Annotated in this window: 55 protein-coding genes and 1 pseudogene (1 of these 56 only partly in view); 35 read left to right on the top strand and 21 right to left on the bottom strand. The window is 56.8% G+C overall.

What is annotated here, in order from left to right; all coding sequences use genetic code 11:
• The 8 genes from ACR0D9_RS19350 to ACR0D9_RS19315 all read right to left on the bottom strand — a co-directional run.
• Positions 1-1169: the 5' portion of a tyrosine-type recombinase/integrase gene (locus tag ACR0D9_RS19350; RefSeq protein ID WP_480539905.1), read on the bottom strand. It extends 16 nt beyond the left edge of the window; the window shows 1169 of its 1185 coding nt (coding positions 1-1169); its start codon is at positions 1167-1169; its stop codon lies beyond the left edge, outside the window.
• 178 nt (positions 1170-1347) lie between these two features.
• Complete coding sequence (locus tag ACR0D9_RS19345) at positions 1348-3000, bottom strand: recombinase family protein (RefSeq protein WP_480488942.1); 1653 nt, start codon at positions 2998-3000, stop codon at positions 1348-1350.
• Entirely contained in the window at positions 2997-3761 is a 765-nt protein-coding gene (locus ACR0D9_RS19340) for a tyrosine-type recombinase/integrase (RefSeq protein WP_480539903.1), read from the bottom strand. The genes ACR0D9_RS19345 and ACR0D9_RS19340 overlap by 4 nt, the downstream gene beginning before the upstream one ends.
• 275 nt (positions 3762-4036) lie before the next feature.
• Entirely contained in the window at positions 4037-5737 is a 1701-nt protein-coding gene (locus ACR0D9_RS19335; RefSeq protein ID WP_480539901.1) for a hypothetical protein, read from the bottom strand.
• 166 nt (positions 5738-5903) lie between these two features.
• On the bottom strand, positions 5904-6110 hold the full coding sequence (locus ACR0D9_RS19330; RefSeq protein ID WP_480539899.1) for a helix-turn-helix domain-containing protein: 207 nt from the start codon (positions 6108-6110) through the stop codon (positions 5904-5906).
• A gap of 180 nt (positions 6111-6290) precedes the next feature.
• On the bottom strand, positions 6291-6926 hold the full coding sequence (locus ACR0D9_RS19325; protein WP_480539897.1) for a hypothetical protein: 636 nt from the start codon (positions 6924-6926) through the stop codon (positions 6291-6293).
• A 30-nt stretch (positions 6927-6956) separates the two neighbouring features.
• Entirely contained in the window at positions 6957-7124 is a 168-nt protein-coding gene (locus ACR0D9_RS19320) for a hypothetical protein (RefSeq protein ID WP_480539895.1), read from the bottom strand.
• 548 nt (positions 7125-7672) lie between these two features.
• A complete protein-coding gene (locus ACR0D9_RS19315; protein WP_480484745.1) occupies positions 7673-8680 on the bottom strand; it encodes a helix-turn-helix transcriptional regulator in 1008 nt (335 codons plus the stop codon).
• An 87-nt stretch (positions 8681-8767) separates the two neighbouring features.
• Here ACR0D9_RS19315 and ACR0D9_RS19310 point away from each other — a divergent pair, with 87 nt between their 5' ends.
• From ACR0D9_RS19310 to ACR0D9_RS19300, 3 genes are read left to right on the top strand one after another with little or no spacing between them, the layout of a single operon-like run.
• On the top strand, positions 8768-9835 hold the full coding sequence (locus ACR0D9_RS19310) for a DUF1214 domain-containing protein (protein WP_480484744.1): 1068 nt from the start codon (positions 8768-8770) through the stop codon (positions 9833-9835).
• A 15-nt stretch (positions 9836-9850) separates the two neighbouring features.
• The gene (locus ACR0D9_RS19305; RefSeq protein WP_480484743.1) at positions 9851-10852 is read left to right on the top strand and encodes a DUF1214 domain-containing protein; all 1002 of its coding nucleotides are present in this window, start codon (positions 9851-9853) and stop codon (positions 10850-10852) included.
• Positions 10853-10907: 55 nt separating this feature from the next.
• Entirely contained in the window at positions 10908-12626 is a 1719-nt protein-coding gene (locus ACR0D9_RS19300) for an alkaline phosphatase family protein (protein ID WP_480539893.1), read from the top strand.
• 304 nt (positions 12627-12930) lie between these two features.
• Here ACR0D9_RS19300 and ACR0D9_RS19295 read toward each other — a convergent pair.
• The 3 genes and pseudogenes from ACR0D9_RS19295 to ACR0D9_RS19285 form a co-directional block, all read right to left on the bottom strand.
• Positions 12931-13951: pseudogene (locus tag ACR0D9_RS19295) on the bottom strand (IS110 family RNA-guided transposase).
• 379 nt (positions 13952-14330) lie between these two features.
• Positions 14331-14576 (bottom strand): hypothetical protein, encoded by a 246-nt coding sequence (locus ACR0D9_RS19290; protein ID WP_480484741.1) that lies wholly within the window; start codon positions 14574-14576, stop codon positions 14331-14333.
• A 381-nt stretch (positions 14577-14957) separates the two neighbouring features.
• On the bottom strand, positions 14958-15416 hold the full coding sequence (locus ACR0D9_RS19285; RefSeq protein WP_480484740.1) for a hypothetical protein: 459 nt from the start codon (positions 15414-15416) through the stop codon (positions 14958-14960).
• Between the two features lie 980 nt (positions 15417-16396).
• Between ACR0D9_RS19285 and ACR0D9_RS19280 the strand changes: the two genes are divergently transcribed.
• From ACR0D9_RS19280 to ACR0D9_RS19270, 3 genes are all read left to right on the top strand, one after another.
• A complete protein-coding gene (locus tag ACR0D9_RS19280; protein WP_480484739.1) occupies positions 16397-16792 on the top strand; it encodes a GFA family protein in 396 nt (131 codons plus the stop codon).
• A gap of 358 nt (positions 16793-17150) precedes the next feature.
• Positions 17151-17354 (top strand): hypothetical protein, encoded by a 204-nt coding sequence (locus ACR0D9_RS19275; protein ID WP_480484738.1) that lies wholly within the window; start codon positions 17151-17153, stop codon positions 17352-17354.
• 32 nt (positions 17355-17386) lie between these two features.
• A complete protein-coding gene (locus ACR0D9_RS19270) occupies positions 17387-18346 on the top strand; it encodes an IS5 family transposase (RefSeq protein ID WP_480539891.1) in 960 nt (319 codons plus the stop codon).
• A gap of 53 nt (positions 18347-18399) precedes the next feature.
• Here the strand turns inward: ACR0D9_RS19270 and ACR0D9_RS19265 are convergent, their stop codons facing one another.
• Together ACR0D9_RS19265 and cuyA (ACR0D9_RS19260) are read right to left on the bottom strand one after the other, a co-directional pair.
• The gene (locus ACR0D9_RS19265) at positions 18400-19386 is read right to left on the bottom strand and encodes a YeiH family protein (RefSeq protein WP_480539889.1); all 987 of its coding nucleotides are present in this window, start codon (positions 19384-19386) and stop codon (positions 18400-18402) included.
• A 79-nt stretch (positions 19387-19465) separates the two neighbouring features.
• Positions 19466-20482: a D-cysteate sulfo-lyase gene (cuyA, locus tag ACR0D9_RS19260; RefSeq protein ID WP_480488909.1), complete on the bottom strand. Its 1017-nt coding sequence runs from the start codon at positions 20480-20482 to the stop codon at positions 19466-19468.
• Positions 20483-20603: 121 nt separating this feature from the next.
• Here cuyA (ACR0D9_RS19260) and ACR0D9_RS19255 point away from each other — a divergent pair, with 121 nt between their 5' ends.
• Complete coding sequence (locus ACR0D9_RS19255; RefSeq protein ID WP_480539887.1) at positions 20604-21500, top strand: LysR family transcriptional regulator; 897 nt, start codon at positions 20604-20606, stop codon at positions 21498-21500.
• A 231-nt stretch (positions 21501-21731) separates the two neighbouring features.
• On the opposite strand, the gene ACR0D9_RS19250 is transcribed toward ACR0D9_RS19255, so the two are convergent.
• The 3 genes from ACR0D9_RS19250 to ACR0D9_RS19240 form a co-directional block, all read right to left on the bottom strand.
• Positions 21732-22982, bottom strand: a complete 1251-nt coding sequence (locus ACR0D9_RS19250; RefSeq protein WP_480529164.1) for a dicarboxylate/amino acid:cation symporter — start codon at positions 22980-22982, stop codon at positions 21732-21734.
• Positions 22983-23184: 202 nt separating this feature from the next.
• Complete coding sequence (gene cuyB, locus ACR0D9_RS19245) at positions 23185-24618, bottom strand: cysteate racemase (RefSeq protein ID WP_480539885.1); 1434 nt, start codon at positions 24616-24618, stop codon at positions 23185-23187.
• Positions 24615-26012, bottom strand: coding sequence for an aspartate ammonia-lyase (locus ACR0D9_RS19240; RefSeq protein ID WP_480484731.1), 1398 nt, complete (start codon positions 26010-26012; stop codon positions 24615-24617). Before ACR0D9_RS19240 ends, cuyB begins: the two co-directional genes overlap by 4 nt.
• A gap of 181 nt (positions 26013-26193) precedes the next feature.
• Between ACR0D9_RS19240 and ACR0D9_RS19235 the strand changes: the two genes are divergently transcribed.
• On the top strand, positions 26194-27087 hold the full coding sequence (locus ACR0D9_RS19235) for a LysR family transcriptional regulator (protein WP_480484730.1): 894 nt from the start codon (positions 26194-26196) through the stop codon (positions 27085-27087).
• Between the two features lie 57 nt (positions 27088-27144).
• Here ACR0D9_RS19235 and ACR0D9_RS19230 read toward each other — a convergent pair whose 3' ends face one another.
• Positions 27145-28032: a LysR family transcriptional regulator gene (locus ACR0D9_RS19230; RefSeq protein WP_480484729.1), complete on the bottom strand. Its 888-nt coding sequence runs from the start codon at positions 28030-28032 to the stop codon at positions 27145-27147.
• A gap of 129 nt (positions 28033-28161) precedes the next feature.
• Between ACR0D9_RS19230 and cuyA (ACR0D9_RS19225) the strand changes: the two genes are divergently transcribed.
• The 7 genes from cuyA (ACR0D9_RS19225) (at position 28162) to ACR0D9_RS19195 (ending at position 33775) form a co-directional block, all read left to right on the top strand.
• Positions 28162-29208: a D-cysteate sulfo-lyase gene (gene cuyA / locus ACR0D9_RS19225; RefSeq protein WP_480484749.1), complete on the top strand. Its 1047-nt coding sequence runs from the start codon at positions 28162-28164 to the stop codon at positions 29206-29208.
• 30 nt (positions 29209-29238) lie between these two features.
• Positions 29239-30102, top strand: coding sequence for an amino acid ABC transporter substrate-binding protein (locus ACR0D9_RS19220; RefSeq protein ID WP_480484728.1), 864 nt, complete (start codon positions 29239-29241; stop codon positions 30100-30102).
• Positions 30103-30178: 76 nt separating this feature from the next.
• Entirely contained in the window at positions 30179-30895 is a 717-nt protein-coding gene (locus tag ACR0D9_RS19215) for an amino acid ABC transporter permease (RefSeq protein ID WP_480484727.1), read from the top strand.
• 3 nt (positions 30896-30898) lie between these two features.
• Positions 30899-31555 carry an amino acid ABC transporter permease gene (locus ACR0D9_RS19210; RefSeq protein ID WP_480484726.1) on the top strand — a complete coding sequence of 219 codons (657 nt, stop codon included), beginning with the start codon at positions 30899-30901 and terminating at the stop codon, positions 31553-31555.
• A complete protein-coding gene (locus ACR0D9_RS19205; protein ID WP_480484725.1) occupies positions 31552-32280 on the top strand; it encodes an amino acid ABC transporter ATP-binding protein in 729 nt (242 codons plus the stop codon). The genes ACR0D9_RS19210 and ACR0D9_RS19205 overlap by 4 nt, the downstream gene beginning before the upstream one ends.
• 495 nt (positions 32281-32775) lie before the next feature.
• On the top strand, positions 32776-33486 hold the full coding sequence (locus ACR0D9_RS19200; RefSeq protein WP_480539883.1) for an IS6 family transposase: 711 nt from the start codon (positions 32776-32778) through the stop codon (positions 33484-33486).
• A 100-nt stretch (positions 33487-33586) separates the two neighbouring features.
• The gene (locus tag ACR0D9_RS19195; RefSeq protein WP_480484748.1) at positions 33587-33775 is read left to right on the top strand and encodes an integrase core domain-containing protein; all 189 of its coding nucleotides are present in this window, start codon (positions 33587-33589) and stop codon (positions 33773-33775) included.
• Positions 33776-33850: 75 nt separating this feature from the next.
• Here the strand turns inward: ACR0D9_RS19195 and ACR0D9_RS19190 are convergent, their stop codons facing one another.
• Complete coding sequence (locus ACR0D9_RS19190) at positions 33851-34735, bottom strand: amidohydrolase family protein (protein ID WP_480539881.1); 885 nt, start codon at positions 34733-34735, stop codon at positions 33851-33853.
• Positions 34732-35733, bottom strand: coding sequence for an ester cyclase (locus tag ACR0D9_RS19185; RefSeq protein WP_480539879.1), 1002 nt, complete (start codon positions 35731-35733; stop codon positions 34732-34734). Before ACR0D9_RS19185 ends, ACR0D9_RS19190 begins: the two co-directional genes overlap by 4 nt.
• Before the next feature lie 160 nt (positions 35734-35893).
• Between ACR0D9_RS19185 and ACR0D9_RS19180 the strand changes: the two genes are divergently transcribed.
• The 15 genes from ACR0D9_RS19180 (at position 35894) to ACR0D9_RS19110 (ending at position 51069) form a co-directional block, all read left to right on the top strand.
• Positions 35894-36943 (top strand): ABC transporter ATP-binding protein, encoded by a 1050-nt coding sequence (locus ACR0D9_RS19180; RefSeq protein WP_209599329.1) that lies wholly within the window; start codon positions 35894-35896, stop codon positions 36941-36943.
• 82 nt (positions 36944-37025) lie between these two features.
• The gene (locus ACR0D9_RS19175; RefSeq protein ID WP_209507352.1) at positions 37026-38252 is read left to right on the top strand and encodes an ABC transporter substrate-binding protein; all 1227 of its coding nucleotides are present in this window, start codon (positions 37026-37028) and stop codon (positions 38250-38252) included.
• 65 nt (positions 38253-38317) lie between these two features.
• Complete coding sequence (locus ACR0D9_RS19170) at positions 38318-39346, top strand: carbohydrate ABC transporter permease (protein WP_480484720.1); 1029 nt, start codon at positions 38318-38320, stop codon at positions 39344-39346.
• 1 nt (position 39347) lies between these two features.
• Positions 39348-40229 (top strand): carbohydrate ABC transporter permease, encoded by an 882-nt coding sequence (locus tag ACR0D9_RS19165; protein WP_209507350.1) that lies wholly within the window; start codon positions 39348-39350, stop codon positions 40227-40229.
• 179 nt (positions 40230-40408) lie between these two features.
• Positions 40409-41437 carry an ester cyclase gene (locus ACR0D9_RS19160; RefSeq protein WP_480539877.1) on the top strand — a complete coding sequence of 343 codons (1029 nt, stop codon included), beginning with the start codon at positions 40409-40411 and terminating at the stop codon, positions 41435-41437.
• 132 nt (positions 41438-41569) lie between these two features.
• The gene (locus ACR0D9_RS19155) at positions 41570-42100 is read left to right on the top strand and encodes an ester cyclase (RefSeq protein WP_209507348.1); all 531 of its coding nucleotides are present in this window, start codon (positions 41570-41572) and stop codon (positions 42098-42100) included.
• Positions 42101-42111: 11 nt separating this feature from the next.
• Positions 42112-43452, top strand: coding sequence for a histidinol dehydrogenase (gene hisD, locus ACR0D9_RS19150; protein ID WP_480484718.1), 1341 nt, complete (start codon positions 42112-42114; stop codon positions 43450-43452).
• Between the two features lie 83 nt (positions 43453-43535).
• Positions 43536-44585: an ester cyclase gene (locus tag ACR0D9_RS19145; RefSeq protein WP_480484717.1), complete on the top strand. Its 1050-nt coding sequence runs from the start codon at positions 43536-43538 to the stop codon at positions 44583-44585.
• 1 nt (position 44586) lies between these two features.
• The gene (locus ACR0D9_RS19140; protein ID WP_480539875.1) at positions 44587-45354 is read left to right on the top strand and encodes an SDR family NAD(P)-dependent oxidoreductase; all 768 of its coding nucleotides are present in this window, start codon (positions 44587-44589) and stop codon (positions 45352-45354) included.
• The gene (locus ACR0D9_RS19135; RefSeq protein WP_209599322.1) at positions 45354-46373 is read left to right on the top strand and encodes a LacI family DNA-binding transcriptional regulator; all 1020 of its coding nucleotides are present in this window, start codon (positions 45354-45356) and stop codon (positions 46371-46373) included. The genes ACR0D9_RS19140 and ACR0D9_RS19135 overlap by 1 nt, the downstream gene beginning before the upstream one ends.
• A complete protein-coding gene (locus tag ACR0D9_RS19130; RefSeq protein ID WP_480488929.1) occupies positions 46370-47344 on the top strand; it encodes a nuclear transport factor 2 family protein in 975 nt (324 codons plus the stop codon). The genes ACR0D9_RS19135 and ACR0D9_RS19130 overlap by 4 nt, the downstream gene beginning before the upstream one ends.
• Before the next feature lie 151 nt (positions 47345-47495).
• Complete coding sequence (locus tag ACR0D9_RS19125) at positions 47496-48458, top strand: cupin domain-containing protein (protein ID WP_480539873.1); 963 nt, start codon at positions 47496-47498, stop codon at positions 48456-48458.
• Positions 48459-48560: 102 nt separating this feature from the next.
• A complete protein-coding gene (locus tag ACR0D9_RS19120) occupies positions 48561-49685 on the top strand; it encodes a cobalamin-independent methionine synthase II family protein (protein ID WP_480484713.1) in 1125 nt (374 codons plus the stop codon).
• On the top strand, positions 49682-50377 hold the full coding sequence (locus ACR0D9_RS19115) for an alpha/beta fold hydrolase (protein WP_480484712.1): 696 nt from the start codon (positions 49682-49684) through the stop codon (positions 50375-50377). Before ACR0D9_RS19120 ends, ACR0D9_RS19115 begins: the two co-directional genes overlap by 4 nt.
• Positions 50374-51069 (top strand): RraA family protein, encoded by a 696-nt coding sequence (locus ACR0D9_RS19110; RefSeq protein ID WP_480484711.1) that lies wholly within the window; start codon positions 50374-50376, stop codon positions 51067-51069. Before ACR0D9_RS19115 ends, ACR0D9_RS19110 begins: the two co-directional genes overlap by 4 nt.
• Before the next feature lie 175 nt (positions 51070-51244).
• On the opposite strand, the gene ACR0D9_RS19105 is transcribed toward ACR0D9_RS19110, so the two are convergent.
• The gene (locus ACR0D9_RS19105) at positions 51245-51790 is read right to left on the bottom strand and encodes a TetR/AcrR family transcriptional regulator (protein WP_480484710.1); all 546 of its coding nucleotides are present in this window, start codon (positions 51788-51790) and stop codon (positions 51245-51247) included.
• Between the two features lie 108 nt (positions 51791-51898).
• On the opposite strand from ACR0D9_RS19105, the gene ACR0D9_RS19100 reads away from it, so the two are divergent.
• The 5 genes from ACR0D9_RS19100 to ACR0D9_RS19080 are packed head-to-tail and all read left to right on the top strand — an operon-like array spanning position 51899 to position 56095.
• Positions 51899-52600, top strand: coding sequence for a type 1 glutamine amidotransferase domain-containing protein (locus ACR0D9_RS19100; RefSeq protein WP_480488932.1), 702 nt, complete (start codon positions 51899-51901; stop codon positions 52598-52600).
• A 57-nt stretch (positions 52601-52657) separates the two neighbouring features.
• Positions 52658-53638, top strand: coding sequence for an MBL fold metallo-hydrolase (locus ACR0D9_RS19095; RefSeq protein ID WP_480539871.1), 981 nt, complete (start codon positions 52658-52660; stop codon positions 53636-53638).
• 15 nt (positions 53639-53653) lie between these two features.
• Positions 53654-54331 carry a cupin domain-containing protein gene (locus ACR0D9_RS19090; protein ID WP_480484708.1) on the top strand — a complete coding sequence of 226 codons (678 nt, stop codon included), beginning with the start codon at positions 53654-53656 and terminating at the stop codon, positions 54329-54331.
• A gap of 4 nt (positions 54332-54335) precedes the next feature.
• Positions 54336-55010, top strand: coding sequence for an SDR family NAD(P)-dependent oxidoreductase (locus ACR0D9_RS19085; RefSeq protein ID WP_480474284.1), 675 nt, complete (start codon positions 54336-54338; stop codon positions 55008-55010).
• On the top strand, positions 55010-56095 hold the full coding sequence (locus tag ACR0D9_RS19080; RefSeq protein ID WP_480539869.1) for a flavin monoamine oxidase family protein: 1086 nt from the start codon (positions 55010-55012) through the stop codon (positions 56093-56095). Before ACR0D9_RS19085 ends, ACR0D9_RS19080 begins: the two co-directional genes overlap by 1 nt.
• Before the next feature lie 916 nt (positions 56096-57011).
• Here ACR0D9_RS19080 and ACR0D9_RS19075 read toward each other — a convergent pair.
• Positions 57012-57201, bottom strand: a 190-nt coding sequence (locus ACR0D9_RS19075; RefSeq protein WP_480488940.1) for a hypothetical protein, incomplete at its 5' end; no start/stop codon positions are given.

Below are 57201 nucleotides of genomic sequence, written 5' to 3'. Positions count from 1 at the left end.
AGCCCATGGCTGGGTTCCTGCGCACCGACGAATGTGTTGAGCCGCGCGGCGTTTTCTTCCGCCGCTCGCCGTACCGGATCATCAGCCAGATGCGCATACCGCATCGTGGTTTGAATCTGACTGTGACCTAGCAGCCGACCGACCATCTGGATTGGCATGCCCGACGACACGGCATTCGACGCATAGGTGTGGCGTAGGTCATGAATACGAACATCATTCAAACCGGCCTGCTTACGTATACGACGCCATGGTTTTTGCAGGTCGGTCGCGTAATGGCCGGGAACAGCCCCGGCTATAACGTAAGTGTTGTCAGGAAGCCGTGGCAGCGCGCTCAGAACCGCTCGGGCCGCTTGGGGCAGGGGAATCCGCCGCGCGCCTGTTTTGGTGTCTGGAAGCTCCATTCCGGCGTCTGTGATGAAGGACCATTGCAAGGTTTGGATTTCACCAAGGCGGCATCCAGTCAGGATCAGTAATCGGAAGGCAGCGACAACAAAGGGCGTCTCCGATCCATCCTGCTCCGAATCCGTCAGAGCCTGTCCGAGTCGTTGCAATTCGTCTGGGCTCAGAAACCGTTCTCGTTTCTCTTCGCGGTACTTCGGGACATGGCGACAGGGGTTTGATCCGTCAGGCCGCAAGCCCCAGATTTCCGCGAGATTGAACATCTTGGACAACACGCCCAATGTCCGATTGGCTTGATAGGGTTTGCCCCGAAACTTGTGGTGCAACTCGGCTATGTCTTTTCGTTCCACATCGACCACTTTAAAGCTGCCAATGGCCGGAACAATGAATAGGTCGATGGCCCTGCGGTATTCCCCTTGGGTGGACGGCTTGCAGCGCTCCTTGACGTGAGAGTCAAAGAACCGCTCACACAGGGCAGCGACCGTGGGCGCACGGCGATGCTGTGCAATCTCTTCGGCTGGGTTCTCGCCCTTGGCGACTTGGCCCATCAGTTCCTTGGCCAGTTTCCGCGCCTCGTCGACAGTGATCTTGCCATGTCGACCGATAGAAACGCGCCGTGTCCGTCCGCCTTTGCGATACTGAGCTTGATAGGTCTTGGCCCCGGAGGGCATAACGCGGACCCCAAACCCGGCTATCTGGCTGTCCCAGACAAAGTAATCTTTCGCCTCAACAGGCAGGGCTTCTACGGCACGTTTGGTCAGTTTGGGCATCCCTCATCCTTTCTCTGTCATCGCCCCGTGGAAGCATTGTGGAAGCAACTGGAAGCGGTTCATGGCGTAAGAGGCAGGAATGGAGGGTGGCGGTCGTCAATAATAAATAAACAATTCCAATAAGATAGGGTGAGTCAGCGTTTTGGGGCGTAGTTGGTGCAGGTGGGTGTAAGCTATCTCATAACCTGAAGGTCGCAGGTTCAAATCCTGCTCCCGCAACCACTTCGGTCGAACAGAGTCTCGAACAAGCCGCCTCAGGGCGGCTTTGTTCATTCTGGGCCAACCCAATCATCGCTGCCAGGACACCCTCCAGTTCGATCTGGACGCCATCCCGTTCATGTTTGATCGTAACACGTTCAATCAGGCCCCGGATAATCTCCAAGGCCCCGGTGCGGATCGACGGATCCGATAGCGCCTGTGCCAGATCTGCGACCTTGGAGCGATAAAGTTCCGACAGATTTGGGTGCAGTCGCACCGGTGAAGGCTTTGGTCCGGAGAGCTTGGCATCCAGATTGGCGATCTGCGCTTCGAGTTCTTCGAGCCGCGTTTGAAGGCCGGGGGTACGAATGCCCTCCGCGATTGCATCATAGAACCCATTCAATTTGCGTACGGTTTTGTCCCGCTCGGATTGTAGACGGGTCCGGGCTTCCTCTACTGTGCCTGCTTCTGCGTTGGCGGCCTCGCTGAAGGATTTGATAAAAGCGGCAACTGCGTCGGGCTGCATCAGGCGACGACGAAGCAAATCCAGAACGGCGTCTTCCAGAACGTTGCGGCGAATGGATTGCTTATGGGAACAAGTACCGAGTTTGCGAGCGGCAGAGCAGGCGAGGTAGTCGCGCCCGACAGTGGCGAGTGGCCCTCCGCAGGTGCCGCAGAATGCAAGACCTGTCAGAAGGTGCTTCTTGCGACGCTTCTCCCAAAACTTGGTTTCCTTGATGGCTTTGACACGGGGATCAGCCTCGATCTCGCCTTGCCGCTGCTTGACCGCCTCCCAAAGTTCATCCCCGACGATCCGCAACTCAGGGACCTTCGCGATGATCCATTTGGACGGATCGTTGAGACGGGAAACACGTCTGCCGGTCTTTGGGTCCTTGATGTAGCGCAGCCGGTTCCAAACCAGGCGGCCGATATAAAGCTCATTGTTGAGAAGGCCCGTCCCACGCACTCGGTGCCCTCGAATGGCGGTGTCACGCCATAACTTGCCACGGGGACCGGGGACACCCTCGGCGTTCAGGCGGCGCGCAATGGCTTTTGGTGAGAGTCCTTCGGTGAAGTCATGTAATACCCGCCGGATAATCTCAGCTTCCGCCGCGTTGATCATTCGTTCTCCCGTGACGGGTTGGCCATCGGACCCAAGACGCCGGACGACGTCATAGCCGTAGCTGTTTCCGCCGCCGGAGCGCCCAAGCTCGACCCTTCCGCGCAGGCCACGCCGCGTTTTGTCGGCCAGGTCTTTTAGGAACAGTTGGTTCATGGTGCCCTTGAGACCTACGCGCAGTTCGCTGATCTCACCTTCGGCCAGTGTCACGATGCCAACACCTGCAAAGTTCAGACGTTTGAAATTCGCGGCGATGTCTGCCTGATCCCGGCTCAACCGGTCCAGCGCTTCCGCCAAAATCAGATCAACCCGTCCTTCCTGAGTGGCATGGAACAGCTCTTGTAGACCGGGGCGCAACATGGAGGCGCCGGAGACCGCACGATCAGAATAGGCGTCAGCAACAGTCCAACCTTCCCGCTCAGCACGTTCCCGGCACAGTCGCATTTGGTCATCGATGGATGCGTCTCTCTGCATTTGGCTGGAGAAACGGGCATAGATTGCAACTCGGGTCATCGCCGGACCTTTCTCTTCTGGTTGATCAAAGCCGCGTAGTCGCGGCCCGCTTCAATTGTCTGGGCGTGGATGTAGTGGCGCTCAGCCGTTCGGAAGCTCGCATGAGCCAATATTGGTCGGATCAGCTTCGCGTGTTCCGGAGAGGAGCGCGCCAATGTCGTTGCGGCGGCATCCCGGAAGAAATGCGGTGGGATGCGGCGCCCCGTCAGCTTAAGCGTTTGATCAGCAATTCGGGGGCCTAGCGCGTCTTCCTTCAAAGGAGTGCCAGACCGGCCAACCCACAGGACATTGTGATGTTGTTGGCCACGCTCCATAAAAAAAGGACGGGCTTCGTTGACATAACGGCGTAAGAGCGGCTCAACGCTCTGGGAAACATCAGCTTCCCAGGGATGCCCTGACTTGGTGAGATCCCCGGGGAGCGCGACGGTCATCGTGTCTGCTGCGACATACAGGGATGTGCCAATCCGAAGGCCCGCGAAGGCGCGTCGCCGCATCGGCATCAGGGCCAACATCGCTATCATGGTGCCATCCCGCAGGCACATCATACTGCTTAGCGGTGTTGACGCAGCTTCTGCATGACCCGTCGCCAGAGACAGCCCTGCACGGAATAGAACCTCGCTGGACAGCACACGCCCAAGTTTACGATCCCGATCACCTCGACCCGCGGCGCGCTTCAATCCCGCTTTTAACTTCCGCTGAGCGGACCAGTCCTGCGTCGGGTCAGCCACGGAGAGGATACGCATCACGCCATCAATGAACATCAACCGGGTCATCGGCCGGGTGTGTGAGAGGTCCCGAAGCCAAGCGGAAAGGCGCGGGAGGGTCCCGCGTCGAGCCGGAGGCAGGGCTATTGAGTCCACATCACTAGTGAGCAGCCATTGCAGCCATCGGGCATAGCGAAGTTCCAGCGTCTTTAATGAGGTTGCGCGCAGATGAGCGAGGGCGCCGCAATCGTCGAGCGGTCCGGCCGCCTTCTGAAGCCTGTCCCACATATCCCGGTCGGACGCGGGCCAATTGGCGATAGGCAGAACCAGGCTCACTTGCGGCACCCTTTCTTCGCGTCTATCAGGTCCGCGAATGCACGTGTTGCCGAACGTGCCTCAAGACCGGAATACATGTTGATGGTGTGGCTGACTTCCGAATGCCCGAGCAACCGACGTGCAACCTCGTAGCCGCCGGGATTGGCGTCGAGCCAGTTCATCACCGCGAAATGCCGAAACAGGTGGGCGTTCATCTCCAACCCCGTTTCTTTCCGGATCCGTTTGGAGATGCGCCCAGACAGAACGCCGGGATCAACAGAATGTTGACCATCCCTGCGGGGAAACAGCCAAGGCGTTCCAGCGGGGCAGAGTTCCGGACAGCGAGATTTGAGATGAACGTCGATCATGCGCAATACATCACGCGGGATCTCGAACTCGACAGGTCGCTCATTTTTGGTCTCGCCGCCTTCCAGAACCAGGTAGGCTCGGCCATCGCCGGGACGGTGCAGGTGGCGTTCCAGGTGGATGTCAGCCAGGTTCTTCACGCGAACCGGGCAGACCAGAAGGATGGCGATGGCGAGCGCATCTTCGCGTGCCAAAGCCCAGCCATACGGCCTGGACTTGCCGCGTAGTCGCGCGAAAATCCGTTCAGGCAGAAGCAGCAGGCGCTGCTGATGCCGGTCCTCCTGCAACACCCGCAGCCGGCTTCGGTTTTTTTGGGTCATGCCATTCTGAGGTTTGACGGCCAGGCGCGCGGCAAGTCCAGACAGCGCGTCCCGGGTGTCATCGGGTGCATTGAGTATCCGCGCCAAGTTGCGGAGCAGCGCGGCAATCTCGCTGATCATCTTTGTGGTCTGGTTGTTGGTGCGCGATAACATCTGGCGCAAACCCCGTTCAGCCATCGTCGGATTGATCAGGACGTCCAATCCGCCAATCTCCGCGATCGGGATACCAGAGTGAACGAGTTCGGAGGCAAACCGAACCAACTGTCTTTGGTATTGGGACAGGGTCGCGGGTCGGAGTGCTCTGTTCTGACCGTCATCTGCCAAGGGGTCCGGATTGGACAGACGATGTATCAGCTTTGAAAGAGCAGTTTGGAATGGCGCTGGAAACGCGGTCGCCGGAAAAGTGACGACTTTCTGGCGCGTTTCCAGAGGCAAGTTGATCTTGGGCCATTCCGCAATACGTCGGGCCGCCAGGTTCCAGCCGTTGACAGCGGCACGATGTGCAACATCAGGAGATTTGCTGATCTCGTTATGCTCAAGCGCTACTCGATAGGCCTGAGCATGCTCTTTGCACACATTGGCAGGTTTGACGCCTTGCCGGTTCAGAAAATGCACGAAGCGGCAGAGCGCGGGTTGCAATGTTTTGTCGCCCGACGCCAGAACAGCTGCCCAGAGCGCGTGCCAATCGGGAGACAGATCGTCGATCCGGTTGAAGCGGCGTTCCACCAGCCCGAAATGCGCGAGCGCAGCCCGTGCATCACTGACCGCATTTTGCCAGCTCTTTGGAGTCAGACCAAGCGAAGCCGGTGCAACTTTAGTCAAACGGGGCTGCAACCAGCGGCTATCGCAAGGCACATCCTCAGGAGGCAATCCAAGGGCTTTGGCCACGCGGCGCAGACCGGAGATCATGTCGCGGCGGCGTCCGTCCGACAGAGAGCTATCGGAGCGCAGTTGGTCGATAAGCTCGGCGAACATCGGTGTGTCGGCTTTGACGAAGGCTAATGTCAATGGAACGGGGCTCTGGCTAGTCATCGGGATTACGTTCCTTTGGACATGTCAGGTCTCGGGTGGACGGGTGTGGACAGGATGTCCGATTCGGGAAAAGCGTAGCACAGAAAGTTCGCAACTTACGGGGATGCCCTCTTCCCGAAATGCACATAACGCACTGACAATAATGGACATTAATGATCGCGATTGCCTACCAGAAGTGCGCCTGCCGGTAAGCAGCATGTGCTGCCGGATCAATTCGAATGAGGCGTCCACCGGGGCCCACTCGGATAACCTCAAGCAGGCCTGCCGCAATCGCACGGCGCACCGTCTTCTCCGAGCAATTGTCCAGTTCAGCGACGTCTTTCACCGTCAGAAGCTTGCGGGGTCGGCTCTTCTTGGCATTGATCTGTGGCATCCTGATGCGCCTCCTGCTGGTCCGAGGCGTTCCGGCCCAGTTCCCTTACTGTCTGGGCAGCCAACAATCGGACCAACTGGTCAATCGCTGTCTCAACCTGCCGGTGCGCGTGGTTGTCTGAAGGGGGTATGGCAAGAACGCGTGTCATGCCATGACCATGACAACGCAGGCTTGCTCATTCTAAGTGTATTGATTGCCTGTTTCCGGCGGGCCCCAACGCTCTTTCTCTTCGCGCTCAAGCCTGTCGCGAAAATCGTCTATATCCACGCGGATCGTCTCACCGCTCAGGATTTGCCCCGGTTCGGTGATCATCTTCACGACAGCCTGGATAAAGTTGACGAGCGGACCTTGCCGTTGTCCTCCGGGGCGCCCGTCTGAGTATGTTGTATAGGTCAGAGGGCGACCGGCATCTTTCCAGATGTAACAGCAGCTCTCGACGATGTACTGACGGCGTTTGTCGCGCGAGAACCGCTTGTCTCGTGGCGACATCTCTGCAACCGCGCCGGGTGTCTCGATGATGCGTCGAATGTCATCCACCACGTCCTGAGAAAGCGTTTTTGCGGTCTCAAGCTTTTGGAGGAATTGCGGCAAAAGTTCTGCGTCTTCCGGGAGCGACGCGAAATAGGTCGAAAGCGTGCCCAATGCGTTCCGGAGTTCTTGGGGACCAATGGCGTCCCGCTTGGCTTCCCGCAATAGCTTTTTGAGGTATTTTTGACCTCGTTCAATCGCCTGTGAACGACTGACCTCGGTCAGATTGATCGCGATGTCGTCATCGTTGTTGAGGCAGTCACCGAGCATTACGGATAGGTCGCGCACGAGCGTTGTCGGGAGGTCAAACTGTTCGCTCTAGCTCTCGATCATGTCCTCGGAAAGCGCGCCGCGTTCCCCATAGCTTCCGAGTTTCCAGGACATCGAGCATTTGATTCCATCCATGTGCGGATAGACCGAATAGTCACCTTCAATATCTGCAACGTCTTGGTTGCCCTTCAGATCGCTGTCCGCGTTAGCGCTCATGTTGTTCTCCGTTTGCCACATTCTAGGGTCTGGCCGCGGGTCCAAAAGCTTACGTGCATCAAGGCAGTACCGATTGCTGAGGAAGCTTGCCGGTTGAAGCAAGTCGACCCCTCCAAAAGTTGCACATAAACAATAGAACAGGAAGGGAACAGCTTGTGCTCCAGCTAATGCTTGATCGTCCAAGGCGGTTTTAACGCTATTTCGGTAGCAGACTGCACACCGCACTGTAGTGGATACATGGCCTGCCGAGTGACCGGTCGCTTTGCAGTTAGAATGGTTCTCAGCCATCAGCGACGTTTCATTTTGCATTCGCCTCCCACGGTGGGAAATCCGGCCCTTTGCGGCCCTTCTCCCCGCTTGCAGTCTCCGCAGTGCGGCGTCGTCGGACCTGCCATTCGCTGCGGCCGCACATTCTCAAGAACGGCAAATGCCGGCAGAGCGGACGAAGCGCAGGTCTGGGAAATTCAAAATTTTTTGGCAGACTTCAGGACGCCTTGGGTTTCCAGAAAATCCATCGTGTATATGCGAATGTGATCAGCGGCAACGACTCAAGTGTTTGTGTTTCGGTTTCCCCGGAAGCTCTTTGGTGAGGAGCCGGTCCACTCCCTGAACGCACGGCGAAAGCTTCTCGGCTCTTTGTATCCCAGCATTTCGGCGATCCGTTCGACCGGAATGTCCGATTTCTGAAGCATTTCGCGCGCCTGCTCCTCGATGAGCATGGAGCGGATTGTCCTGTATGCCGTCCCTTCCGCCCTAAGGGCCCTCTGAAGTGACCTGGGGCCGATCGCAAGATGGGCCGCAACTTTGCTCTCGGAAAGCACACTTGTCGGAAGATGAGCGCGCATGATTTGCAAAACCGCGCCTTCAATGGACTGAACCGGCTCAACCCCCATGAGCGCACCCAGGTCCCCCAATGTAATAGTCTTCCGAGACTGCAAGGGGTGCGGGTTTCGCGTGTCAAGGTCGCAAAGCCGAAGCGCGACGGACGGTGACTGGGCTCCCGTCCTAACAGGTGCGCCGAACAGATCTGCAAGCTTTGACTTGTCGTCACCATTGCCATCGGGAAGTTCAAACCAATCGGGCTGCCAGTCCGTGCCGAGGAAATGCCTGACCACCTTGGAAATAACGAACAGCGCCCCTTCGTCGAGGTGTCGGTGGCCGACGACCGAGAAGCCTTTCGAGTCTCGTCCGACGACAACGTGCGTGTCAGTCTGTCGGATCACGATTTCAGAGCCAGGATGCGTCAGCGACAGCGCGCGTCGCCCGCGGTCAAGCGCAGATCGCAGATCCGGTGCGCCCAGCACGTAGTTCGCATAAGCTCCGTAAGCCAAGTAGTCGAAGGCCCAGCCAACCCTGGCACCCAGATGGCGATCGCTTATCATGCGGGCGACGGACTCCAGAATGACGGCCTCAGCAGCGTAGGAAACAAACCCGGTTCCTTCTGACAGCATCTTACGGTCGAGACCAGCCGTTCGGAGCGCACTCTCGACGACGTGTTTCGGGACGAAGCTGTCAAGAATGTCCACGACGTGCGCCAGTTCGATGATGTTGACCAACTTCTGTCTCATAGCGTCTCTTTGTCACAAAATGACCGGTCGCACTATGATAAAACGCCAGGAAAACGAAGACTTGAGGGGCGACTCATGAAAGGTAAACAGTTGGCAAACCGCATATTTTTGTTTCTTGCATTCCTGGCCGCGATCGTCTCTGGTCCCGCTCATGCCCAAAACTTCGACACCACAGTGGACCAACTTGCCGACAGCAGGGAAATCCCAGTCACGGTAGACAACTTTATCCGTGCCGCGACAGATATCGAGTTCGGCAAATATGTTGCCCTCGCTGGAGGGGTAAACAAGTTCTACCACTTCCGCGAAATGATGCCCGTCCATGCTCAGACCACCATCAGCGCGAACCGGGACACTCTCTATAGCGCCGCGATCATCAATATCAGCAAGGGCGCGACGGTCACCCTTCCGGATGTCGGCGACCGCTACATGTCGGCGATGGTCATCAACCAGGACCACTACCTGAACAAGGTCTTGCACGGTGGCGGCGCCTATACACTCGATATGGACACGTTTGACACGCCATATGTCGCCGTCTATCTGCGCGTCCTGCTGGATGCGACCGATTCCGCGGACCTGGCCGCCGTGCACGCAATCCAGGACCAGATGTCGATCGACGCTGCCTCGTCCAAACCTTTCATCGTCCCGCCCTATGATGAAGAGGGCTATTTAGGGCTCGTAAGGGCCGCCGTCGGTGTCGGCGCCTACCTTCCGGACAGTTTCCACATGTTCGGCAAGAAGGAGGATGTCGATCCAGTGCGGCATTTCATTGGGACGGCCGGTGGCTGGGGTGGGTTGCCCGAGGATGAGGCACTTTATCTCGGAATCTCGCCGAACCTGCCGGTCGGGAAATACAAGATCGAAGTGCCGGCCGACGTGCCCGTCAAGGATTTCTGGTCGGTCAGCCTCTATGATGCAAACCGTTATTTCGCGCCGAACGCGATGGACGCCTATGTCATCAACTCCGTCAGCGGGACGTACAATGAGGACGGCTCGATGACCGTGCATCTGGGCGGCTGCGAGGACGGGCGCGTGAATTGCCTGCCGCTTGTCGAGGGGTGGCAATACACCGTGCGGCTCTATCGTGCAGCGCCGGAAGTGCTGGATGGAAGCTGGGTCTTCCCGGGTGTCGAGCCCGCGAACTGACAGAAAGGACAGAAAATGAAACACCTTCTCCTTGCCGCTGCCCTCTACGCACCCGCACCAGTTCTCGCCGAAGATATCACGATCCGGAACCTCATGCGCGCCGAGAGCGATACGATGTTCCGGCTCACTATGAAGAACAACGGAACAGGTGTCGGCGAGATCGCCCATGAGCGCGAGGTAACCTCCGCCGACAAGCCGCAGCCGGTCATCCGGCCCAACCAGGACACCTTGTATTCGTCCGCCCTCATCGATCTGTCCCAGCCGGTGACGGTGACGCTGCCGGAGGGCGACGGACGGTTCCAGTCGGTGCTGGTGATCAGCCAGGACCACTACAACTTTGCCTATGCCGAACCCGGTGCATACGAGCTGACCGAGGACGAGGTCGGGACCCGCTTCGCGATGCTCCTGTTCCGCACCTTCATCGACGCGGGCGATCCCGACGATACGGCGCGCGCCCATGCGGTGCAGGACGGAATTCGCCTCGAAGGCGGCGGAACCGGCCCCTTCGAGGCTCCGAACTGGGATCTTGACACCCTTGCCGCTGCGCGGAAGGCGGTCAGTGACCTCGCCGCTGCCGTCGGCCTTGATGCCAGCATCGCCTTTGGCCGCCGCGACGAGGTGGACCCGCTGGGCCATCTGATCGGAATGGCGGGCTGGGCGGGGCAGCCGGCCACGACGGCCAGCGCCTTTGTCGACGCCGTCGATAGGAATGACGGCGCGACCCCCCATGCCGTGACGCTGCAAGACGTTCCGGTGGACGCGTTCTGGTCGATCACCGTCTACGACGCTGACGGCTTCCTCGCGCCAAACGATTTGGGGCGGAACAGCTATAACAACACCTCGGCCACCCCGAATAAGGATGGTTCCTTCACCATCCATTTCGGTGGCTGCGAGGATGGCCGGATCAACTGCATCCCTCTTACGCCGGGCTGGAACTACACGGTCCGGCTATACCAGCCACGCGCCGAAATCCTCGATGGCAGCTGGACCTTCCCGGATGTCCTGCCCCTAAACTGATGACGCGACGGCCCGCGCACCGCGTGGGCCGATCGACGAGAGGAAGGAGCCTTCGATGTTGAAAAAGCCACCTGTCCAAACGGCCAGTTGCGCCGTCTTCCTGGCGTTTTCCTTGGCGAACGGTGCATTAGCCGAGGATAAGCCGCGCCTCATCCTCCAGATCACTGTGGATCAGCTGCGGGGCGACCTGCCTTTCCGCCACTACGACCAATTTGGCTCGGGCGGATTCCGCTATCTGATGGATCAGGGCGTCTACTACGACAACGCCCACCACGCCCACGCCAATACTGAAACCGTCGTCGGCCATACCACGCTGGCCACCGGCGCGCATCCGTCGGCCCATGGCATGGTAGGCAACCTCTGGTACGACCGCGCCACGGGGCGCACTATCTACAATGTCGAGGACGCCGACTATCCACTCCTCACTCGGGGCGCGGACGTGAACCCCGACACCGAGGTCGACCCCACCCAGCTTGCCGCCAGTTCCGATGGCCGTTCGCCCCGCGCCATCCTGACCACCACCTTTTCCGACGAGCTGTCCATCGCCACCCAGGGCCGCGCCAAGGTCTTTGGCGTCTCGGTCAAGGATCGTGGTGCCGTCTCGATGGCGGGCCACACCGGCAAGGCGTTCTGGTTCTCCAAATCCGCCGGGGAATTCGTCACCTCCAGCTATTATTACGACAGCTACCCGGATTGGGTGACCGATTGGAACGCTAAGGATTTCCTGCAAAACTATCTCGGCACCTCGTGGCAGCTGACCCATCCCATCGATAGCTATCTTTTTGGCGATCGCGACGATCAGGATTGGGAAACCGATCTTGCCGGGTTCGGGCGCACCTTCCCGCACCCCTATTCGACCGTCGATCCGCTTTCGTGGAAGAACGATCCCTATTTCCCCACGCTGCTCACCTTCAGCCCTGCCGGGGACGAGATCACCGCCGATTTCGCCAAGACCCTGATCACAGCCGAGGGCCTGGGGCAGGATGATGTCACCGATTACCTCTCCGTCAGCTTCTCGGCGACCGATTACATTGGCCACGGCTTCGGCCCCTCCAGCCTCGAGGCCGAGGAAAACCTGCTCCGGCTCGACCGCACCCTGACCGATCTCTTCGCCTTTATCGACGCCGAGATCGGGCTCGAGAACACCCTGATCGCGCTGTCCGCCGATCACGGCACGCCCGAGGCGCCGGGATACCTGGCCGAGCTGGGAGAGATGGGCGGCTACGTCAACCCCGAGCACTGGGCGACCCAGCCCGCCGCCGATCGCATCCGCGCGCGCTTTGGCCTTAGCGATCCGCTGATAGCCGGCTATGACCACCCCTACCTCACCCTCTCGGAAGAGGTGCACAGTCGCGACGACTTCGACCTTGTCGCGCTGGAAACCGCCATCGCCGAAGAACTGTCGACCTTCGAAGGTATCGCCTTCGCTGTGCCTTCGTCCCGCATTCGTACGGGCGCCCTGCCCGACAATGCGCTGATGCGCGCCGTGGCCAACAACTACAACCCCGACCGCTCGGGCGACATCTATCTGGTGGCCAGCCCCGGCTGGTTCATCAACGATTTCGACGGTCTCTCGGTCACAGTCACCCACGGCTCGCCCTGGCGTTATGACACCCACGTGCCCATAGCTTTTGCCGGTTTCAGCCTCGCGCCACAGCGGGTCTCGCGTCGAGTGCATACAGTCGATCTGGCGCTGACGCTTGCCGCGGTCGCAGATACGCGCCCACCCGACGGCGGCGCAGGAGAAGTGTTGGGGGAAGTCGTCGGGTACTAGGCGCCTCGCGGTAATGCAAAGCGGAGACAGTAACTGGGTCGGATTGAACGTCCTCTGTGGGTGGCTCCTGCATTGCAAGAGTTTTTTAGCGATTTTCGCGGTCGTTTCGTCAGTACTGTCGTCTGTCCGGCCTGTTTGTGTTTTGGCATTGCCTCCACTGGCCCTGATGAATTCCGCGAGCGAGGTTCCAATCGGCTTATCGACCTCAGAGGGCCGCTGCCATTCCCGGAGTGTCCTTGCTCTTGGTTGACTTACTTCCGCATCATCACTTCAACGTCTTGCATCTCGTGGGCAGCCTGCGCGGTCAGAACGCTGGCTGCCGGTATTCCTGTTTCTTTGTCAGCATTGCCCAGATTGAACGCGCTGCCTTGTTTGCCATCGCGACTGTTGCCAGCCGAAACGGTTTGTCGGCAATGATCTTGGCTGTCCAGAGATCGACTTTCTCTGGCGACCGTTTTGCCATGACCGCGCGCGATGTCATACCCACAACCAGCAGCTTTCGAATGTAGCGATCCCCTTGCTTGGTGATCTTGCCCAGTTTCTCTTTGCCGCCGCTCGACTTGTTGAGCGGGGTGAGGCCCAGCCAGGCGGCCAGATCTCGTCCTGTTCGGAACTGATGCGCATCGCCGATAGTGGCGACAATCGCTGAAGCCGTGATCGGCCCGATCCCCGGCATGCGCATCAACCTGCGCGCATCTGCGTTCAACAGGGCATGTTGCTCGATCATCTTGGAGTATCCGTCGATGCGCTCGTTCAGGCCGATGAACTGATAGCACTGAATGCCGAGCATGCCGGTCGCGATCTCCGGCATGTCCGGGTGATCCCCAGCCAAGTGACGCTTCGCAAAAGCCGTCACCGCTTCGATCCCAATGGGCAGAATATGGCCGAACTCGCGCAGCAGGCTGCGGATCATATTGGCCAGCTGGGTGCGGCTGCCGGACGGCCAGGTCGCGCGTGCGATGGATCGAGAGGATAGCTTGCTGGTCCTCCGTCTTGATCTCGACGAAGCGCATGGTCGGGCGTCGAACTGCCTCGCATATTGCTTCCGCATCAACCGCGTCGTTCTTGCCTCGCTTCACATACGGTTTGACGTAACCAGCGGGAATGAGCTTCACATCATGGCCGAGCGTGCGCAGCTGACGGCCCCAATGATGGGATGAACCGCAGGCATCCATGCCTACGACGCAGGGCGGAAGCGTCTCAAAAAAGGCCAGTAGCTTCGCGCGCTTGATCGGCTTGTTGAAAATAACCCGGCCGCTCTCAGAAATGCCGTGCACTTGAAAAACGTCCTTGGCCAAATCGAGGCCGACGGTCTTTACTGTCATTGGGTGGCTCCTTTCCTAGCAGTCGTTGATAACTGCACTTTGGCACATTCGATGCCGGTGGAGCAGGAGCCACCCACCTCATCCGCTTCCAGCTTTTCGCGCTGACAGGTTCGCGGTAGCAGAGATGGACCGCTTTCCGGTTTTAAAGCGGGCAAAGGCGATGCTATGCTGTGTGAAGCAAGGCATTTGGGTTTGTCGGTGGTGTGGGGATGACCTGCCCGACTATCGCAGGACTGATGCGCGGTATTGCTCTGAGGGGTGTAGAAAACGGTCAGCGAGGGCACGCAGGAAAGTCAGGAAAAGAACTCAGGAAGTGTAAAGATCCACTGGATATCTGGTTTGGTTTCGGCACTAGCCACACTAAGATTACCTAAGGTTTCTACTCATTCCCCATGAAGCCCAACGCGCCTTCGTTGTTCAAAACCTCAATTGCTGTATCAAGGGCCGCTTGGTCCGAATTGAACTTGTCGTCCCAGACATAACTGGCGTCTTCATGGTCCACCACTTCCAACGTCCATTTGTCCTGGTTGTCCAAGCGGTAAATTTCGATTTCAAACCGATACCCGTCTAAAAGCACAGCCTTGCACCTGTCTGACATCACCAGCTTCGGTTCATCTACATTCATGTCCGTGCCATCCTGACTATAAGCTCTGTGGTTTGGCGGACTTGCGACAGCCTGTGGGTTTCCGTCCGTTTCCAGAATATGCTGTAACACCGCATGCCCGACAATTCCAAGCGCACAGAGTTTCCTTGTCCTGCGCGGTTTCTCTCTTCCAGCGGCACGAGACTTTCTCTTTGTTTGCCCCGAATACGCGGAGCATCAATCGCAAGGTCAAATACAGTAGGATGACGCCCAGAAGTATTCCGGCGATGAGCCAAAAATCCGGGCCGCTACTCTGCACTGAAATAGATTTCAAACCGCCTCCAATAGGACCCTAACAACCAGCCAGATTTTCCCATGACTTGGCCGGTATCGATAATGCGTCACCCCCAAACTCGTACCCCTTTAGTGAATGGAAACAACCTTACATTTACTCAGTCCGAAGCGGCGTGTGAGCTTCGCTGCCTTCAGCGCTTTTACCAAGCGGGCGCTAAAAAACAGGCTCCAGTACAAGCGCGGATCAACCCACAAATCGGGTCCCTCCAAGGCTATACCTGAAACAACAATGTCGAAGTCTTTGGGTTTCATGCCCCGCTTCATCCAAGTATCTGGTTTATTCCCCATAGGTTTGACCATATTCGACCGATCCGGAACAAACGCCGTTTTTTGTTCACCAAGGGCGAGTGTAAAATACTCGCCTTCAACTGGTGTCACACGGTCGTGTTGGCAAACGTTCAAAGGATAGATTTTCGTTTTTCCCAGTTCTGCTTCGCGAAGTACATTCGCTACCGCGCGAGATACGACTGGACCATATGGCCCATTGAAAATTTCGGGCAGCGCCTGAAGCTTTTTGTTCGGATACATTCCAAAAACTAATTTAGGAAAGGCTTCACGGGATTGAACGATCCAGCCCTGTTTTTGTTGTCTACTGCACCAGCAGTCGGCAAGTTGCTTAAAGCCTGCTCGGAGGTAATGGGCTTCATCAACGTTGTGTCATACATGACCTGGCTAAACCAGACGCCTTCATTCTCTTCCACTAATCACCCATTCACAAAAATCGCAAACCGGATCAAAAGATAGTATTTAAACAAATCAAAGGACAACGAGTATGTCCGGCGGTGGTGGTACGACGCGCCGAACTCGTACCCCCTCATTGAAATCATAATCCCCATCAAGACGCGCCGCTCCGCACTGATATTTGCGGAGAGTGTTCAAATTGCGTTCATGAGATGAAAAGTGCGTTGGCGCTCCGGCACTCGGAAAGTGCAGTTCAATACTCTGGCGGTTCGATGAAGTACTCGTGGGGCGACGCGCCGAACTCAACAACCCCCCCAAATCCAGATGGAAAAACTGGAACGCTCTAAAATCAACACGCGCCATCCACGGATAGAGGATCGCATTGTGGCGAAATTGTGTCCACATCTCGTTTTGAAACTCACTGTTCGCCTTTAGGAAACAAACTTTTTCGGTGAAGTTTGCAATGTTACGGGAATCCCCCAATTTCGGGCTTTGCTTGAGTTGGATAGATTGGGATCAGAATAACCACTTACCCCCTCGTGACGAAGATAGGGGCTGGCCTCGACCCCCTCAGCCAGCCCTTATTCCTTTTCTGGCCACCCCGGCAGATTTTTTGGAGCAGGAACGTCATTCCGAACCAGCCAGTCACGCATCTCCGCCCAGTGGTCCTGTGACCCAGCTGTGTATCGCCGTGAATGTAAATCGGCTAACTGCTGTTCAAGGGAAGGCCACAAGTGCAGCTTGACCCAAGCGGCGATCCGCGCCTGGGCCAAAGCACTTGAGTCGGTCGTCATGATGCCGTCAGTGCCGAGAGCGGAGATTGATACATGCTGAAAGGAACTTGCCACTGCGGCGAAGTTGGCTGGACTCTCGATGCTGTGCCAAAGTCGGTCACGGCCTGCAATTGCACAATCTGTCGGCGTTACGGTGCCCTTTGGGCCTACGGGCACATTGGCTATGACATTCAAACTACCGGGAAAACAAGTACATATCTGCGTCGCGATAGCGGGGATATCCATTTCCACTTCTGCGCCAATTGCGGGTGTGTGACGCACTACGTTGCGTATTTCTCGGACGAAAACGGCCGCAAACTGTCCGCGGTTAATGTTCGAATGTCTGATCCTTCACCAATCAGTGAGATTCCAATCCGTCACTTCGAGGGGCACGACAGCTTTCGAGAACTTCCTCGTGACAGCCGAACTGTAAAGGACATGTGGTTTTGACGTGCTTCCAGGCAGCGGACTTTGGAGCGACTGCTGCGAAGGCCCTTTTCGTCGTCGTCCCGCAGGGCGGATGATATGCAAATCGTTCGCCGCGGCGAGAGTGAGAAGTCAGTTCCGTTGACCTGAATGCTCCACCCTTTGGGCTTTTCATTCATCCGTGCCGACATCAGAGGCAACGCAGTATTAGCTGTCGCACGGCGAGATGATACATCGGGGACGACCCATTGCTGACCGTCACCATTCCTAACAGATGCTGCAGTGCGCCCACCAAAGCGGATGAGGTGGGTGGCTCCTGCTCCACCGGCATCGAATGTGCCAAAGTGCAGTTATCAACGACTGCTAGGAAAGGAGCCACCCAATGACAGTAAAGACCGTCGGCCTCGATTTGGCCAAGGACGTTTTTCAAGTGCACGGCATTTCTGAGAGCGGCCGGGTTATTTTCAACAAGCCGATCAAGCGCGCGAAGCTACTGGCCTTTTTTGAGACGCTTCCGCCCTGCGTCGTAGGCATGGATGCCTGCGGTTCATCCGACCGTGTTGCACGGATCGTTTCATCGGCGTAGCCAGTTGCTTGATTTGATGACGGGATGGCGGGATGCCTTTCAAGCACAACGCGACGCGGCGGGACAAGTTTGAGAAGGCCAAGTACCGGGTCACGAACTGGCCTGAGTACAACGAGGCGCTTCGCCAGCGCGGTGATGTTACGGTCTGGTTCAGCGAGGATGCGGTATCCGGGTGGTGCGCCCCAAGGTCGGGGAAACGTGGTGGTCAGCGGCAGTATTCTGACCTGGTGATTGAGACCTGCCTGACCCTGCGCGCCGTCTTCGGCCTGCCGCTTCGGCAAACGCAAGGGTTTGTACGAAGCCTACTACGGCTCATGCAGATCGACGTTCCCGTTTCGGATTTTTCCACGCTCTGCCGGCGCGCACAATTGCTTCGGATCACACCGAACACCCGGCCCACGAACGGCCCAGTGACGCTGATCGTAGACAGCACAGGGCTTCGCGTTCACAGCGGTCGAGACTGGATGCAGAAGAAACACGGGTTACCGAAGGCCCGTAAAACATGGTGCAAACTGCACATCGGCTTCGTTCCCGAGAGCGCGGAGCTTTTGGCCTCCTGCCTGACAACCGAGCACATCGGAGACGCCGGCGCACTGCCCGAATTGCTGGCTGATGTGGCAGGTCCTGTTCATCGTATCATCGGCGACGGCGCCTATGATGGTGCGCCGACCACAGCGACGATCCGGCAGGCGTTGGGATCGGATGTCGAACTGATCGTACCGCCGCCGAAGAATGCCGTCCCAGGTGATTGCAAAACACGCAACGCCCATATCGACATGATCGCCAAGGGAGGTCGTATGGCCTGGAAGAAGGCCACTGGCTATGGCCAAAGATCACGCGGCGAGGCCCAGATCGGGCGCTACAAACAGGTCATCGGACCGGAGCTGCGCAGTCGCAAAATGGAGAGTCAGACAACCGAAACCAAGATCGCTGTCAAAGCTCTCAACCGCATGACCCATCTCGGTCGTGCGACCTATGAACGTGTCGCATAACGAACCGGGGAAAGGGGCAAATGCGGCCCAGCCGCTATTCGTGCAACACAGTCTTAAAAGCCAAAGCCCATGACAAATGCCACGGCAATCGCAAGAAGGAAGAGGGTTTTGACGACAAGAATAAGGCCATAGCTGGGCTTGACGCGCAGAATGGTGGCAAGGCTGGTTTTCACCCCAAGGGCAGAAATCGCGATGACCAGACACCAGCCGGACAGGGTGGCGATTGCATCGGTGATCACCTGCGGCACCAGCCCGGTATTTGTCAAAATCGCCAGCGCGACAAACATGACAAGGAACCACGGCAGGATGATCTTCTGGGATTGTGCGCCGCGAAAGCTCGCCATGACCACAATCATCACCACCGGCAACAAGGCCACGCGCACCATCTTGACGAAGGTCGCAATCACCCCCGCCTCGTCACTGATCGAATATCCGGCACCAACAACCTGGGCCACATCGTGAATGGTCGCCCCGATCAGAAATCCGCTTTCCAGATCGCTCATCCCCAGGGCCGCAAACAAGACCGGATAGGCAATCATTGCGATGGTCGACAGGGCGGTGACGCCGATCACAACAAACAGCGTATCCTGTTCGCGGTCATCTTTCGCGGGCAGAACCGAGGTGATGGCAAGGGCGGCCGAGGCCCCGCAGATCGCCACAGACCCGCCCGCCAACAGGCCAAAGGCCAGTTTGCGACCGAAGAGAAAGGTCAGGATTGCCCCGCAGGCCAGTGTTGCCATGACAAAGCCGACAACCGCGCCCACCGCGCCCAGCCCGACACTTTCCACATCCCCAATGCTTAGATGCAGGCCCAACAGGCCGACCCCGAATCGCAACAGCGTTTTGGCGGAAAACTCCAGCCCCGGGGTGAATTTCTGATCGTCATAAAGAAAGTGGAACGCCATGCCGATCAGCAGTGCAAACAGCATCGCAGGCGCGCCGTAATGTTCGGACAGAAAGGTCGCGGCGGCGGCAATCACGCACACCAGAAGAATGCCACCAAAGTGGGTGTCCCAGCGGGACCTGATCAGCGACACCATGGTTCGCTCCTGACTGCGGGAATGTGAAATTGGCGCGCGCAGCCTGTGTCAGGCCGCACACACCTGGTACTGTCTGGCGTCAGCCGACCCAGCGATTGCTGTGATCAAAGGCCGCGTCGTAACCAAAGAGCGCGACCGACCCGCCAGTGTGCAGGAAGACGACACATTCGCCTTTCTTGAAGTGACCTTTGCGGATCAGATCAATGAAACCCGCGGCCCCCTTGGCGGAATAGACCGGGTCGAGAAGGATCGATTCCAGCTCGGCAAACATCTGGATCGCCTCGATGCCGCTGTCGGTCGGGATGCCATAACCTTCGCCGACGTAATCGGTGTTGGCGACCACATCTTCGCGCTGCACGACACCGGCACAGCCCAGCTTTTCGGCGGTGGCACAGGCGAGGTTATAGACGTTTTCTTCCTGTTTCGGTTTGGGCGCACGTACGCCGATGCCCAGAAGAGGAATCTGTGCGTTCATTGCTTTCAAACCCACAATCAGACCGGCCTGCGTGCCTGCGCTGCCGGTGGCGTGAACGATGTGGTCGAGCTTCAACCCGCGATCATTGGCTTGCGCCAGCATCTCAAACGCGCAGTTCACATAGCCCAGCGCACCGGTCGGGTTCGACCCGCCCCCGGGGATGGTGTACACTTTTTTGCCATCTGCGCGCAGCTTGTCGGCAGCCGCTTCCATCTCGGCATTCATGTCCAGACCACCGGGGCGCTTTTCGGTGGTGGCGCCATGCAGATGGTCCAGCAGAACATTGCCGTTGTAATTGTAGTTGTGGTTGGTGGAGCCGGTGCGATCCTCCAAAAGGATGTGGCACTCCATGCCCAGTTTCGCCGCAAAAGCAGCCGTTTGGCGCGCGTGGTTTGATTGGGTTGCCCCCTGGGTCATCACCATCTCTGCGCCCTGCAACTCGGCCTCGGCCATCAGGAATTCCAGCTTGCGGGTCTTGTTGCCGCCGGTGGACAGGCCGGTGCAATCGTCACGTTTGATCCAGATCTCCGGGCCGCCGAGCTCTGCGGTCAGACGGTCCAGGCGCTCAAGCGGGGTGGGCAGGTGGGCGATGAAGCGGCGTGGGTAACGGGAGAGATGCATCGGAAAACTCCTAAATTGGTTTTCTCGCATTTTATGGAGGTCATTCCCACTATTCTAATTCGAAATATGCGCTATAAAATGCACATCTTGCATAATATCAGTGTGCCGCTATGGTGACATCATGCAGTTGGATTGGATTGATGACATCCTAGCGGTGATCGACACGGGGTCCCTGACACGGGCGGCAGAGCGGCGGTTTCTGACCCAATCGGCGTTCACGCGGCGCGTGCGATTGATCGAAGAGCGCATCGGTGCACCCCTGTTTGACCGGTCCTGCAAGCCGGTCACCATCCTGCCCGGCGTGCAGGCGACGGAACCAGAACTGCGAGAGCTTGGCGCGCGGCTGCGTCGCCTGCAACACGACTTGAAAGCGGCCGCAGAGGGCGCAAAGCGGGATGTGACTTTTGTGTGCCAGCACGCCATCACCACCACAATCTCGCCGTGGGTGGTGCGGCAACTGACCCAATCGCAGGACATTTCCGTGCGGGTGCGATCCGGAAATCGGGACAATTGCCTGATGCTGCTTTTGTCCGGCGAGGCCGATTTCGCAATGACATATGAACGCCCGGAGGCCCCCGGCCCTGCGGTGCCACAGGCGTTTGAAATGCGTCGGCTGGGCGGCGATACATTGGTGCCGGTGGCGTCACCCGATCTTGCGCTCCACGTTGATGACCCCGAGATCCCGTTCATCTCATATCCCCCAGATGTTTTCCTGGGGCGCCTGTTCAGCCAAAGCATTCTGCCCCTGTTGCCCGAAGGCGTGATGCTGTCCCCAAAGGCGGAAACTGCACTGACGCTTGCCGCCTGTGAATACGCGCTGGATGGCATTGGGGTGGCGTGGTTGCCGCTGACCCTGGTCAAGCGGCATTTAACCGAAGGGCGGCTGCGGCGGTTACATGACCTGCCGCATCAGGATCTGGGCATCATGCTGATCCGCCTCTCTGATCAACAGGGCGAGGGGACCGTGCAAATCTGGTCTGATCTGACAAATATTCCCGAACCGTCCGTGGGACTATAGCGCGTTCCAGACCTGCTCGCCGGTTTTGTCCAGACGCTCAAGCGAGCAGAACAAGGACAGGGTCAGCGTGGCCGGCCAATTTTCCCCGCCAACCTGTGTCATTAACGGGGATCAACTTAATTGAATTTACGCGTTGGGATAAGGGCGGAGGGTGACGGCATTAACCAGGCGACGTCCTGAGCAGAAAACGACCGCCCTTTTCGGGGCGGCCGCAGTGATGTGCTTTGTCACTTACGCCCGCGAAACGTCGGGTGATTTTAGCACATGGGGCGTATCGTAGGCATCCAGATCCAGTTGATCTTCGGATTTCGCAATAATGACGGTGCAGGCAGCGTCGCCGGTAACGTTGAGCGATGTACGTGCCATGTCGAGAATGCGGTCGATGCCTGCGATGATGGCTACACCTTCCAAAGGCAGGCCGACCGAGCTCAGAACAAGCGACAGCATCACCAGCCCGGCACCCGGCACACCAGCGGTGCCGATGGAGGCAAGTGTCGACGTCAGAATAATTGTGACATATTCCGACATGCCCAGCTCTATCCCAAAGGCCTGTGCCACGAAAAGAGCCGCAACGCCTTGGTACATGGCGGTTCCGTCCATGTTGATTGTCGCGCCAAGCGGCAGCGTAAAGCTTGCAACCGACCGGTTCACGCCAAGGTTCTGCTGAACCGCCGTCATCGTGACCGGCAGTGTCCCCGAAGAGGACGTGCTGGTGAAGGCCACGATCTGCGGCTCGATGATGCCTTGGAAGAAGCGGATTGGGTTCAAGCGCGCAAAGATCGAAACAAGCCCGCCATAAACAATGACGGCATGCAGAACGCAACCAATATAGAGCGCAGCAATCACGGTTCCCAAAGGCAACAGTAGATCCAAACCATAGGTTCCGGCGACCCAGGCCATTAGTGCAAACACACCATATGGTGCAAAACTGATCACAATCTCAGTCAGCTTCAAGATGACGGAATTTAGGGCTTCAAAGAAATCCCTGACCGGCTTTCCAGCGTCACCCACCAGGTTGATGGCCAGACCGAACATAATCGCAAAGAAAATGATCTGAAGCACGTTGCCATCCGCGGCAGCGGCGATTGGGTTCTTGGGAACGATCCCGATAAGTTGCTGGATGAAAGGCGGAGATGCTTTGGGTTCCATTGCGGCTGCGGTGCTCAGATCAATTCCTGCGCCGGGTTGCAACAGCAGGCCCAAAGCGAGTCCAATCGTGATCGCGAATGCAGTTGTGCCCAGATAGAATACAATCGACTTCAGGCCAATTCGCCCCATGCGGGCCATGTCGCTGACCGATGTCATACCGCAAACGAGCGATACGAAGATCAACGGGACAATCAGCATTTTGATAAGCGACAGGAACAGGGTTCCAATGTTCTTGATCATGCCCGCAATTGCTGCGTTTCCGGTTGCGTTCAGCAACACGCCCGTAACCACCCCAAGAACAAGCGCGATCACGATTTGCTTCCAAAGAAGCATATTCCTCCAAGGTGCCATAAACCCTGTTTTGCGACTGGTATTCATCAATAGGTTCTCCCTTTCCATGGCAGTCAACTGGAATGAGCTGCCTGCAGTCGCCGCAAGGTAACACCGTCGTGCCGGTCATGGTCGCGCAAATAGAGAAACGGCATTGCAATATTTGCAACGCCGTTTCTTCTGTCGGATAAAGTGTCGGTGGCGCCTAGAATCTTGCGAGCTGTACACATTTTCGGGCGAGCACATCGGTCGGGTCGACAGGAAGCGCCCCCAATGCGTCTGCGCTTTCAGTCACGATGAGCGGCAATTCCGTACAGCCGAGAATGATTGCCTCGGCTCCGCGCGCAACCAGATGGGAAAAGGCCCGGCTAATCTGTTCTTTGCAGAGGCCGTCGGTATATCCAGCTTTGACGCCAAACGGGCCATAAATTGAATCCATGACCAGGTTTTGATGATCGTCATCGGGAATGATGTGGGCAAGGCCTGCCTCATCAAGTGCTGTCTGGTACAAGCCACTTTGTATTGTTCCATCCGTGCCGAGGACCCCGACCACACGCGTCTCTGGGGCGGTTTCTTTAATGTGTTCAGTGGTCGCGGCAAGGATACTGATGATCGGAATATCAAGGTGGCGCTGAATCCGATCGACATACGCGTGGGCGGTGTTGCAAGGGATGACCAGCATATCAGCACCACCGCGTTCCAGTTTTTTGCAGGTAGAATAGAGGGCGACAGTTGGATCGGTGCCTGCGCGGACCAGATTTTCAGTGCGGTCAGGAATTTGCGGGTTCTGTTCAACCAAGACTTTTATGTGATCCTGATCGCGGGTCGCCTCGGTCCCTTTGACCAGTTTGGCAAGGAAATCTACGGTTGCGGCAGGTCCGACACCGCCGACCACTCCAACTTTGAACCGGTGACGGCGGTCTGGCTGGGTCTCTTGCAGGGCGTAATCCGCGTAAACCGCCGCCGTGTCTATGGCCGTCATGTTGTCTGGCAGGTCAAGCTGGTTGAGCAACAAGGGCAGCTCAGAAAGACCGGGCACAAACACGGTCGCGCCTTGTTCGAATAGGTTGGTCAGGGCGGCATTTATGGGTCTCAGAACGTCTTCATTGCAGTGTCCTGCTTTGAAACCGATGCGTCCATATACGGCCTCCATGACGGCACTTTCCAGATCTTCCCGGGGATGGAGGATCTGTATTTCCCTGCCAAACAGGTTCTCGAACAAACCAGTTTTCCTGACAAAAGACGTCGTGATGACACCAATCTTTGTCGGCTCGGGACGCAGTCTGGTAACGGCGGCGGCGATCGCCTCTGTCATGCTGATCAGCTTAAGTTCAAGCTCGTCCTGCAGTTCATGCAGAAAGCTATGGGTGACAAAACATGGAAGCAGCGCCACGTCACATCCATCCCGTTCCATGCGGGACAGTGTGTCAAAAACATAGAGTTTTCGGTGTGTTGGGCTGTAGCTCAGCTCTTTGGGGGAGGCTGGCTCGCGCAGCGGTTTCTGGTGAAATATCAATTCCCTGTGGTCTTCTTCCGACCTGACCGGTGTCCTTTGAACAATTCTGTTCAGCAGGTCGGCTCCGGCAAGGGCGCCCAGGCCGCCAACGATTCCTATGCGTAAAGATTGGTTTTTGTTCATTGGGCAATCTCCGGAGCCCTGCCGTGCATGTGCTGCAATGCAGTCTCGGCAAGTTCTCCTGGCAAAGCGGGTTTTGCGGCCTCTTGCAGGTTCAAGCCATGCGCCTGTGCATATTTTGCAAGTTTGGTGGCAGCCTCATATCCGATCACCGGGGCCAGTGCGGTGACATGTACAAGGCTGTTGCTCAGCAACATCTCGCATCTTTTCTCATCCGCAACGATACCGTCCACGCAGCGGGTGCGCAGCACATTCATTGCATTGGTCAGAGACCCCATGGTTTCCAACACTTTATGGATGATGACCGGCTCCATCGCGTTGAGCTGGAACTGGCCGGCCTCGGCGGCCATTGTGACGGTTAGGTCATTTCCGATTGCCTGATAGCAAACCTGATTTACAACTTCGGGAATAACCGGGTTTATCTTGCCGGGCATAATGGACGATCCTGCCTGAACCGCGGGCAGAATGATTTCTCCAAGCCCAGCCCGCGGCCCAGAGGACATTAGGCGTAAATCATTACAGATCTTAGACAGTTTGATGCCAACCCGCTTGAGCGTGCTTGAGAACATCACAAAGGCACCCAGATCAGATGAAGCCTCAATCAGGTCCGGGGCCAGTTTAAGTGGCTCGCCGGTAATGTCGCGCAAATGCGCCAAAGCGACTTCGCCAAACCTTTCGGGGGCATTGATGCCGGTGCCAATGGCCGTGCCTCCAAGGTTCACTTCTGTCAGAAGGCGCGACAGGTCCCTCAACCGGTCGGCATCCTCGTTGATTGTTGTGGCAAACCCCCGGAACTCCGCACCAAGTGGCATGGGTACAGCGTCCTGAAGTTGGGTACGCCCGACCTTCATAATATGCTGAAACTCACATGCCTTTTGGTCGAAGGATTTGGTTAGAAGATGCATTGCTTCAATCATAGGCGCGATCCTGGACAGAACAGCCAGACGGATTGCTGTGGGGTAAACGTCATTTGTGGATTGTGACCGGTTCACATCATCATTCGGATGAAGCTGGCTGTAATCGCCATGATCTGCCCCAAGCTTTTCCAGCCCAAGATTTGCAATGACTTCATTGGCATTCATGTTGGTCGATGTGCCAGCACCACCCTGCATGACATCAACAACAAACTGATCGTGATGGCCCCCGGCAATGATCTTGTCACAGACATCCGTAATGGCCGACGCTTTCCGGTGGGGCAGGACGCCCAGGTCCTTGTTGGCCATAGCACAGGCCTTTTTGACCGACGCCAGTCCGACAATCAATTCCGGATAGTGGCTGATCGCCACCCCCGTAATCGGGAAATTTTCCAGTGCCCGCTGGGTCTGGCTGCCCCAGGTCGCTGCCAGCGGGATCTTTACCGGGCCAAGGCTGTCGGATTCTGTTCTGTGTTGTTTCATGATCTGAGACCTTTTTGTGGTCTTGCGGCCTGCATCAAATGCGAGGGGCCGAGACTCTGTGAGTGTGTTGGTCTGACCGTACCGCCATCAAGTCCGTCCACCCATGACAACTTTCGCAAAGGTGTTGCGAATTTTGCAACATGCTTCTACCGTGTGAAGTTTCTGCAATTGGAGAATTTTGATGGAGATCGATTGGCTGGAAGACTTCTTGGCACTTTCAACTGCTGGGGTATTTGCCCGCGCGGCGGATGCGCGAAACATAAGCCAGTCGGCTTTCACGCGGCGGATCAAAAACTTGGAAAACTGGACCGGTACCCCATTGTTTGACAGGAGCGTACACCCGGTTGAGCTTACGTCAGCAGGTCATGCATTCAAGCAAACCGCAATCGACACGGTTGCCGCATTAAAACAATCCAAAAGCGATATCCGTGGCTTATCTCGCCAGGAAGCATCGGTGCTTGATTTCGTCGCGCTTCATTCTTTGGCAATTTCCTTCTTCCCGAACTGGCTGACACGAATGTCCAGCCATCTTGGTCCCACCAAAACCAGGCTGGTCGCGGAAAACTTCTCCGGCTGCGCCGAGGCAATTTTATCCGGAAGCGCAGACTTTATGTTGTGCTATTCCCATCCGACAGTGCCCACTATTTCAGATGAAAACCGATACCCGTCTTCGACCATTGCAAAAGACCGGATCATAGCCGTCAGCGTTGTCAATGCTGATGGGCGTGCCAAATACAGCCTCGAAGGGAAAAACCCGGTTCCGTTCCTGTCATACACTCCTGACAGTTTTCTGGGCCGCGTGTCCCAGGTTTGTCTGGATCGCGGAGGTCTGAGTCACATTGTGAGCCCCATCTATGAAAACTCCGTTGCCGAGGCGCTTAAGTCCGCTTGTCTTGCGGGAATTGGCGTTGCATTCCTTCCCGAAAGCGCGGCGGATCGAGAGTTGAAAGACGGGAGTTTGCAGAAGATCAGCCAACCAGAATTCGAGCTTTCAATCGACATCAAACTCTACCGTTCGATCGAGAGGTCCCGAGCAGAGTTGGAACGCTTTTGGATGATGGCTCAAAACCTGTAAGGCACATCGCAAGTCTGTAATGGAGAAGGGTGATGCTTACGGCGGGTTTCCTGGCCCTTACTCTGTTTCGGCGACCATCTTTCTGAAGTTCGTACCGCGCGGGTTGGAAACGTGGGTGTATAGAACAATATCCAGCGGCAGGCGGCCGTATTCCGGAGAGAGGATGACAGCATCGCCAGTAATTATGTGATTCTGGATGAGCGAGTGAGGAACCCAGGCAGCGCCGCTTCCTTCCAAAACCATCTGGGAGATCCCCACCGAAAACGCGCTTTCCACAGCCGATCTTCCCGTCCAGGCACGGTCCGCTTTAGCTTGATGCAGTAACACAATCTGCCCAAAAAAGCTGTCTGCGGGGAAATCAATGCAGGGGGCTTCCGGTGGTAGGATCTGACCTTCCAGCAGCTCATATTTTAGTGCGCCTCCGACGACCGGAAGCAAAGTGTCCCGCCGCCAAATGTAACGATCAACGGTGTCATCGAAAGGCACCTGGGGCAGCTCACGGAATTCATAGCTCACCAGAATGTCGCATTCATGGCGCAGGAATGTGGACATTGCTGTCACCTGGTTCTGCGTGCGCAATCGGATTTGCGGCAATCCGCTGCGTGCGCGGAGTTTGCGAAGAATCTCTGGAACGACGGACACCGAAAGCGAGTGCTGCGTCGCCATCACCAGCGGTTCTCCGATGCCTTCCGGGTTATTAAGATGCCCATGCAATTGCCGCAAATGCGCGAGCAGCGACCGGATTTGAGGTTCGCTTTGTAGTAGCGTCGGAGACAGCTCTACCCGGTTGGCCTCACGGACCAGCAAGCTTTTTCCGATCCAATGTTCCAGTGATCTAATGCGCCGTGAAAAGGCGGGTTGTGTTACATTCCTACGCGCGGCAGCGGCGGTCAAGCTGCGCTCTTCCAACAGGATCAGAGCGTCTTCTAGAAGGCGTGTATCCATGCTTACCCATACCTTATGTACGGGTACACTGCAATATTGGCATTATCCAACACGATTTTTTGCGTTTAGCCTTACTTAGAATACGTAAAGGGAATGTACACAATGCAAACCGCAGCGGCAGAAAGTGCTATGGCAGTGGGCGGCAACCTCGCGCTTGTAAGGCGCGCGCTTGAGAACTTTCCACGTGTGCGTTTTGGTCATTTTCCGACCCCGTTGGAGCCGCTGGAAAGGTTGAGTGACGAGCTGGGCGGGCCGCGCATCTGGGTCAAGCGCGATGACTGCACGGGCCTTTCGTCGGGCGGCAACAAGACTCGCAAACTGGAATTTCTGATGGCCGACGCCATGAAGCTGGGTGCTGACACAGTGATCACGCAAGGCGCCACCCAGTCCAATCATGCACGACAGACAGCAGCCGCAGCAGCCCGGTTGGGGCTGAACTGCCATATCCTGCTTGAGGATCGCACCGGGTCGAATGACGAGACTTATAACTTCAACGGTAATGTTCTGCTGGATCAGCTACATGGCGCAACCGTTTCCAAACGAGCAGGTGGTGCCGACATGAACGCTGAAATGGAAGCCTTGGCCAGCACGCTGCAAGATCAGGGCCGCAAGATCTACATCATCCCGGGCGGCGGCTCCAATCGCGTTGGGGCGTTGGGTTATGTGAATTGTGCCGCCGAGTTGGAAGAGCAAGCCGGAAACATCGGTCTCAAGATTGACGCCCTGGTCCATGCCACCGGCAGTGCGGGAACCCAAGCAGGGCTGGTGGCGGGACTTGCTGCCCTTGGCAGCAACATTCACTTGCTTGGGATCGGTGTTCGGGCACCTCAGGGGAAACAGGAAGGCATGGTCTATGACCTGGCCTGCAAGACCATGGATTACCTTGGAATGGGGGCCGTGATTGAACGTACCTCGGTGCGCGCGAACTGTGATTATGTTGGCCCAGGCTACGGCCTGCCGACCGACGGCATGCGTGCGGCGCTTCTGAAACTGGCTCAACTCGAAGGGCTTTTGTTTGACCCGGTCTATTCGGGCAAAGGGCTCGATGGCCTGATTGATCAAGTTCGCAAAGGCTACTTCGAAGGAATGGATAATGTTGTGTTTCTGCACACCGGTGGAAGTGCAGCGTTATTTGGATATTCCGGCATTTTCGATCTGCCGGGCTATCAGGACTAACAAAAGCAACAGAAACTAAGGGAGAAAACCATGAAATATATGAAACCAGCGGCCGTATTGGCTTTTGCCTTGGCCTTTTCTGCTCCAGCTGTGGCTGAGGATCGCACGGGAACTTTGGCCAAGATTGACGCCTCGGGCGAAATTGTCATTGGACACCGGGAAAGCTCTGTTCCGTTTGCCTATCTGGACGAGAACCAAAATCCGGTTGGGTATTCGATCGACCTTTGCATGAAGGTGGTCGAAGCGGTTTCCGCCGAGCTGGGTAAGGAACTGACGATCAAATATGTGCCGGTGAACCCCAAGACCCGGATTGCACTGATGGCCAATGGCACGATTGACCTTGAATGCGGCTCGACCACGAACAACCTGACCCGTCAGGAGCAGGTCGAATATCTGCCCACGACCTTCATCACCGGTACCAAACTGATGGTCCGTAAAGACTCCGGCATCAATTCGGTTGCAGATCTGGGCGGCAAGGCCGTTGCGTTGGCGCAGGGCACCACCAACGAGCGTGCCGTCAAGGCGGCAATTGAAGAGCTGGGGCTGGACGTGAAGGTTCTTCCGGTGCGGGATCATGCCGAGGGCATGTTGTCTTTGGAAACTGATCGTGTGGATGTCTATGCCACGGATCACATCCTTCTGTTCGGGCTCATTGCAAAATCCAAGACCCCCGAAGATTTCGCGGTGGTCGGTGATTTCCTGTCTTTCGATCCCTATGCGTTGATGGTGCGCCGCGACGACAGCGCCTTTGAACTGATCGGCAAGAAGGCTATGGCAGATGTGTTCCGCTCGGGTGAGATCAACGACATCTATGCCAAGTGGTTCGATCCGCTGGGTGTCGGTCAGACAGACCTGCTGAAGGCTGCGTTCCAGCTTAATGCGCTGCCGGAATAACCTCCTCCTGTAGCAACACTGTCGGGCCTGCACCGTGCGCGGGAGGCCCGGCACCATTCTTATCAGGGTAGAAAGCATGAACTACAACTGGAACTGGGGTGTCCTCTTTGAAGAGGAATACCTTGGCTGGCTGATATCGGGGCTGGGGTGGACCTTTGCGGTCGCGCTTGTGGCCTGGGTTCTTGCGCTGGCCGTCGGTGTTCTAATTGGCGTCGGGCGCACACTGCCATCGCGGCCTGTTGCCTTACTTTGCACCACCTACGTTGAACTTTTTCGTAATGTGCCGCTTCTTGTACAACTGTTCCTGTGGTACTTCGTCATGCCTGAGATCGTTCCGGACGATCTGGGTCGTTGGATGAAGCGGGACATGCCAAATCCCGAGTATGTTACGGCTGTTATCGGTCTAGGACTTTACACCGCAAGCCGCGTTGCCGAACAGGTTCGTGCCGGGATCAATGCCGTCGGTCACGGGTTGACCAGCGCAGCCTATGCCAATGGCTTCTCGACTGCGCAGACATATCGCTACGTGTTGTTGCCGATTTCCTTCCGGTTGATCGTGCCGCCGATGACCTCTGAATTCCTGACTATCTTCAAGAATTCCTCACTGGCGCTGACCATCGGCCTTCTTGAACTGACGGCGCAAAGCCAGCAGATCGCGGAATACACTTTTCAGGGATTTGAGGCCTTTACCGCAGCGACGGTCATCTACGTCGTCATCGCTCTTGGTGCGACAGTCATCGCGCAGACTCTTGAAAAATACACCCGCATCCCGGGTTTTGTCGGAAAAGGCTGAATTATGGGTGATTTTGATCTTTCCGTCATCTGGAACAATCTTCCATTTCTGTGGCAGGGCTTGCAGCTCTCGCTATGGCTTACCTTTCTTGCTGTGATCGGCGGTATCATTTTGGGGACCGGCCTTGCCTTGATGCGGCTATCTGGTATCGCGCCATTGGCTCTCCTCGCCGCAGGTTATGTGAACCTGATCCGCTCGGTGCCGCTGATCTTGGTGATCTTCTGGTTCTACTTCCTGGTGCCTCTTGCTTTGGGTCGGCCGATTGGCGGCTTCTATTCGGCGCTGATCGCCTTTGTCATGTTCGAGGCGGCCTACTATTCAGAAATTATCCGGGCAGGCATTCAGTCAGTCCGCAAAGGACAGGTGCATGCCGGACAGGCCACTGGCCTCAGCTACTGGCAGATCCAGCGCTATGTGGTCCTGCCACAGGCGTTCCGGAACATGATCCCGATCCTTGTGACGCAGGGCATCATTCTGTTCCAGGATACCAGCCTTGTCTTTGTTGTCAGCTTGCGCGACTTCATGACCGCCTCATCTATTGTCGCCCGAACCGAGGGCCGGCTTGCTGAGATGTATATCTTCGCCGCCCTTGTCTACTTCAGCATTTGCTTCGCCGGTTCACTTGTTGTCCGGCACCTTCAGAAGGCCAAAACAGCATGATCAGCATTGAAAACATCTCTAAATGGTACGGCAACTTTCAGGTGCTGACCGATTGCACCACCAACGTCAAAAAAGGCGAGGTTGTAGTGGTCTGCGGTCCGTCCGGATCAGGAAAGTCCACCCTTATCAAATGCGTTAACGGGTTGGAGCCGGTGCAGCAGGGCCGCATTCAGGTTGAAGACGTGGATGTCACCGCAAAAGGCACCAATCTTACCAAGCTGCGCTCGCGCATTGGTATGGTGTTCCAGCACTTTGAGCTTTACCCACATATGAGCGTGCGCGAGAACCTTTGTCTGGGTCAGCAGAAAGTCCTGGGCCGGTCACGTGACGAGGCCAACGCCAAAGCTGAAGCTCTGATCAATCGGGTTGGGCTCCTGCCACATATCGAAAAATTTCCCGGGCAGCTTTCAGGTGGACAGCAGCAGAGGGTCGCCATCAGCCGGGCGCTGGCTATGGACCCGATTGCGATGCTGTTTGATGAACCGACTTCGGCCCTTGATCCGGAAATGATCAATGAGGTTCTGGATGTGATGGTCGAACTGGCAAAGGACGGTATGACAATGATGGTTGTCACGCACGAGATGGGCTTTGCACGCAAGGTGGCGGATCGGGTGGTGTTCATGGATGCCGGTCTGGTAATTGAAGACCGTCCCACCGAGCAGTTTTTTGGCAACCCGGAAAGTGATCGAGCGCAGGATTTTCTGAGCAAGATTCTGAACCACTAGGCCTGCGATGCCGGGCAAGCGTTTGAAACTGGTTTCAGATTATAGGAGACACACAGCGTGTTGATGAGTAAACTTTTCCCCTGCTCTCGCTGGAAAAGAGGTTGAAAATGACAAGGGGTACGGCCAGCCAATCAGATATGCGGGACGCGCTGGCAGCACGACTAAACCACCTCGCCAAACAGGTTGGGTCAGTGAAATTCTTGACTGATGTTGCAGGTGTGAACCGTACGCAAATGAGCCGATACTTGGCCGGAACTTCGGTGCCCAGGGCCGAGCTTTTAGCTCATGTTTGGAAAGCGCCTAGCAATCCCCTTGGATTGGTTTTTTGAAACTGGAGAGCCGGGTAGAGACCTTGCAGAGCTCAAATTTGGGATGTCTTTCCGGAACGCAGTTGTCGATAGGAAATTTGGTTGTGTCGCGAATTTTGACCGAGGTTGACGAAATCGCGTGCCCTGGTGCTTGTTGCTTTCAAATCAATCGCGAGCAGGTTTCAGAATGGTTTCTTTGAAAGGCTGCCACTTCCCGAAGGATGTGGTTTTGTACGCTGTGTTTTTCTATTTGCGCCACACTGTTTCCTATCGCGACCTTGAAGAAATTATGGCTGAACGGGGCGTTTCCGTCGATCACGCCACGTTGAATAGATGGGTTGTAAAATATTTGCCGATGATCGCTGCGCGGGCGCAATCGAAAAAGCGTCCAACACAGAAATCTTGGAGAATGGACGAAACCTACCTCCGTGTGCGCGGTAAGTGGGTGTATCTCTATCGGGCCGTCGACAAAGCAGGGAACACCCTTGATTTTATGCTGTCTGAGCGAAGAAACGGTCCCGCAGCAACCAGGTTCTTTACCAAAGCGCTGTCATCAAACGGAATCCCAGACAAAGTCGTCATCGATAAGAGCGGAGCCAACGCAGCCGGCATTCGAGAAGTGAACAGGATTCTGAAGCGGTTTGGTTGCCAAGCCAAGGTGCAGACAATCAGGTCCAAATTTTTGAACAATATGATCGAGCAGGATCATCGGTTCATAAAACGGCGTGTTCGACATATGTGTGGGTTCAAATCATTCGCATCCGCGTCCGCTACGTTGGATGGCATCAAAGTCGTCAACATGATCCGGAAACAGCAATTCTTCAGCGCAGCCACCTCTGGCTTTCGGGTGTTTGCTGAGATCGTAGGATATGTGTGCCTGGTAAGACGCTTACCTTGATCGTTCCAAAAATTTGCAACACAACCGTTCCAGGTTCTGTCGCAAACTTCGCCCCTACCTGTCAGTTCGAGCGCATTTCTGCTAGCGCTCAAACGAACATATCTTCGGCAACCTGGCTGAAGCCCGAAAGATCATCAAAAACTGGAGGATTGACTACGATACACAGCGACCGCACATTTCTCTCGGCGGACTGGCACCAGCCGTTTACGCTAATCTTAACCGTACCGCCCGGCCTGCTTCGCTTGAGCTGCGCAACGGTTCCGCTCAGCAGGCCTTGACCGCAACCTAATCACGAGAAAGAAACGGGAACGGATTCTACATCCGATCGGCCCGGATCAAGGGGCCGAGTCATTGAATATCACTCTCAGGGCACCTCGAGATTATAGAAGTGTGCGGCGGTTTCTCTGAAAACCGCCGATTGTGCTTCAGCCGGAACCAGATCACGGTAAGCCTTTACCAGCGATGTGTAATTGCCATAGAGTTTGTCGACCGGGAAATTCGAGCCAAACATGACCCTTTTAGGTCCGAATTGTTCAAGGCAAATCTCCACGATCGGGCGAATACTGTCAGGCGTCCAGTTGTGATCGAACATGCCCAGGCCTGAGAGTTTGCACGAGACATGCGGCAGATCGGACAGCGCGTGCAGTCTTTTAGCCCAGCTTTTTAGGCCCGCGCGGGTACGGTCATGTGGTGATCCGGCATGGCATAGAGCGACTCGTGTATTAGAGGCTTGCGCAAGAAATCGGGTAGTTTTTCCGATCAATTCGGGAATGAGTTGCAGATCAAAGCTGAGATCGCGCTGTCCAGCCTCCTTCAGTCCGTCCAGAAATCGCGGATCATCCAGCAGAGAATTTGTGCCCGTCTGCGCGTCCTCTCCGGGTGCGCGCCCGACGATCTGGCGCACACCGCGTACAGTTGGAAGGGCCTGAAGCGTATCAAGCTGGGCGGGTAGGTCAGCCGAGGTCAGGTCACAGAACACAACCTGCGCCATTGGCCAGTCTGGATTGGTATCGGCGACAGCTTGAACCCACCGGGCTTCGTCCAGACCGTTTTTGGCCCCCACCTGGATATGGATCGAGGCACCGACTCCGCAGGGCGCGGCTTCGGACCGGAACTCGCGCAGCAGATAATCCCGTTGAATCGGCGTCGGGTCGCCAAAGAACCTTTCCACCCCGCGCGCCATCAGCCAGGGGTAGTTTACAGCTTCAAGGTCCCAAAGGTGGTGATGGGCATCGATCCAGCCGGTCATGTTCGCGGTACTTTCGACATGCGCCCCAAAATATCGACACCCTGTTGTTTCCAGAAGTGCAGCAGGTCAATGAAAACCCAGTTCTCGGCCAGCTTGTCACCCGCGCGACGATAGATGTCGATCACACGGAATTCACCGGCCTTGTCGGTGGCGGGCATACCCATGAACCCGCCGGTGGGCCGCGCCGTAAAATTCGGCCAGCCGAAAAAACCGCCATAGTGACCCTCAGCCAAGCGGCAAATGTGCTTGGTCTTCGAGCGGTCCGTTAAGGATGCGCGGAACGGGCCTGAGTGCTGCTTTGCATAACGCTCAATCGTATAGGTCGCGCCGATCCCAGCGGGCCCCCACCAGATCATGTCTTCGCTCCATGTCTGGCGCAATTCTTCCTCAAGGCTCAGGCCGCTTTTCCATTGGCCGAGATCGGAAATCATGGCATTGATCGTGCCGAGAGTTTTTTCGCCTTCTTCGGCAGGCTGCGGGTTGAACATCAAGCCGTCATGAGTCATCGGTCCGGGTTGCACCAGATGGGCTGCGGTTTGGGGCGGGAAGGGCTGTAACCCGACTTGCATCATGAAGTGCGGGATGTCGAAATACATCGCCGTCTCGGCGATCTTGCCATTCTCGATCTTGTTGAACTCACAATAGCGCAAAAACGCCATCTTGCCTGTTGGGGCGATGCCCAGCCACGCATTGTCGAACAGGCCCATCAGGTGCCCCATTGAAACAACCCAGACCGAGGTGAATCCGTCCATCTCGTTTTTTCCGGCCATGAAAACGTCCATCCGGCGCTGCATATTCCCTAGGCTTTGCTTCAGGGGACGCCAGAATGCCTGCGCTACGTCATGGGTGCCCCGAAGCTCATCAAACGGGTGGAAACCGCGCCACAGGTAGTCTTCTGCGCAGAACTCAGACAACGCGTTGGCGATATCCGATTCTTTTACGCTGCTGAGCGCCGAGTAGTAATCCAAGATGATCGATTTTTGGATTTCATAGGACATTATTACTTTCTTTCAGTTCTTTAGTCGCTGTCATGGGGCGAATTGCGAAGAAGATGAAGTCGACGGTTGCACACGCATGCAAAAAAAGCTTGCCAGATGTTTCTTTTGTTGTCTATGGTTTTGCAAGCGTATGCACGATGCGTGCAGCAGGGAGGACAGAATGGCCGAAATTCAACTTCGCAATGTTGGAAAGCGTTGGGGATCGTTTGTTGGAGTTGACAATTTTGACCTGACAATAGCCGACAAGGAATTTCTGGTACTTCTTGGGCCGTCAGGTTGCGGAAAGACCACGACAATGCGCATGATTGCTGGTCTCGAGGACGCGTCTGAGGGGGATATCCTGATCGATGGCGCCCGAGTAAATGACATGGAGCCCAAAGACCGCGATGTCGCGATGGTGTTCCAGTCATACGCGCTCTATCCGAATATGAATGTATATGAGAACATTCGCTTCCCGCTGAAAGTTCGCGGTATTGACCCTGCTACCCATGACGAAAAAGTGCGGCGCGCTTCGGCGATGGTCGAGCTGGATGACTTCCTGCACCGCAAACCGGCGGAACTGTCTGGCGGTCAGCGTCAGAGGGTTGCCCTGGCTCGTGCCATTGTGCGCGAGCCGAACGTGTTTCTGATGGACGAGCCACTATCCAACCTTGACGCAAAACTGCGCGTTTCCACCCGCGCGCAGATCAAGAACCTGAGCCACGAATTGGCGGTCACCACGATCTATGTGACCCACGACCAGATCGAGGCAATGACCTTGGCTGATCGGGTGGTGATCATGAAGCAAGGTGTGGTTCAGCAGGTTGGCTCCCCAACCGATATTTACGATGAACCTGCAAATACATTTGTGGCCAGCTTCATCGGCAACCCGGCAATGAACCTTGTCGATGGCGAGGTTCAGGGTGGCGTGTTCCGCGCCCAAAGCACAGAGGTGCACGGGTTGAACGCGCCGGACGGTCCTATCACGCTGGGGTTTCGCGCCGAGGACGCAAATGTTGTGGAAAGTGGCGGCGAGATCAACGCGCCGATCTATACGCAAGAGCTGTTGGGCGACAGCACCATGGTTTCGGTTCGGATCGGTGGTGCGCTGGTCTCGGTCAAGGCCGACAAAACCTATCGGGCCGAAATCGACGATCAGGTCTCGATTCATATCCATACTGATCACTGCCATCTGTTTGATGCGAAAACCGGGGCTCGCCTGGAAGGCTGAGAACCGCAAACAACACCCGTTGGGACGGGGTAATCTGGGTGCAGACTTCGAAGATGCACCATCCATCTAGGGAGGAATATTGATGTTTCTGAAGAAAATTGCATTGGCCGGCTCGGTAGCCGCCTTTGCCGCAAGCGCGGGATATGCCTGCGAAATCGGCGCACGTGTCAACATAGTCGGCAATGAATTTGCGGCCATCCAGGCCGTCGCAGCCGGAGCGAAGGAATGCACCGGGGCGTCGGTAGAATCCAACCTGACATCCGAGCACCAGACCATCAACGTGGCTGGCCTGTCGGGCAATCCGTCGGAATACACGACCGCAATCATCGCCAATAGTTCGGTTGTGGCACTGATGAACGAAGACGTTATTCGTCCGCTCAATGATCTGGTGGAAAAGTATGGTCAGGACCTGCAGCCTGGGCAGCTGATCAAGATTGGCGACAACATCATGGCTATCGCCTTCATGGCGAACGCGCAGCATCTGATGTACCGCAAGGATATCCTTGAGCAAGCCGGTGTGGAAGTCCCGACTACCTATGAGGAAATGCTCGAGGTGGCCGAGGCCATTCGTGCGCAGGGTATTATGCAAAACCCGGTTGGTGGAGCCTATGCATCGGGTTGGAACCTGGCGCAGGAATTCAACAATATGTTCCTTGGTTATGGCGGCAGCCATTTTAAACCCGGTACGGCCGAACCCAACGTGAATTCTGAGGCCGGTGTCAACGCCCTGAATATGATGAAGGCTTTGTCGGAATACATGAACCCCGACTTCCTGACTCATGACTCCAACGCCACCAATGCCGAATACCGTGCTGGCAACGTTGCAATCATGAATATGTGGGGTTCGCGCGCATCGCAGCAAACCACCACCGAAGGTGTGTTGCAGGAGGTAATCGACGGCCATGCGATTGGCGCGCCGCTGACAGTTGGTGGCGGAGATATCCCTGCAACGACCCTGTGGTGGGACGGTTGGACTGTCGGAAAGAACATCTCAGATGAAGAGGCCGAGGCCACATTCATTGCAATGAAACATGGCATCCGTCCTGACATGCTGAACGATGAAACCACGCCGTTGGCGGTCTGGCTGATTGAAGGCTACCAGCCGGGAAAAGATGCCGAGGGTGTGTTTGCCGCGGCCAAAATGGGCACACCACCCTATCCGATGCTACCGTACATGGGGCTCATGCACAGCGCACTTGGCAACGAACTTGCTGATTTCATGCAGGGCAAGGAAAGCGCGGAACAAGCGTTGGCTGATGTAGAAGCCGCCTATCGTGCCGCCGCCATCGAGCAAGGCTATCTGCAATAAGAAGCCTATTGCGCGGGTGCCTTTGATAACCGCCCGCGCAATCCCACTGACACGAGGATTGCAACATGCGCCATAAGACATTCCTTTGGTTCTTCCTGCCCACAGGACTCGCGATGCTTCTGTTCATTGCAATGCCAATTGTCTCGGTGGTGACTCAATCGATCTTCGCACCCCATCCGGCTGTTCTGTTAGAGGTCGAAAACTGCACCCCGCTTATCGGATGCACAACTGAGACCACTGTTGATCAAGAGGCCACCGCGGCGCTTCGCGCCGAGCAACCTCTGGGCCGGTTTGTGGGATTGGACATTTACTTTAACCGAGGCCATCTGGCGATACAGGAAATTGGTCAAATCTGGGCCGCGAATGAAACATGGGGCGGCTTTTTCTCGGAACTCGGCAATTTGCCCTTTTACCGGGCGATGGCATTCACGCTGACCTTCGTTGCTGTCGTGACACCGCTCACAATTATTTTGGGGCTGGTGATTGCGCTGGCAGTAAACTCCCTGCACAGGCAACTCAAAGGTCTGATGATCTTTTTCTCTCTTCTGCCCATGATCGTGACCCCGCTGATCGGCTCGCTCATCCTGTTTTGGATGATTGACAGTCGCGGGGTGATCGGCAACGCTCTCGTATATCTTGCTGGAGATCCGGATTTCAGCCTGAAAGCATCAACAGGGCTGATGTGGGTAGCGCTGATGGTCTATGGTGTTTGGCACGCTGCGCCTTTTGCCTTTGTCGTGTTCTATGCTGGCCTGCAAACCTTGCCCCAAGACCAGATTGAGGCCGCCCAGATAGACGGGGCGACGCGCTGGCAGCAGGTCAAATTCGTGGTTGTTCCCCATCTCATGCCCCTGGTCACATTTGTTGCACTGATCCAGTTGATGGACAATTTCAAGGTGTTTGAACCTATCATCGGCTTCAGTGCACAAGCGCATGCGCAATCACTCAGCACCTTCATCTTCTACGATCTCGGTGGCGAGACTCGGCAACTGTCTTCCGCTGCTGCTACCTCTGTGATGACGATTTTCGGGGTCGCAATTCTTCTGTCGCCCGTGCTTGTCCGCACCTGGCGCGATTTCAAAGGAGCAAGATAATATGGCCAGCCGCGCGCAAAGAATGCCTACAAGCCTTCGGATCGCCTCATCCCTGTTTGTGCTCCTATGGTTTATCCTGGCCGCCTTTCCGTTCCTCTGGACGGTTTGGGGCTCGTTCAAGGTCGAACTGGATTTCTTCTCGATCGCTGACTGGACCAATGCCCTGACTGGTGCCCGAACCGAAGCGGTTTATGGCTCGCCGTTCACCACCACCGGATATGAGGGTGCTTGGATTCAGGAAGAGTTCTGGCGCAATGTTCTGAACACCGGGATCGTCTGTTTCTTTGTTGTTACCATCTCACTGACTATCGGGACTTTAGGGGGCTATGCCCTTTCGCGGTCTACTTACAACTACACATTCTGGCTTTTGATCACGGCGTTGATTTTCCGTGCAATGCCGCCAATCACTCTGGTCTCAGGATATCTTCTGCCCTTCTTTGAATGGAATGTTTGGGGGATTCTTCCGACCACCATTATCGTGCTGGTGGCAATCAACCAGCCGTTCACTCTTTGGATGTTGCATTCCTTCTTCAAGAACATCCCGAGCGAGTTGGATGAAAGTGCCAAGGTCGACGGATGCAACCAGTTTCAGGCTTTCCGACGTGTGATCATTCCGGTGATGTGGCCAGGCGTCATCACGACCGGGCTGTTCTCGTTCCTTCTGGCCTATAACGACTTTGCCGTGGGGGCGATGCTGCTGTCTGAAAGCAACCGTACTATGGTGCCTGCCATTGCCGCATTCCTCGGTACAACGCAAACCGAGGGCAACGTGATGTTCGCTGTTGCAGCCGTGGTTTCAGCCACTGTTCCACTGTTCATACTGGTGATGTTCTTCCAGCGCCAGATCGTCGGCGGCCTGACCGCCGGGGCTGTGAAAGGCTGACATAAATGGGGCGCACTCATCCTCAGTCCGTATCTGCCCATGCGCACGCAGCCAGCCTGAACTTGGCTGCGCGCCGGGCCCGACGGCCGGGACGAATTCCATTTGCCATGATGCGCGCGGGTCCTCGTGCCTGCACACCGCCACAGCGAATAGGAAAACGTCCTAAAAAGGAAAGCGCCATGAACAAGCGCGCAAATCGCCCAGCGATGGGTATTGCTACCGGAACCACGTTTGAAAACAAACAGCTTTATCGTCAGTTTCTCGAAAGCTTTGATAAGGGCCTCGGCGAGACCATGGAGACGGCCGCCAGCGAGATTTTCGCCGCAACGGCCACTACCGAAGCGAGCCATCCGATCAATGCAGCCCCCGATGGCAACGGCTACATCAGCTCTGTCATCTTTCCGATATCAGAAGCGTTCGAGGGGCTCACCCGTCAGAACTATGTGGTCACGGGTGGCGAATACCTGGGAAGCGAGTGGGTCACCTCAACCGGGTATTTCCATGGTCATTTCACGCGACCGCTTTGTGGTATTCCACCCAGTGGCAAACTGGCATTTCTGCGGTTTGGTGAATTCCACCGAATGGAAGATGGCAAGATCGTCGAATCCTATGTCTTTCTCGGCTTTGCCGAGTTGATCATCGCGCTTGGCCTCTGGCCGCTGGAACTGCAGGGCTATGAAGGTGTCGTGCCGGGTCCGGCAACTCATGACGGCATCGTCATTGGGCCATCAGACCCAGCGCAGTCACGCGCCACAGCAGATCTGGTCGAGGACATGCTAGTACAGCTGACGACCGAGGACCAAAGCTGGCGGCCTTATTGGGATGACCGAATGGTGTGGTACGGTCCCGGCGGGCTGGGATCCTATGCCACGGTCGATGCCTTCGCCGATTTCCAATCCCCCTTCGAGGACACGTTCGAAGGCTGGGGTGACGGCAGGGACGCAGGCGTCACCGGGGTCGGCTCGAATTGCAAGGCCGGGGATGGCGACTATGCATTCCTGTGCGGCTGGCCGCAGATCACCGGCGTCCACGTCAAATCCTTCCTGGGCCTGGAGCCAACGGGAAAGCGCGTTTTTATGCGTGACTGCGACTGGTGGCGCTGCGCAGACGGCAAGATCATCGAGAACTGGTGCATGCTCGATATTCCACATCTGCTGTTGCAACTGAGTTACGACCTTTTTGCCCAAATTTCTGAACAGACCCGATGAGCTGTTCCGCCAGACATAACGCCATTGCGCGCCACCCGGCGCTCAACCGGATGCCAAGGGATTTTCTGACGGCCGACCAACCGTCCCCGTCCAGACAGAAAACCCCTTGGTATCCATAAAAGGAAAAGACACATGAAGGGCTCCCGCCCCGAACAGGCCGTGCTGACACGTGACACGGACATGAGAAAAACCGACGAGACCCGCGCCGTGATCGAGGGGATGGTCGATGGTTTGAACGATCACCGCATCGACGATATCGGCGAATTCTTCGCAGAAGGGTTCCGCTGGATCGGCAACCGGGGCTGCGGCACCAAAACTGGGCTCAAGGAGTTTCAGGAAAACTGGCAACGCCCGTTTCAGGCGGCGTTCTCGGACAAGACCTGCATTGATGAGGCCCGGCTTTATATGGGCGAATGGGCTGCGGCCTTTGGCCGCCAGGAGGCAACCCACTCGGGCGAGTTTCTGGGCATCGCGCCCACCGGCAAGCGGGTCGAGATCCGATACATGGATTTCTGGAAAGTCGTCGATGGCAAGATCGTTGACAACTGGGTGAACGTCGATTTCGCCCACGTCGCCGCGCAGCTTGGCGTTGATCTGTTCAACGGCGAAGGCTGGGAAGCATTTGACCGGGGAGAAAAAACTCCACCCCGGCCCGAAAACTGAGGATAGAGACAATGGCTATTGAATACCTGAAACGCGGCAAACCTGAAGCTGACCGGGCGGAAGACGATGCCAAAACCCGAGCTGTTGTCGAAGAAACGCTGGCGGATATCGAAACCCGCGGCGATACCGCAGTGCGCGAGCTGTCTGAGAAGTTCGACAATTACTCGCCGGAAAGCTTCCGCTTGAGCCAGGATCAGATCGACGAGTTGATCGCTTCGCTGTCCGAGCGCGAATTGGCCGATATCAAGTTTGCTCAGAAACAGGTGATGAACTTTGCGCAGGCACAACGCGACTCGATGCTGGATATCGAGGTTGAAACTCTGCCAGGAGTGATCCTTGGTCACAAGAACATCCCTGTTCAGTCAGTGGGATGCTATGTCCCCGGTGGCAAATTCCCGATGGTGGCTTCGGCGCATATGTCAGTGGCAACTGCCAAGGTCGCCGGTGTTCCGCGCATCATAGCGTGTACCCCGCCCTTCCAGGGCAAACCCAATGCGGCCGTGATCGCAGCGATGCATCTAGGAGGCGCGCATGAGATCTATGTCATGGGCGGGATCCAGGCCGTCGGTGCCATGGCGATAGGGACTGAGACCATTGATCCGGTTCACATGCTGGTTGGCCCCGGCAACGCCTTTGTGGCCGAAGCCAAGCGCCAACTGTTTGGCCGGGTGGGCATCGACCTGTTCGCGGGTCCGACCGAGACGATGGTCATCGCCGATGAAACTGCTGCGGACGCCGAGCTTTGTGCGACCGATTTGCTGGGACAGGCCGAGCATGGATATAACAGCCCCTGCGTTCTGGTCACCAACTCGCGCAAACTGGCCGAAGAGACACTGAGCGAGATCGACCGTATCCTCGGGATCCTACCCACCGCCGGCACTGCCAAGGTCAGTTGGGAGGAATACGGCGAGGTCATCGTCTGCGACACCTATGACGAGATGCTTCAAGTGGCCGATGACATCGCGTCCGAGCACGTTCAGGTCATGACAGATCGCGACGACTGGTTCCTGGAAAACATGACTTGTTACGGTGCGCTGTTCCTTGGTCCACGCACCAACGTGGCCAACGGCGACAAGGTGATCGGTACCAACCATACACTGCCGACCAAAAAGGCCGGGCGCTATACCGGCGGGCTCTGGGTCGGCAAATTCATGAAAACCCACAGCTATCAGAAGGTCGTCACTGATGAGGCCGCAGCGATGATCGGCGAATACGGCTCACGTCTGTGTATGCTGGAAGGCTTTGTCGGCCATGCCGAACAATGCAACATCCGTGTCCGGCGTTATGGGGGCATCAACGTGCCCTATGGTGAAGGCGCACCATACCGCGAGACGGCCGATGCGACTTCGTAAGCGTGACGAATCTTGCGCAGGGATTCGACCGGGGCCCTACAGAATTTTTTGGATAAGAAGTTAAAATAATGCGAGATTTCGCAATGGATACTCACTCTACCCACAAGGTCCTGATCGCGCCCCTGCGCGAGGCAATGTATAAATTCGACGAAGCCGGAGTACGAGCGGCGCTGGAGGCGGTGATCGCGCCCGATGCTGCCATCCACATGTTGTATCCATTCGGAGATCTGACCGGCCCGCAGGAACTCTATGACACCTGTTACGCGCCACTTCTGAAATCCATGCCCGATCTTGAGCGTCGCGATTGGATCGTCATGGGTGGTCGGACAGAACAGGGCAACGACTGGGTTGGCTGCGGCGGCCACTACTTCGGCACCTTCGTCGCCCCCTGGCTGGACATCCCGCCGACCGGGCATCTGACCCACATGCGGTTCCACGAATTCTACCGCTTTGAAAATGGCAAGGTTGTCGAGATTCAGGCACTCTGGGACGTTCCCGAAGTCATGATGCAGGCGAATGCCTGGCCAATGGCCCCGTCTCTGGGGCTGGAGTTCTGCATTCCCGGCCCGGCGACTCTGGATGGCGTTGTGTCCGGACCGTGGGATGAGGTGAAATCTCTGGCCTCGTGCAATCATATCGTCGACATGCTGAAACATCTTGAGAAACACCCCAGCCAGGGTGGGCCCGAAGTGATGGAGATGGAGCGGTTCTGGCATCCGCGCATGAACTGGTACGGTCCCGCAGGGATCGGGACAGCGCGCGGTATCGCGGGATTCCGCAACTGGCACCAGATTCCCTTCCTCAACGGAATGCCCGATCGTGGTCAGTATGCCGACGAGATCACCTTTCACTTTTTTGGTGATGGCGACTACGCCGCTGTGACCGGCTGGCCGAACATGATCCAGACCGTCACCCATGACGGCTGGATGGGGATTGCGCCTTCGGGCAAACGGATCACTTTGAAGTCACTTGATTTCTGGCGTCTGGAAGGTGGGCTGATCCGCGAGAATTGGGTGTTGGTCGATCTGCTGGATGTGTATCGGCAATTGGGCGTAGATGTTTTTGCCCGACTGCGTGAGTTCAATAAGGCACGTGTACCCGGCACCATCCCATTCCCGGTCGGCGAGGTCTGATATGCCACATTTTCCCAGCACCCCCAGTTTCGACCTGAGCGGCAAGCGAGCTTTGGTCGCCGGAGCCTCGTCGGGCATAGGCATGGCCTGCGCTGTGGCGCTGGCGGAACATGGTGCTGAGGTCACTTTGGCGGCGCGCCGTGCTGGTGCGCTTCAGGATATTGCAAAAGATATGTCGGCGCAGGGATGGTCTGCCAGAGTTCTGGAACTGGATGTTTCGGACGTGGCGGCAACCGCTGAAGCCGTAGCGCAAAATGGGCCGTTCGATATTCTGCTTAACTCAGCCGGGCTTGCCCGACACAGCAAGGCCGTGGAAACACAGCCGGAAGATTTCGATGCGGTGATAGGCGTCAATGTCAAAGGTGCTTATTTCCTGACCCAGGCTGTTGCCAAAGGCCTGCTCGACGCTGGCCGCCCCGGTTCGCTGATCAATATCTCTAGCCAGATGGGCCATGTTGGTGGTCGCGAACGCGCGGTTTATTGTGCGTCGAAATTCGCGGTCGAAGGCTTCACCAAGGCGATGGCGCTTGAGTTCGGACCGGCAAAGATCCGGGTTAACACGATTTGCCCCACCTTCATTCTGACGGATCTGACAAAGTCGACTTTTGACGATCCGGACAAGCGGGCCTGGATTCTGGACAAGATAAAACTGGGTCGCCCCGGAGAGGTTGAAGACGTCATGGGGGCGGTGGTTTATCTGGCATCGGATGCGTCGGCGCTGGTGACGGGCACGGCATTGATGGTTGACGGAGGTTGGACGGCAGACTGATGGCGACACAAAAAGTTACATCACTGGAAGTTGCCCGTCTCGCCGGGGTCAGCCAATCTGCGGTCAGCCGTGTGTTCACCCCCGGCGCGTCTGCGTCGAAAAAAACCGTTGAAAAGGTGCGCAAGGCGGCCAAGGAACTGGGCTATCGCCCGAACGTTCTGGCCCGCGCTGTAGTGTCCGGGAAAAGCCGGATCATCGGGCTTGTCGTGGCCTATCTGAACAACCAGTTCTATCCCGAGGCGCTGGAGAAGCTGACAAACACGTTACAGGAACGTGGATACCACGTGCTGATATTCATGGCCTCGCATGAATCAGGAAACATCGACAATGTGGTCGAGGAAATACTCGACTTTCAGGTCGAAGGGATTATCGCCGCTTCGGTGGCTTTGTCCTCAGATTTGTCAGACCGCTGCCGAACGGCCGGTATACCGATGGTGTTGTTCAATCGGGCACAAGACGACACGGCAATGTCGTCAGTTACATCTGACAACGTTGCCGGTGGTCGAAAGGCTGCTGAGTTCCTGTTGGCAGCTGGGCACCAAAAGATCGGATATATCGCCGGGTGGGAAGGAGCTTCGACCCAGCGTGACCGCGAAACAGGGTTTGTTGCGACCTTGCAGAAAGCCGGGGTTACGCTGCACGCCCGCGAAGTAGGAAACTTTTCGACGGAAGAAGCCCGGCAAGCCACGCTGCGGATGTTCGAAGCCGATCCGCCTGATGCGGTGTTTGTCGCCAACGATCACATGGCCGTTTCCGTGATGGACACGCTGCGGTTCGAATTGGGGCTGAATGTTCCGGGGGACGTTTCGGTCATCGGGTATGACGATGTCACTGTCGCCTCATGGCCAGCCTACAACCTGACCACCATTCGACAGCCCGCCAATCGCATGGTCACCGAAACTGTCGATATTCTGCTCGGCAAGATCGAGGACCCCGATGCCGGCCCGCGTCGGGTCGAGATTGACGGACCGCTAATTGTGCGCGGCTCCGCCCGCATACCTGAAGGATGGAAGACATGAAGGGATTTGATCCCAAGTTCAAAGATTTCCCCGACTACATAATCGGGATTACCAAAGAAATCTGGGAAGATCGTGGCATTGCCACGCTGCACGACTATTACGCCCCGGACATCGTCGTGCGATCACCTGGGTCGGTGGTTGTCGGAAACCAGAATGTCATTGCTGCCACTATGGCAACTCTGGCAGAATTCCCTGATCGAACGCTGTTGGGTGAGGATGTGATCTGGTCGGGAACGCCGGAAGAGGGCATGCTGTCGTCGCATCGCCTTTTGTCCACAGCGACCCATCTGGGTGACGGTGTGTATGGCAAGGCGACCGGCAAGAAACTGGTCTACCGCATTTTAGCCGACTGCCACGCCATCAACAACCAGATCAACGATGAGTGGCTCATCCGCGACCAGAGCGCGATCGTGCAGCAGATGGGTTGGGACCCCAAGGAATATGCCCGCGATCTGATCGCGCGCGAGGGTGGGGCTGACGCCTGCGTGCAACCTTTCACACCGGCGAACGATCAGCCCGGCCCCTATAAAGGCCGTGGCAATGACAATGAATGGGGCCAGAAATACGCGGATATCCTGACCCGGATCATGAATGCCGATATGAGGGTGATCGAGGCTGAATACGACCGCGCTGTTCTGTCAGAATATCCCGGGGGCAAGACCGGCCACAGTTGGGGGCCGGTTGATCGGTTCTGGATGGGCCTGCGCGCGGCGTTCCCACGTGCCGAATTCAAGATCCACCACCAGATCGGCCGTGATGACCCGATGATGCCGCCGCGCGCCGCGATCCGCTGGTCTTTGCATGGCACACATGACGGCTGGGGCGTGTTCGGTGTGCCCACAGGGGCCGAGGTCTTTGTGCTGGGCATCAGCCAGGCCGAGTTCGGTCCATGGGGTCTGCGCAAGGAATACACCTTGTTTGACGAAACCTCGATCTGGAAACAGATTCTTCTGAAAACCGGCGATCTCTAGAATGTCGCACCGTATCTCAAATCTGGATGCCGGGCAGGCGTTGCGGCGGTACCACGCCCATCGCGCCAGCCTGCGCGCCCGGCGACTGAACAATCGTCCGCCGGGTGGTTTGGTTTGATCCGATCAAACCCAAATCAAAAGGAGAAAAGATATGAGTACCATCGAAAGCCGCATCGTCCGTTATGGCGAACTGAAGCCATGTAAAACCGCGTTCATCGACGCGCACACTCCGGGCTCGAACCAGAAAGAAAATTTTACCATCATTGGCGGTGGGGTCAGCGAAAGCCCGGATCAGCACGTCCACATCACCGACAAGATCGGGTTCAACATCGGTGCAGCGGGTCAACCGCCGAAATGCCGCAACTCGCTGCACAGCCACACCACCGCCGAGGTGTTCTTTGTTGCTAAAGGTCGATGGCGGTTCTTCTGGGGTCGTTATGGCACGGCTGGCGAGTTCATCGCCGAAGAAGGCGACATCTTCAACATCCCGACCGGGATCTTCCGCGGCTTCGAGAATGTCGGCCAGGACTATGGGATGATCATGTCGATGCTTGGTGGCGACGATGCCGGTGGCGGCGTGACCTGGGCTCCGCAAGTCATTCAGGATGCGCAGGCCCATGGCCTGATGTTGGGCAATAACGGCGTCCTTTACGATAGCAAAAAGGGTGAGGAACTGCCACACTATGTGCAGCCGATGCCGCTACTGACCGAGGAAGAGCTGAAAGCCTACCCTGAGGTTCCCGTTGATGCGGTGATCGGCAAATACGTCGCTCGCTACTGGGACCTGATGGCGCTGGCAGCGGACAAACCTGCGGTTGTGATCGGTGAAAATGGCCTGATCAAAGACAAGCCCGGTTTCGAGGTTGATTTTTTGACGCGCGGTTCGGCTGTGGCTGAACTGGTCAAGGCGGACAAACCCGTGGTTCTGATGCCGGCGAGTGGCCATTGGCGCATCAAGATCAATGAGGTCGAGGTTACCCTGTCCAACGGTGATACCGCTCTGGTTCTGCCCGGTGAAAGCTACAGCGCTGAACCGTCTATGACCGGGCAAGCGGGTCTGTACCGGATCACCGCAACCGACGACCCTGCTGGGGCGACCTGGACAGGAGAATAACGCCGAAATTACACGTCCCGGTTTCAATCGGGGCGCGCGCAGCACATCCATCGCCGGCTTTCCGGCCCGGCGATGGACCTAGATTTGAATGGAGATCCTAACATGACCCGCGTTTCAACCACCCATGTGGGAAGTCTGCCACGAAATCAGGAGGTCGTTGACTTCATCTTTGCACGCGAGCGAGAGGAACCGTTCGATCAGGCTGCATTTGACGCCTGCATGACAGCGGCCGTGTCCGAGACCGTGCGGAAACAAGTCAAGGCTGGGGTTGATATCGTCTCGGACGGTGAGACCTCAAAGATCTCTTACGCCACTTACGTCAAGGACCGCTATACCGGCTTTGCAGGTGACAGCGCGCGCAATGCGCCGGCTGACCTCAAGATGTTTCCGGGCTTTCTGCAACGATTGGCCGATGACGGTGGAACGCCCCAGTATGCTCGACCCATGTGTGTGGGCGAGGTGCGCTCAAAAGGGCAGGGTGAGCTGCAGAAGGACATCGACAATCTCAAAGCCGCGATGGCCGAGCACGGGGTCGAGCGCGGTTTTATGAACGCCGCCAGCCCCGGAGTTATTTCCCTGTTTCTGCAAAATGATTTCTATCCGACGCGCGAGGCCTATCTGGCCGCGCTGGCCGATGCGATGAAGGAAGAATATGAGACCATCGTTGGTGCGGGTCTGGATCTGCAATTGGACTGCCCCGATCTGGCCCTGTCGCGCCATATGCTGTTCACCGATCTGTCCGACGACGAGTTCGTGAAAATCGCCAACATGCATGTTGAGGCATTGAACCACGCATTGCAGAATGTCCCATCTGACAAAGTGCGTGTCCATATCTGCTGGGGCAACTACGAGGGGCCGCATTGCTGCGACATCGGCATGGGCAAGGTGTTTTCGACGCTGATGTCGACCAAATCGCGCTATGTGCTGTTCGAAACCTCTAACCCGCGACACGCGCATGAATGGACGGTGTTCCGTGACCGCAAGGGTGAAATTCCGGGTGACAAGGTTCTTGTGCCCGGTGTGGTGGACACCACGACGAATTTTGTCGAACACCCGGAACTGATTGCTCAGCGTACCGAGCGGTTTACGAACATAGTTGGAAATGAGCGTGTAATCGCCGGATCAGATTGCGGCTTTGGCACCTTTGCGGGCTTTGGTGCGGTAGATCCGGATATCGCCTACGCCAAGCTGGGCGCACTTGCCGAAGGGGCTGCCCTGGTCAAATGACGCCGCTTATCCTCCTGCCCGGAATGATGTGCGATGCGCGGTTGTTCACCCCGCAGATCGACGCTTTGTCAGGCAAGTACCCGATCCTGTGCGCACCAATCGGAGGCCATGAAACGATGCGGGCGCTGGCCTCCGATGTGTTAGCCTATGCGCCCGAACGCTTTGCTCTGGCGGGACTCTCGATGGGTGGCATTGTGGGGATGGAAATCCTGCGTCAGGCACCGGACCGTGTGGCTGGTTTGGCGTTGATGGACACGAACCCGCTTGCTGAATTGGACGAGGTCAAAGCCAGGCGCGGCCCTCAGATCGATGCGGTCGGACGTGGCAACCTGCGCAAGGTCATGGCCGAAGAGATGAAACCGAACTACCTGACTGAAGGTCCGCGCCGCGCCGCCATTCTGGACCTGTGCATGGATATGGCCATGGATCTTGGCCCGGACGTTTTTGTCAATCAATCTAAAGCTCTGCGTGATCGCCCTGACCAGAGCAACACTCTGCGCAACTTCACCGACGCAGCACTCATTCTCTGCGGGCGCGACGATGCCCTGTGCCCTGTTTCAAGGCATGAATTGATGCACGATCTGATGCCACAGAGCCGGTTGGAAATCATAGAAAACGCCGGCCACCTGCCGACACTGGAACAACCGCGACAAACAACGGCGGCTTTGATCCGCTGGCTGGAGTTGATATGAACCAATCCTTGCTGGACCTGCTGAAAAAGATCGACACGCCGACTGTTTGTAACGCAATCGAAGTGGCGCAGGGCAAGCGCGGATTCAGTGAATTCACCCGGGGCACGATGTTATGTTCTGATCCCGATGCGGGCGCGATGGTTGGATATGCCCGTACCGCGAAGATTGCCGCCGTGAACCCGCCGTCAGAACCGCCTGAGGAGATCCGCCAACGTCGGATGGATTATTACAGGCATATGGCAACTGGGAGCGGCCCGGCTGTCACCGTGGTTGAGGATTTGGATTATCCAGATTGCATCGGCGCCTTTTGGGGTGAGATCAATACGACGATCCACAAGGGCTTCGGCATCAGTGGTGCGCTGACCAACGGGGTAATGCGCGACCTGGGCGATCTACCCGGTAACTTCCCGGTTGTTGCCGGGTCAATCGGGCCCAGTCACGGGTTCGTACATGTGCGCAAAATCGGCACCTCGGTTTCTATCTTTGGTCTGAAGATCCAGAACGGCGATCTTGTGCACGCGGACCGTCATGGTGCGCTGGTTATCCCGCCCGAAGTCGTGGGCAAGCTTGAACGGGCGATCATCAAATTGCTTGAAACCGAAAAACTGATTCTGGATCCCGCCCGCGCAACCGGGTTCGATTTCGATGCCTTCGAAAAAGCATGGGCGGCGTTTGAAGCCTCTCGGACTTAAACTTGCGATCTGTATTCCCCGGTTCTGAAGGTGTAGACCCCGCTGGGATCTGTTGCAAATTTTCGACTTCAATATTCCGATATCCATTCACTCGAAGCACTTATGAGCGTCAACAGTCAAAGGTTTGCAACAGATCCCCGCCCCTGCGCATGGGACGCACTGCTAGCTTCTGTTCCTAAATCGTACCAACGCCGCGAATTGCAGCTTTGGCAACCTGTTCAAACATCGATCGATCGTTTGACGCTGATGCGACGATCATGCCCCCTTCAAGGGCGGCGACGATGAGGTTTGCCTTGTCAGCGGCATCCTTGACCCCATGCTTGACGAGCAGATTTTGGAGCCATGCCTTGTTCATCTCGAAGAAGGCTTTTGTGCGTTGGTTGATGTTTTCCGGCAGTCCAATGGCCTCGGCGCCCATGACGGCGCAAAGGCATATCGATTCGTTCAGCACAAGCGCTTTGGAGTAGAGCGAAACGAAGCAGTCCAGAGCGGTTTGCAGATCGTTCAGGTCAATCTTGTCCAGTTCTGCCTTGAATTGCTCGGCGTAGCGGGTGACGAGAGCCTCCCCGAGATCCGGTTTGGTGGGGAAATGGTAGTGTACGCTGGCACTTTTGATTCCCACATCGTTCGCCAGGTCACGGAAACTCATCTCCGAAAAGCCCGCGCTGCGCACGCGTTTCTCGGCGGCGATAAGAATTTTTTCTTTCATTGTCAGTGGCATGACTACCTCCAATCTACCGATTGATAGATAAACGTTGACAGCCCAGGAATCAACTTCTAACTGTTATCTACCTAGTGATAGATAGATATTGATGAAAGGATCACGCTGATGGCTACTGGAAACAAACAAAAACGCGTCTTGCTGGTCATGTCGTCCGTTGACGAAATGGGCATCTCGGGCAAGCAAACCGGCACCTGGTTCGAAGAGGTCGCAACCCCGTATTACGTCCTGACGGAAGCGGGCTATGAGGTTGTCTTTGCCTCGCCCAAAGGCGGCAACGCGCCGATTGACCTGCTGTCGATGAAGGCTCCGTTCACTACCGAAAACACTGACCGCTTCTTCAACGATCCGGTGGCCATGTTCGCGGTACAGAATACCCGCAAACTGCGCGAGATCGACTATTCGACCTTCGATGCGCTTTTCGTACCCGGCGGTTATGGATTGATCTGGGATCTGGCGTCGGACAGCCATGCTATCAAGATGATCCGGGAGTTCTACGAATCCGAACGGCCTGTCGCGATGGTCTGCCACGCGCCGGCCATACTGCGGGATATCAAGAAGTCAGACGGCAGCTACCTGGTTGAGGGCCTCAGCCTGACCGGTTTCAAGAACGACGAAGACAGTGAGATCGAGCTTCTGCATCACCTTCTGTTCTCTCTCGAAGATGAACTGAAACGCCGTGGCGCCACCTACGTCAGCAAGGCCAACTGGGAGGCCAACGTGGTCGAAGATGGCGCCCTGATGACCGGCCAAAGCCCGGCGTCGGCACCACCACTCGCGGAAGCGCTCAAGCTGCGCCTGGCTGCCTGACGCCTTACGTCGGGGCGGGCACCTGTCCGCCCCGGCAATTCGAAATGGAGAAGTCCCATGTCCGCCGATCTGCAACCCATCGACAGTGTCGAGATTCTCGTTCTCATCGACAACCGGACGGACAGCCTGTCCAGCGTGCCCGAGGGGTTCACCCATGAGTGGATCAACCTCCACAACGTCGGGATGAAGCAAATCTCGGGCGCCGGTCAGTGTTGTGCCAATCACGGCTTGGCGTTGATCATCACAGCCCGGCGCGGTGTGACGGAACATACATTGCTCTTTGACGCCGGGCCGGTGGATTTTGCCGTCGAGTTCAACGCATCACGCCTTGGCAAATCCTTTGCAGCCATCGAGGCGATCGCCCTGTCGCATGGGCATTGGGACCATGCAGGCGGCATTCCAGCGGCAATCGACCTGATCCGCAAGGATGGCCAGACCGGCGAGTTACCGGTTTATCTGCATCCCGGGATGTTCCGCAAACGCGCCTTTCCGCTTTCATCGGGGGAACTGATCGAAATTCGCGAAATCGCCACGCCCGAAGCCCTGGCTGCGCAGGGGGCTACACCCGTTGTTACGGATCAACCGGTCAGCGTGCTGGACGATATGTTCTATATTTCGGGCGAAATTCCCCGTGTCACGGATTACGAGGTCGGATTTCCGGGTCATGTCCGCCGCACCGAAGACGGCGCGGGTTGGGAAGACGACCCGTTGCTCATGGACGAACGCTATGTGGCGGTGAACATCGCGGGCAAAGGGCTGGTGGTGTTTTCGGCCTGTAGCCATGCGGGTATCGTCAATGTCCTTCATGCCGCTCAAAGGGATATCCCCGGAGTGCCGATCCATGGCCTAACCGGCGGCTTTCACCTTGCCGGTGGCAACGAAAAGATCATCGACCGGACCGTCGTCGACTTTGCGCAGTTCGACATCGACCTGATCATGCCCGGCCACTGCACAGGTTGGCGTGCGACAAACGCGCTGGAACGCCAATACGGCGAACGGGTTGTGCCGATTGCCGTCGGCATGAAGATCAACCTTTGAGAAAGGGAATGAGCCATGGAAATCAATGCAAACTTTGATGAACGCGCTGTCGTCCACTCGGAGAACGAGCCCTGGGTCCCCTCGCCAATGAAGGGTGTCGACCGTCGCATGCTCGACCGGATCGGCGACGAGGTTGCACGGGCAACAACGATTGTCCGCTATGCACCAGGCAGCGCCTTTTCGGCCCATACCCATACCGGTGGCGAAGAGTTTCTGGTGCTTGACGGCGTCTTTCAGGACGAGCACGGGGATTTTCCCGTCGGCACCTATGTGCGCAACCCGCCGACCACGTCGCATACGCCAAGCGCGGCGGACGGGGCAACGATCCTGGTCAAGCTTTGGCAGTTCGACCCGGAGGACCGCACACAGCTGACAATCGACACAAACGCGCAGGACCCGCGCCCGGTTGCAGATGGCATATCCGAAATCCCGCTTTTCGAGGATTCCCGTGAACGGGTCCGGATCGAGCTTTGGGATGCATCGGCCAATGTGACCGTGACCGACCACAAGGGGTTCGAGGCACTGGTGATCGAAGGCAGCTTCTCTGAGCACGGAGAGATCTTCGAGAAGAATTCATGGCTGCGTCTGCCGCCGGGTATGGCGCTCGATGCCACGGCCGGGCCCAAAGGCGCGCGCCTGTGGGTCAAAACCGACCACCTGGCAGAACCGCCGGTCATCCCGGGCAAAGGATAGGATCATGGGCAAACCCCTTGCAATTGTCGCTGGTGCTGGTCCGGGGCTTGGGCAGACGCTGGTTTCGGCATTTGGTCAGAATGGCTATACGGCATTTGGTCTCAACCGGACGATCCCGTCGGGTGCCGACCAAATTCTGCAAGTCGACCTGGCGGATCCGAAACACACAAAGGCCAAGCTGCGCAACATCATCTGCACCCATGGCGCGCCGAAGCTTGTTGTTCAGAACACCGCGAAACTCGTGATCGCGCCGTTCGAGGAAACAAGCATCGAGGATTTCGAGGCGACCTGGCGGGCCATGGTCCTGTCAACGGTCAACCTGGCACACCGAATTTTGCCCGCAATGGTTGATACCGGGGGCGGCACCTTTATCGTCTCTGGTGCCACAGCCAGCCTGCGCGGTGGCAGGAACTTTGCAGCCTTCGCTTCGGCCAAGGCGGGTCTGCGGGCATTGACCCAATCCCTGGCCCGCGAATACGGGCCGCAAGGCGTGCATGTGGTGCATGTGATTCTGGACGGGATCGTCGACACCAGGGCCAGCCGAGATCTGCACAAGATGGATCCGGCGCGGATGATGAAACCTGTGGACATCGCTCAGACCTATCTGGCGCTGGCCAACCAACCGCAATCCACCTGGACCCACGAATTGGATCTCAGACCCAAAGGGGAGGCATTCTGATGCAAACCGATACTCTGATTGTTGGCGGAGGTCTCTCCGGCCTTGCCCTTGCCGATCAGCTGACACGAAACGGCACGGATTTCCTTCTGATCGAAGCGCAGGACCGCCTGGGCGGGCGCATCCTGACCAAAGACCTGTCGGGCGGAAAGTTCGACCTTGGCCCGGCCTGGTTCTGGCCCGGCCAGCCGCGAATGGCCGCCTTGGCCCGGCGTTTCCGAATCCCGGTGTTCGAACAGTTTGCCACCGGCGATCAGATGTATCAGGACCAGTCCGGCGCCGTCCAACGTGCCCGCGGCTATGCCTCGATGCAGGGCTCCTACCGGCTTGCCGGGGGCATGGGCGCCATGATCGACGCGCTTGCCGGATCTCTGGATGCCGGTCACGTCTTGACACAGGCGAGCCTCAAATCGGTCAATCATTCTCCGGGCATGATCACTGCATCTCTCGACCATGACGGCACGGCCCTTTCCGTTGAAGCCCGGCAAATCATGCTGGCGATCCCGCCGCGGGTGATTGCGGAAACCGTCAAATTCGAGCCGGCGCTGGATGCAGCACAGATCCAGGCCTTGAAAAACGTCCCGACCTGGATGGCGGGGCAGGCCAAGATCCTCGCGGTTTACGATGAGCCCCACTGGCGCAATGCCGGGCTTTCGGGTGACGCCATGAGCCATCGCGGCCCTATGGTCGAAATCCACGACGCCTCTCCCATGAATGGCGGTCCCTACGCGCTGTTCGGTTTCGTCGGCTATCCCGCCGACACGCGCGAGGCACACAAGGACGCCATGATGGACGATGCCCTGGCGCAACTTACGGCGATGTTTGGCCCCAAGATGGCGCAGCCCCTCGATCTGGAACTGCAGGACTGGGCCACAATCCCGGAAATCTCCCGCACGCAGGATCGCGTTCCGGTGCGCTTCCACCCAAGCTACGGCTTGCCTTCAATCCTCGGCAGCTTGGCGGAACGGGGTGTGCATTTCTGCTCGACCGAAACCGCACGCGGGTTTGGCGGATTTCTTGAAGGCGCGCTGGAGGCTGCTGAGAGAGTTGCAGCATTCGCAGATGAAACCATCATAGCTGAGGCCTGACCGAGCTTTCACCGTCGCCCTTTGTCTTGAATGATCGCTCACGTATGGAAGATGGTTCGATGGCGGGATATCACGGCGCTGCTACAAAGACCGCTCACAACCGCAGTTGGAGGTGGTTAAACATCAGATCGAATGCCTACTATATTTCGGCCCTCGTGGACGGCCCAATCCTGCCGTTCGACCTTAGTCCTGAATTCTGCGGTTGCAGCCCGCTTTCCGGACATTCGCCGCAAGCGCGAACTCCGGGCCTCGTCGAACTCACAGATTGCGGACAAAACCGCCGTTTGGATCGCCGATATGCAAGTCAGCTTCACCGCAGTTTGCAGGCTTTCGAGGCGAATTGCTCGCAAGGTGCACGTTGGGAATGCTCAACTTATTGATAATGTTGACAGATTGATCCACTCCTCCACGGCGTAGGCTTAAAGTTTCTCGGGCTTCCAATCTCTGAAGCGGGCGCGACCGAGATCGGACGTCCACCACGGCCAAAAAAAACTGACGGAAGAGCCAACTGGGGACAGCAAGTTGCCGTTGAACTCATACGCTTCAGCGGCTGATTAGAGACTTTACTTGGCGCCGCTGTCTCAGGGTTCGCTGCCAACATCCAAGCCCATCATATTAATCAGCTTAGTGCCGATGTCGCTGGCAATGGCACTGGGCCGCTCAATCAGGCCCACTATCGTGGGCGTTTGCGGTAAACACGAACTCAAAAGGACTCATTGAAGGGGACATGAATAGCATGTCGCCACGGTGAGGGGGCGAGAATAAAACTCCCTCAAGATGGTTAAGCGCCATTTCGCGGATTTGCGAACCCGAAACCAAAGCCACGCGAAGAACCGGGCAAGCGCCTCTTGCTGTCAGCGCAAACAAACTGTTCTTGGTCCAGCCAAAGCTGTCCGCATAAGGTCGAATCCACCCTTTACGCGCGATCTTTAGCCGTCGGCTCAGCGGATACGGTTAAACCGCCGATGCGAATGGCTACCTCGGTCCTCTCAATCCGGCTCTGCCCAATCGCAAACTGTCCGCCATCAGCACCCATGGAACAGACTAGGTTGATTGCGTAGCGGAGGATTTCAGGCTCATCGTAACCATCAGAGAGTGGAGATGAG

This window comes from Ruegeria sp. AK11 (assembly GCF_056541095.1).
The sequence above is the reverse complement of the archived record's forward strand: the minus strand, read 5'-3'. Positions and strand labels throughout refer to the sequence as shown.

Coding starts and splice junctions, on each gene's coding strand:
- ACR0D9_RS19345 (WP_480488942.1), bottom strand. CDS start 3,000: ATGACCCGAGTTGCAATCTATGCCCGTTTCTCCAGCCAAATGCAGAGA.
- ACR0D9_RS19340 (WP_480539903.1), bottom strand. CDS start 3,761: ATGTTCATTGATGGCGTGATGCGTATCCTCTCCGTGGCTGACCCGACG.
- ACR0D9_RS19335 (WP_480539901.1), bottom strand. CDS start 5,737: ATGACTAGCCAGAGCCCCGTTCCATTGACATTAGCCTTCGTCAAAGCC.
- ACR0D9_RS19330 (WP_480539899.1), bottom strand. CDS start 6,110: ATGCCACAGATCAATGCCAAGAAGAGCCGACCCCGCAAGCTTCTGACG.
- ACR0D9_RS19320 (WP_480539895.1), bottom strand. CDS start 7,124: ATGAGCGCTAACGCGGACAGCGATCTGAAGGGCAACCAAGACGTTGCA.
- ACR0D9_RS19310 (WP_480484744.1), top strand. CDS start 8,768: ATGAAAGGTAAACAGTTGGCAAACCGCATATTTTTGTTTCTTGCATTC.
- ACR0D9_RS19305 (WP_480484743.1), top strand. CDS start 9,851: ATGAAACACCTTCTCCTTGCCGCTGCCCTCTACGCACCCGCACCAGTT.
- ACR0D9_RS19300 (WP_480539893.1), top strand. CDS start 10,908: ATGTTGAAAAAGCCACCTGTCCAAACGGCCAGTTGCGCCGTCTTCCTG.
- ACR0D9_RS19290 (WP_480484741.1), bottom strand. CDS start 14,576: ATGAATGTAGATGAACCGAAGCTGGTGATGTCAGACAGGTGCAAGGCT.
- ACR0D9_RS19285 (WP_480484740.1), bottom strand. CDS start 15,416: ATGTATCCGAACAAAAAGCTTCAGGCGCTGCCCGAAATTTTCAATGGG.
- ACR0D9_RS19280 (WP_480484739.1), top strand. CDS start 16,397: ATGCTGAAAGGAACTTGCCACTGCGGCGAAGTTGGCTGGACTCTCGAT.
- ACR0D9_RS19275 (WP_480484738.1), top strand. CDS start 17,151: ATGACAGTAAAGACCGTCGGCCTCGATTTGGCCAAGGACGTTTTTCAA.
- ACR0D9_RS19270 (WP_480539891.1), top strand. CDS start 17,387: ATGCCTTTCAAGCACAACGCGACGCGGCGGGACAAGTTTGAGAAGGCC.
- ACR0D9_RS19265 (WP_480539889.1), bottom strand. CDS start 19,386: ATGGTGTCGCTGATCAGGTCCCGCTGGGACACCCACTTTGGTGGCATT.
- cuyA (WP_480488909.1), bottom strand. CDS start 20,482: ATGCATCTCTCCCGTTACCCACGCCGCTTCATCGCCCACCTGCCCACC.
- ACR0D9_RS19255 (WP_480539887.1), top strand. CDS start 20,604: ATGCAGTTGGATTGGATTGATGACATCCTAGCGGTGATCGACACGGGG.
- ACR0D9_RS19250 (WP_480529164.1), bottom strand. CDS start 22,982: ATGCTTCTTTGGAAGCAAATCGTGATCGCGCTTGTTCTTGGGGTGGTT.
- cuyB (WP_480539885.1), bottom strand. CDS start 24,618: ATGAACAAAAACCAATCTTTACGCATAGGAATCGTTGGCGGCCTGGGC.
- ACR0D9_RS19240 (WP_480484731.1), bottom strand. CDS start 26,012: ATGAAACAACACAGAACAGAATCCGACAGCCTTGGCCCGGTAAAGATC.
- ACR0D9_RS19235 (WP_480484730.1), top strand. CDS start 26,194: ATGGAGATCGATTGGCTGGAAGACTTCTTGGCACTTTCAACTGCTGGG.
- ACR0D9_RS19230 (WP_480484729.1), bottom strand. CDS start 28,032: ATGGATACACGCCTTCTAGAAGACGCTCTGATCCTGTTGGAAGAGCGC.
- cuyA (WP_480484749.1), top strand. CDS start 28,162: ATGGCAGTGGGCGGCAACCTCGCGCTTGTAAGGCGCGCGCTTGAGAAC.
- ACR0D9_RS19220 (WP_480484728.1), top strand. CDS start 29,239: ATGAAATATATGAAACCAGCGGCCGTATTGGCTTTTGCCTTGGCCTTT.
- ACR0D9_RS19215 (WP_480484727.1), top strand. CDS start 30,179: ATGAACTACAACTGGAACTGGGGTGTCCTCTTTGAAGAGGAATACCTT.
- ACR0D9_RS19210 (WP_480484726.1), top strand. CDS start 30,899: ATGGGTGATTTTGATCTTTCCGTCATCTGGAACAATCTTCCATTTCTG.
- ACR0D9_RS19205 (WP_480484725.1), top strand. CDS start 31,552: ATGATCAGCATTGAAAACATCTCTAAATGGTACGGCAACTTTCAGGTG.
- ACR0D9_RS19200 (WP_480539883.1), top strand. CDS start 32,776: ATGGTTTCTTTGAAAGGCTGCCACTTCCCGAAGGATGTGGTTTTGTAC.
- ACR0D9_RS19190 (WP_480539881.1), bottom strand. CDS start 34,735: ATGACCGGCTGGATCGATGCCCATCACCACCTTTGGGACCTTGAAGCT.
- ACR0D9_RS19185 (WP_480539879.1), bottom strand. CDS start 35,733: ATGTCCTATGAAATCCAAAAATCGATCATCTTGGATTACTACTCGGCG.
- ACR0D9_RS19180 (WP_209599329.1), top strand. CDS start 35,894: ATGGCCGAAATTCAACTTCGCAATGTTGGAAAGCGTTGGGGATCGTTT.
- ACR0D9_RS19175 (WP_209507352.1), top strand. CDS start 37,026: ATGTTTCTGAAGAAAATTGCATTGGCCGGCTCGGTAGCCGCCTTTGCC.
- ACR0D9_RS19170 (WP_480484720.1), top strand. CDS start 38,318: ATGCGCCATAAGACATTCCTTTGGTTCTTCCTGCCCACAGGACTCGCG.
- ACR0D9_RS19165 (WP_209507350.1), top strand. CDS start 39,348: ATGGCCAGCCGCGCGCAAAGAATGCCTACAAGCCTTCGGATCGCCTCA.
- ACR0D9_RS19160 (WP_480539877.1), top strand. CDS start 40,409: ATGAACAAGCGCGCAAATCGCCCAGCGATGGGTATTGCTACCGGAACC.
- ACR0D9_RS19155 (WP_209507348.1), top strand. CDS start 41,570: ATGAAGGGCTCCCGCCCCGAACAGGCCGTGCTGACACGTGACACGGAC.
- hisD (WP_480484718.1), top strand. CDS start 42,112: ATGGCTATTGAATACCTGAAACGCGGCAAACCTGAAGCTGACCGGGCG.
- ACR0D9_RS19145 (WP_480484717.1), top strand. CDS start 43,536: ATGGATACTCACTCTACCCACAAGGTCCTGATCGCGCCCCTGCGCGAG.
- ACR0D9_RS19140 (WP_480539875.1), top strand. CDS start 44,587: ATGCCACATTTTCCCAGCACCCCCAGTTTCGACCTGAGCGGCAAGCGA.
- ACR0D9_RS19135 (WP_209599322.1), top strand. CDS start 45,354: ATGGCGACACAAAAAGTTACATCACTGGAAGTTGCCCGTCTCGCCGGG.
- ACR0D9_RS19130 (WP_480488929.1), top strand. CDS start 46,370: ATGAAGGGATTTGATCCCAAGTTCAAAGATTTCCCCGACTACATAATC.
- ACR0D9_RS19125 (WP_480539873.1), top strand. CDS start 47,496: ATGAGTACCATCGAAAGCCGCATCGTCCGTTATGGCGAACTGAAGCCA.
- ACR0D9_RS19120 (WP_480484713.1), top strand. CDS start 48,561: ATGACCCGCGTTTCAACCACCCATGTGGGAAGTCTGCCACGAAATCAG.
- ACR0D9_RS19115 (WP_480484712.1), top strand. CDS start 49,682: ATGACGCCGCTTATCCTCCTGCCCGGAATGATGTGCGATGCGCGGTTG.
- ACR0D9_RS19110 (WP_480484711.1), top strand. CDS start 50,374: ATGAACCAATCCTTGCTGGACCTGCTGAAAAAGATCGACACGCCGACT.
- ACR0D9_RS19105 (WP_480484710.1), bottom strand. CDS start 51,790: ATGCCACTGACAATGAAAGAAAAAATTCTTATCGCCGCCGAGAAACGC.
- ACR0D9_RS19100 (WP_480488932.1), top strand. CDS start 51,899: ATGGCTACTGGAAACAAACAAAAACGCGTCTTGCTGGTCATGTCGTCC.
- ACR0D9_RS19095 (WP_480539871.1), top strand. CDS start 52,658: ATGTCCGCCGATCTGCAACCCATCGACAGTGTCGAGATTCTCGTTCTC.
- ACR0D9_RS19090 (WP_480484708.1), top strand. CDS start 53,654: ATGGAAATCAATGCAAACTTTGATGAACGCGCTGTCGTCCACTCGGAG.
- ACR0D9_RS19085 (WP_480474284.1), top strand. CDS start 54,336: ATGGGCAAACCCCTTGCAATTGTCGCTGGTGCTGGTCCGGGGCTTGGG.
- ACR0D9_RS19080 (WP_480539869.1), top strand. CDS start 55,010: ATGCAAACCGATACTCTGATTGTTGGCGGAGGTCTCTCCGGCCTTGCC.